A 57671-nucleotide genomic window follows, 5' to 3' on the forward strand; every position below is an offset into this window, starting at 1 on the left:
GCAAGCTATCGCGATGTGAGCTGGCAATCGGCTCTTCGCCTTTGGCCATCAATGCACGAATGGCAGTAGGTGCTGTGTATAAAATTGTCACGTTATGTTTATCAACCACTTCACCCATACGACCTGCTGTTGGGTAAGTCGGTACGCCTTCAAATACGACTTGCGTACACCCATTAACGAGCGGCCCGTAAGCAATATAACTATGACCTGTGATCCAGCCAACGTCAGCACTACACCAAAAAATATCATCGTCTTTTAAATCAAAAATGTATTCGTGGGTCATAGATGAATAGACTAAATAGCCACCGGTGGTATGTACCACACCTTTAGGCTGACCTGTAGAACCCGATGTATACAGAATAAACAGCGGGTCTTCAGCATTCATGTGTTCAGGTTCGCACTCTGGCGCTTGATCTGCAACTAAGTCATGCCACCAAATATCATGGTCGTGCCAATCAACATCGCCTGATGTTAGTTTATGTACCACTACATGTTCAACAGTGGTGACTGAATCTTGTAATACGGCTTCATCTACATTGGCTTTGAGCGGCACACAGTTACCTGCACGTCGGCCTTCATCTGACGTGATCACCACTTTAGCGCCCGAGTCGTTAATACGATCCGCAATAGCTGACGGTGAAAAACCACCAAAAATAACTGAATGAATTGCGCCTATACGGGCACAAGCTTGCATTGCGTATATAGCTTGCGGGCTCATTGGCATATAAATGGCTACACGGTCACCTTTTTTAACACCTAATTTTTTTAAACCATTGGCAAACTTTGCCACTTCATCATGTAGCTGTTGGTAGGTGATATTTTCGCTTTGTGAAGGATCATCACCTTCCCAAATTAATGCTACTTTATCCGCTTTTGTTTTTAAGTGACGATCAATACAGTTATAAGAGGCATTAAGGTAGCCATCTTCATACCATTTAATATTGATATGGCCTTTGTCAAATGAAGTGTTTTTTACTTTTGAATATGGAGTAAACCAGTCAAGACGCTTACCGTGCTCAGCCCAAAAACCTTCAGGGTCCTCAATAGACTGTTTATACATCGTATTATATTTTTCATTATCGACGAACGCTGCGTTTTTAATATGCGCAGGAACTGGATAGATACTTTGTGACATATTAGTCTCCAATTTATATTACTTGCCTTAGGCTTTTCATCAAGGATTACTCAGCAGTGCACTATTAAATATTAGACATTAGTTGTATCTGAGTTCAAACAACGATTATCTTATCTACAACCCTTATGGCTACACTCTATTTACATAAAAAACATACTATTAAATAAAAGTATATGAACACTCAATAATTATTAAACCTTAGTCTAATAGACTAATGGTTGATTGAGTAAATTGTGTACATATACAACAGTAGTTTAAATATTTAAAAACTTTGATTGTTTATTAATAATTCGTATTTACTAACAAATTAGATTAAAGATAATTAAATTCAATCTGTTAGTACTATATAAGTAACACACATTAATACATATCATAAGCAAACAACATACAACAAGTAGCCTATAAAAGGACGCAACAATGAAATTTACTCCAATTAAAACACTGGCAGCCAGTGCTGTATTATGTGCTTTAACAAGCACGGCTTATGCCGCAACAGCTGCAAAAATAGGTGATACCGAATTCACCTACGGTGGATACATTAAACTCGACGCAATGTGGAGTGACTACTCAGCAGGTGCGCCTGCAGGCACCAGTGTTGGCCGTGACTTTTATGTACCAAGTACATTAACCTTTGGCAGCGATAATAACTCAGATGCTGTATTTGATATGCACGCGCGTGAATCTCGCTTTAACTTTGGTACGTCTACACTTTTAGATAATGGCAAAACGGTTAAAACTAAAATAGAACTAGACTTTTTAGCTTCTGCCCCAGGCGGTAACGAGCGTGTGTCCAATTCATATTCTCCGCGTATTCGCCATGCATTTATCTCATATGATGGCTGGTTATTTGGTCAAACATGGTCAAACTTTCAAAACGTCGGTGCATTACCAGAAGCGCTTGATTTTGTTGGCCCAGCTGAGGGCACTGTATTTGTGCGCCAAACTCAAGTTAAATACACTACGGGTGCATGGTCATTCTCGTTAGAGAACCCAGAAAGCACAATTACTACAGCTGGCGGTGGCATGGCCGTGACTGATGATGCCTCATTACCTGACTTTACCGCACGCTACACCCATAATGCTGATTGGGGTAACTTTGTAGTAACAGCCCTTGCTCGTCAACTGACCTACAAAGTAGCCGGTGTTGATGCCGATGAAACCTCACTTGGTGTTAGTGCATCGGGTATGGTGAAGCTTGGTGAAGACAATCTAAAATTTATGCTTACCCAAGGTAAAGGACTAGGTCGTTATGTGGGTCTAAACGTAGCTCATGGTGCGGTTCTCAATGGTGATGACCTAGATGCGATTGATTCAACCTCTGGCTTTGTAGCGTATCAGCATAAATGGAATAGCCAATGGCGTTCAACTTTCTTATATTCATTTTTCAGTGCTGATAACAACACTGACTTACTCGCCCTTACAGGCGATCCAACTAAATCAAGCCAAAGCTACAGCGCAAATATTTTATACTCACCGGTTAAACGTCTAACCTTTGGCGCTGAACTTAAACATGCAGAACGCGAGCTTGAAAGTGGCGTAGATGGCGATCTAGATCGTTTACAATTTTCTGTAAAGTATGCGTTTTAATTTCCTAACCAATTAAAATACTGATTTACTTCCTGAGCGGCTTCGGCCGCTTTTTTTTGTTTTTAACCAGAGCTCAAGTTAACCAAACCCATGCGCTTTACTTAAAAAATATCAAAGACGTGTAAAACATCCATCAAACGCAATTGCAAATCACTCTCATTTAGATTAAATTACTTCCACATTTAATCTTATGGGAAACATAATGCTGCACAAACAAAAAGGCTTTGTATTTAAACTGAGTCTACTTACTTCACTGGTTTTATCTGGATATGCTGTTGCAAACGACACGCAAGACGACCTACCTTTAGAAAAAATTGCTGTTTATGGGCAACATCATAAAAACTATATTACTGAAGAAGCGCAGTCTGCGACTAAGCTAGGCTTAACAATTAAAGAAACTCCGCAATCAATTTCTGTTGTTTCACGCGCGTTGATGGATGATTTTTCACTTGATGATATTAATGCGGTATTAGAAAGCACCCCAGGCGTAACAGTAGAGCAAATAGAAACCGATCGTACTTACTTTAAAGCCCGTGGGTTTGACATAACCAACTTTTTGATTGATGGCTTAGGGACACCGCAAAATTCCGGTTCAATTCAAGGTACACTAGATACTGCAATTTATGATCGCGTTGAAATTGTACGTGGTGCCAATGGCATGATGACTGGTGCAGGTAACCCATCTGCGACTATTAATATGGTGCTAAAAAAACCAACCTACACAACGCAAGCTCATGCATCCGCTTCTTATGGTTCGTGGAATAACAAGCGTGTAGATATTGATGTTTCCACACCGATTAACAATGAACACGCTGTTCGTGCTGTATTTACTAAGCAAGATAAAGAGTCATACCTAGACCGCTACGAAACCGATAAAACCATTGCCTACCTTGCCTATGAGGGTAAGCTAACTGACGATACACTACTAAGTATTAACTACGTGAATCAACAAAAAGATGCCGACAGTCCTTTATGGGGTGCGCTACCGCTTTATTACACTGATGGTTCACCAACTGATTATGATGAGTCAACTAGTACAGCTGCAGATTGGTCGTATTGGGATAATAGCGCTGAACGTATCTATGTAACACTTGAGCAAAACTTATCAGCGACTTGGGTTGCTAAAGCCCGTTATGCCCATATAAAAAATGAACAAAATTCTGAGTTATTTTATGTATATGGTACCCCAGATAAAGATACTGGTTTAGGCTTAACCGGCTATGCGAGTCGTTATGATTACAAAGACACACAAGATTTGTTTGATTTATATGCCAGCGGAAAGTTTGAGCTATTTTCTTTAGAGCACGACTTATCATTCGGTATTAGCCAAGCAAACATGGACTTTAATGACCAATCGCTTTATGACTACAGCACAGGAAATGGTTTCCCTGCGATGCCTGATTTAGCGACTTGGGATGGGATAGCACCAGAAGCAACACTGGTTGATAAACCTAACGGCAGTGATGTACAAAATACACAAAGATCGGCCTATGTTTCAACTCGTATAAAACTAGCAGAACCATTAAGCATTTTGGCTGGCGTACGCTATACCGACTGGGAAACTAAAGGTACTGCTTATAGTGTAGTGCAAACCCGCGATGACTCAGAGGTTATTCCTTACATTGGTACTGTGTACGATTTTACCGAGTCATTATCAGCTTACGCTAGCTACACAGAAACGTTTGTGCCACAAAAAGAATTAGACATTAACGCTGAACAACTGGCTCCTGTTATTGGTAAAAGTTCAGAGGTTGGTCTAAAAGCTCAAATTTTAGATGAAAAAGTGTTCGTAACACTGGCCTATTTTGATGCTAAGCAAAAAGGGCTTGCTGTTGCTATACCCGGTTCATCACCCACAGATACTCGATATTATGGTTCAGACGGTATCAATAGCGATGGTTTCGAAATTGAGCTAAGCGGTCAATTAACTGATGATTTGAGTGCTAGCATCAGCTTTAGTAATTTAAGTATTGATGGTGACGAACTTGTCAAAGATTACACCCCAGAAAACCAATTAAAAATGGCAGCCACTTATCAGGTTCCATTTATTGATGGTTTAACCATAGGTGCTAATTACCGCTGGCAAGATTCTATTAGCCGTGTGCAAGTAAAAGATCCAGCAGGCAACGCATTGGCAACTACAAAACAAGATGCTTATGGCTTATTAGATTTAATGGCCACCTACGAAATTACTCAAAACGTCGGTGTTACCCTTAATGTTAATAACAGTACTGATGAAAAGTACATAAACAGCCTTTATTGGGAGCAAGGTTACTACGGGGCACCGCGTAACTACTCATTGTCAGTTAACTGGCAGCTATAAAGCTAACTAGGCTTTAAGCCACTTTATAGCAAACAATAAAAAAGCGCTAACCTAATGGTTAGCGCTTTTTTTTAAGCTCGGGTCAAATCAAGCTTTAAAACAAATGGGCTTAAAGGTCGCCTTCATCACCTAATACGTCTTCGCCATCTTCTGGCTCAACCGTTGCTTTTAGCAATAGCATTTCACGTAATTTACCTTCAATTTCATCTGCAATTTCAGGGTTTTCTTTAAGGAACTTAATCGAATTAGACTTACCTTGGCCAACTTTGTTGCCATTATAACTGTACCAAGCACCTGCTTTTTCAACAATTTTATGCTTAACACCTAAATCAATCAGCTCCCCCTGCTTAGAAATACCTTCACCATACATAATGATAAATTCAGCTTGTTTGAACGGCGGTGCCACTTTGTTCTTCACAACTTTAACACGCGTTTCATTACCAACAACCTCGTCGCCTTCTTTTACCGAGCCAATACGACGAATATCAATACGTACAGAGGCGTAAAATTTCAGGGCATTACCACCAGTTGTTGTTTCAGGGTTACCAAACATTACACCAATTTTCATACGGATTTGGTTAATGAAAATACATAGCGTGTTTGAACGCTTAATGTTACCTGTAAGCTTACGTAATGCTTGTGACATTAAACGTGCTTGTAGGCCCATGTGTGAATCACCCATGTCGCCTTCAATCTCAGCTTTTGGTGTTAATGCAGCAACAGAATCGACAATCACTACATCAACCGCGCTTGAGCGCACTAACATGTCACAAATTTCCAGTGCTTGTTCACCCGTATCTGGTTGAGATACAAGTAACTCATCAATGTTAACGCCTAGCTTTTGTGCGTAAACCGGATCAAGAGCATGCTCAGCATCAACAAAGGCACACGTTTTACCTTCTTTTTGAGCTTGCGCGATAACTTGCAATGTTAGCGTTGTTTTACCTGATGACTCTGGGCCATATACTTCAACAATACGCCCCATTGGCAAGCCGCCTATACCTAAAGCAATATCAATACCTAGCGAGCCTGTTGATACAGCGTCAATGTTTAACGCCTTATTGTCACCCAATTTCATGATTGAGCCTTTACCAAATTGACGTTCAATTTGTGATAAAGCTGCGTCCAATGCCTTTTGTTTGTTATCGTTCATTTTACTCTCCAAATCCAGCTAATGCAGACAAGTATACTGTATGAAATCACAGTATCAAGCTAATTTTATTATTTTATCTTCTCTATTATAGTTTTTAAAGAAAATACAATAGCTTGCAGCCTAACTTGTGCCCTATCTCCATCAAATACTTGCTCAAACGCCCAGTGTTTACCGTTAATTTGTAGGCCAAACCATACAAGCCCTACCGGTTTGCCCTCAGTGGCACCACCGGGACCTGCAATTCCTGAAATAGCAATGCCAATATCAGCATTAGCCGCCTTACATGCGCCTGCTGCCATCTCAATGACTGTTTGTTCGCTCACCGCGCCAAATTCCTCTAAGGTATCACGCTTCACATTGAGTAATTCATGCTTGGCGTTATTGCTATAAGTGACAAATGCACGGTCAATATATGCTGAGCTGCCTGGGGTATCGGTAAGCGAATAACTCACTCCACCACCAGTACATGATTCAGCGGTAGTGATCCATAAGCGTTTATCCGTTAAAATAGCGCCTAATTGCGCAGCAAGTGTCTTAATCTCTTGATGTAATTCCATATTCAGCCTTTGGGTAAATACATGTCGTTTGATCTTTATGCACCGCACACTATAAAACAACAAACCCCTATGATGCAGCAGTATCTAAAAATAAAATCAGAGCATCGCGATATTTTATTGTTTTATCGGATGGGGGATTTTTACGAACTCTTTTTTGACGACGCAAAACGCGCCGCGCAATTGCTTGATATTTCACAAACACATCGTGGCAAAGCCGGCGGCGATCCTATTCCTATGGCGGGCGTGCCTTATCATGCAGTAGAAAACTATTTAGCCCGCTTAGTACAAATGGGCGAGTCGGTGGCTATTTGTGAACAAGTGGGCGACCCAGCCACCAGCAAAGGTCCTGTTGAGCGCAAGGTAGTCCGTATTGTCACCCCGGGTACTATTTCTGACGAAGCCTTACTGCAAGAACGCCAAGACAACCTTTTAACCAGTGTTTGGCAAAATAAAAAAGGCCAATACGGTGTTGCGTATCTTGATATCAACTCTGGGCGCTTCAACATTGTTGAAGTTAGTACCGATGAAGCATTTAGCTCAACGCTACAACGCTTAGCGCCTGCTGAATTACTATATAGTGAACACTTTGAAAACACTCATTTAATTGAACATATTAAGGGAGCGCGTCGTCGCCCTGATTGGGAGTTTGACCTTGATACCGCGCAACACTTACTGTGCGAGCAGTTTGGCACCAAAGATTTAGTCGGTTTTGGGGTCGACAAAGCACATAGCGCCCTGGTGGCAGCAGGCTGTTTAATGCAGTACGTAAAAGATACCCAACGCATTGCATTACCGCACATTCGTGCAATTACCCTTGAGCATAATGAACACGCAGTAATTTTGGATGCGCCAACTCGCAAAAACCTTGAACTTACCGTTAATCTATCAGGTGGCTTTGAAAATACCCTTGCTCAAGTGCTTGATAAAACCGCCACAGCGATGGGCTCGCGATTACTTAAGCGTCGTATTCATACCCCTATTCGTAATAAAGACGAGTTAAACTCTCGTCTAAATGCCATTAGTGCTATTTTAGATGTGCAATTATGCAGTGAGCTGCATGACGCGCTCAAAGAGATTGGTGATATAGAACGTGTAATTGCTCGCTTGGCATTACACACGGCTCGCCCACGTGATTTAACAAGGCTTCGTAGTGCGCTTCAAGCATTAGCACCGCTGCATAGCTTATTAAACGATGCCACAGATGCGCGTATTTCTCATATTATAGCCCACTCTAAAGAGCTTCCTGAGCTTCAAGCATTACTTGAACGTGCAGTGATTGATAACCCACCGGTGTTAATTCGTGATGGCGGTGTTATTGCGCCAGGGTATAACAGCGAACTTGATGAGTGGCGTAATTTAAGCCAAGGTGCCACCGATGTGCTTGAACAGCTAGAGCAGCGCGAACGTGAACGTACAGGTATTAGTACACTTAAGATTGGTTATAACCGTGTGCATGGCTTTTTTATTGAAGTGAGCCGCGCCAACTCGCACTTAGTGCCTGCAGATTACATTCGTCGTCAAACATTAAAAAATAACGAGCGCTATATAATCCCAGAACTAAAAGAACACGAAGACAAAGTTCTCGGCAGTCAATCAAAAGCGTTGGCCCTTGAAAAACAATTATACGAACAGTTATTTGAGTTTATTGCTCCGCATATTGAGCAACTACAAATAATGGCCTCGGTCATTGCCGATTTAGATGTACTGAACAATTTAGCAGAGCGTGCCCAAACACTTAATTATGCCAAACCTGAGCTTTGCGATAACGATAATATCAGCATTAAACAAGGCCGCCACCCTGTGGTAGAGCAGGTAATGAAAGACCCGTTTATTGCCAACCCTGTGGAACTCAATAACCAGCGTAAAATGTTGATTATTACCGGCCCTAACATGGGCGGTAAATCAACCTACATGCGCCAAACTGCCCTTATTGTGCTTATGGCACATATTGGCTGTTACGTTCCTGCCGATAGCGCTAAAATTGGTAATATAGATAGAATATTTACCCGTATTGGCGCCAGTGACGACTTAGCATCTGGGCGTTCAACCTTCATGGTTGAAATGACCGAAACCGCGGCAATTTTAAATAATGCCACTGCACAATCATTGGTATTAATGGATGAAATAGGCCGAGGAACCAGTACTTACGATGGTTTATCGCTGGCGTACGCCACGGCTGATCACCTCGCTTCAAAAATCGCGGCTAAAACTTTGTTCGCAACCCATTACTTTGAACTCACTGAGCTTGCAGAACAAACGCCTGGGCTGGTTAATGTGCACCTAGATGCCATTGAACACAACGATACCATTGCCTTTATGCACACGGTATTAGATGGTGCCGCAAGTAAAAGTTTTGGTTTGCAAGTAGCGGCACTGGCCGGGGTGCCTAAAGCAGTTATTGCCCAAGCTAAACAAAAGCTAAGCTTGCTTGAAAACCATCAAAGTGTCACCACAGTCACTACAGAGCAACAGGTTTTACCGTTTGATAGTGAACCGCAAATAATTCAGCCTAGTGAGCTTGAGCAACAAATGAGCGCAATAGACCCTGATAACCTATCACCGCGTCAGGCGCATGAACTGCTTTATAAATTAAAAGCACTGCTTTATACGTAAACAGCCCGGCTTAAAAAAGCCGGGCGATATTCATTTTTCTGTGTGTTTAGATTAAGCGAACTGTTCAAATAAGCTTTTGGTACTTAAGCCTTCTTGTTGCAAAATATCTTTTAACCGACGTAGCGCCTCAACCTGTATTTGGCGAACTCGCTCACGGGTTAAGCCTATTTCACGGCCAACATCTTCAAGGGTTGAGGGTTCATAGCCTAGTAAACCAAACCGACGTGCCAGTACTTCGCGTTGCTTAGGGTTTAACTCACCTAACCAGTCAATAATATGCGTATTCATATCGTTGTTTTGTACTTCACCTTCAGGGCCTACATTTTTTTCATCGGCTATCACATCTAATAATGCACTGTCATTCTCGCTACCAATGGGCATATCTACAGAGGCTATTTTTTCATTTAGGCGTAGCATTTTAGTAACGTCTTCGACCGGTCTATCTAAGCTTTCTGCAATTTCTTCTGCGGTAGGCTCATGATCAAGCTTTTGCGTTAGCTCACGTGCTGTACGTAAATAAACGTTAAGCTCTTTAACAACATGAATAGGCAAACGAATAGTACGCGTTTGATTCATTATCGCCCGCTCAATGGTTTGACGTATCCACCATGTAGCATAAGTAGAAAATCGAAAACCACGTTCAGGATCAAACTTTTCAACCGCTCTAATGAGTCCTAAGTTACCTTCTTCAATTAAATCGAGTAGAGCAAGCCCACGATTGTTATACCTGCGCGCAATTTTCACAACCAAGCGTAAGTTACTTTCAATCATGCGTTTACGGGAAGCTTCACAGCCTTTAAGCGATTTTCGTGCAAAAAAGACTTCTTCTTCGGCACTTAATAGAGGGGAAAAACCAATTTCGCCTAGGTATAACTGAGTGGCGTCGAGGTTTTTAGTGACTTCTTCTTTAACAAATACGTCTTCATCTTCCACGTCATCAAGTAGTTGCGTTGGATCTTCAACTTTTGAATCGTCAAACTTATCATCAGTGGGGGTTTTCTCAGCTTTTGCTACATCAGCCATAAGACTTCTCCTGAGCAAGCTATCAATAACTTTATGATTAAGGTCTGTAGTCGTTTTATTAGCTTTTGCTATATTAGCCATGAGCCTTCTCCAGAACAATCAATCAACACCTTTAGTTCAGGGTAGGTATTTAGCAGGGTTAACAGCTTTTCCTCGATAACGAATTTCAAAACGAAGTGCCGTTACTGAAGACTCTGAATTACCAATTTCTGCTATTTTTTGTCCCGCCTTCACTATTTGCTTTTCTTTAACAAGTAACTTTGAGTTATGTGCATAAGCACTTAGGTAATCATCATTATGTTTCAATATAATTAAATTACCGTAACCTCTTAGTGCACTACCCGCATAGACTACCGTTCCTTGAGCAGCGGCGAATACTGCCGACCCCTTTTTATTAGCAATCTGTAGGCCTTTATAACCATTTTCCTTGTTAGAAAAGCGTTGGATTATTTTACCTTTAGCAGGCCAAAACCAACTCAACTTTCTGTTTGCAGAACCTTGAGACTTGCTAATTTTTTGGTTAGCTTGTTTTTGAACATACCTTCGTTTTTTCGGCTTATCAAGCTCTTTCTTTGATTTTTTGTTACTTTTTTGTAAATTAGATGACTTTTTAGCTGGGTGTTTTTGATTCGTTTTTGCTGTAACTCTTGGCTTGCTTGGTTCTAAAAGAGAAACAACCTGACCAGGAACAATAATGTAAGGTGATGCAATTGAATTGTTTTTTGCAAGCTCCCTGAAATCTTTTCCGGCACTAAAAGCAATCGAGTAAAGTGTATCGCCTTTTTGTACTGTGTATTTTCCGCCGTTAATATTAATCCGTGAGGGATAGTCATTAATATTATTATTTAAACTGCTTACCGGTGCGGGAACATGGCGAGACGAGCATGCACAGAGAAAAACACTAATAAATAAAGCAACATAACAGCGTATTTGTTTATTCAATGCGTTTTGCCCTCTGCGTTAATAACATTAATATATAGTACTTAACGTAATAAAATGTACGCAACAACAATTAAAGCAACCACAGCCCAGCCAAGCACTTCAATATATTGACGTAATTTTTGCTCCATTTTAACTCCGCCCCATTTCATTAAAGCAGATACTAAAAAGAAACGCGCCCCTCGTCCAACCGCCGATGCAACAATAAAGGGTAAAAACGCCATTTGTAATACCCCTGCACCAATAGTAAATACCTTATAAGGAATAGGCGAAAACCCGGCTAAAAATACCACCCATACGCCATAGTCTTTAAACCATGCAAGTGCCGTATTAAATTTATCTTGCCATTGCATTTGCGCAATAAAAGGCTCTACAACAGGTTCAAATAACCAAAACCCTAGAAGATAACCTAGCACGCCGCCAAGCACAGAAGCTACGGTAGCAAAGCTTGCAAATCGCCATGCTTTACTCGGTTGTGCCAGCGACATAGGCGCTAACATTACATCGGGTGGCACCGGAAAAAAAACCGATTCGGCAAAGCTCATCCCTGCTAAATAACGTTCTGCATGGCGATGCTTAGCCCACACTAAGGCCATATCATATAACTTGGTAAACAACTTCAAAATGAATTCCTATTCAATATCGCCAGGGACCAAAGGTACAAATCTTACTGGCGCAATTACATGCTCTGTAAAGCTATCGCCTTGGCGAATAACCATGGTTAATTTTTGTTCTACCTCACCAATGGGGGCGAGTAATACGCCTCCATCTGCAAGTTGTGCGAGTAGTTCTGGAGGGATAATCGTTGCCGCAGCGGTCACAATAATGCCATTAAATGGCGCTTGCGATTGCCATCCTTGCCAACCGTCACCGTGTTTCATAGTGACATTATATAAATCGAGCTGATGTAATCGACGCTTTGCTTGCCATTGCAAAGCTTTTATACGCTCAACCGAATACACCTTATCAAAGGTTTTAGCCAGTACCGCGGTTTGATAGCCGGATCCGGTACCAATTTCTAACACTTTACTTTTCACGCCGGCTAAACGCATCAATTCGGTCATACGGGCAACAATGTAAGGCTGAGAAATAGTTTGTCCTTGCCCTATCGGTAGCGCCGTATTTTGGTACGCTTTGTGCTTTAGTACATCATCAATAAAAATATGCCGAGGAATTTGCGAAATCGCCTTTAAAACCTCCTTATCTTCTACGCCCTCTCGTTGTAATAGGTCTGAAAGCGCTTGTGCACTGCGGGTATAATTAGCCAGCACGATTAATCTCCAACTCGACTAACCACTCTCCCACAGCTTTGATACTGTCTTTAGCGGTCATATCAACGCTCAATGGGGTGACTGATGCATAGCCATTATTTACAGCATAAAAATCGGTGCCTTCACCGGCATCGCTTTCTGTACCCAAAGAACCATACCAAAAAATATCGCGTCCCCAAGGATCGCTTTGCTTGGTCATGGTTTCTGCTTTGTGTCGCGCGCCTAAGCGAGTTACCTGAACCCCTTTTAGCTCACTTAAAGGAATATCTGGAACATTAATATTGATGATCTGATCTTTAGGCAGCGGATGCGAAGCAAGCCCTTTAATAATATTGACCGTAACGGCTGCTGCCGTTTCAAAGTGTTCACCATGGTGAGAGCACAAAGACACCGCAATTGCTGGTAAGCCCAGATGACGACCTTCAGTTGCCGCAGCAACCGTACCAGAGTAAAGTGTATCGTCACCTAAATTGCCGCCGTGGTTAATACCGGCTACCACTAAATCGGGCTTTTCATCCATTAATTGATTCACACCTAAATGCACACAATCCGTTGGCGTGCCATTAACCGACATAAAGCCATTGTCGAGTGTCGTTGCACGCAAAGGATTCATTAACGTCAATGAATTACTTGCGCCACTGCAATTTCTATCTGGCGCAACCAGCGTTACCTCAGCAATTTGTGTTAATGCTTGGTATAAAACAGCAATACCTTTGGCATTAACACCATCATCATTACTTAATAGAATCTTCATCTGCGTTATCCTTTTCTTTTCGCTCGCGAGGACTGGCGTCAGTATAATCAACCAGTTCGCGCAGTAAAGCCGTTGCAAAGCAGCCTTTGGGTAAACCAAAGCTGAGTTTTAATGTGCGTTCATCAAGTGTTTCTACACTTAGATCTTGAGGGATTAAACGCAGCATTCTGCGCTCGTTTTTAAGCCCTAAATCCCCTAAGCCATCACACCATGCTTGATACGGTGCCAACCATGTTTTTTCTTGTTCGGTAAGGCCTTTTTCACTTTTGCCAACCATGGGCGCCGACATCATAATGTCGCCTGAGGCAAGACGTGCAATATTTTCATCACTTATCGCATCTTCAAAAAATGCATTGCTACCACTTAGCATAAATACTTCGCGATGCATGGTTTTAGCAAGGCCATGCTCAGCCACGCGTAAACTAACAATTTGATTAAACACATGTGAACGCGCAGCAGAAATAATAATGCCTCGCAGCTTTTTATCGCGTATGCGCTCACCGGCAAACATTTTTTCAGCCATGACTAAGTTATGCCCATCACGGCCAAAACGCTGCTCACCAAAGTAGTTAGGCACACCTGCGCGTACTGCGTTTATACGGCATAAAATATCAAGCGGCTCGGTTACATTGCGCAAGGTAATAGTAAATCTATTTCCTTTATGGCAACCAGTGCGTAATTTTCGCTCATGGCGCTGCTGCGAAACCACAAACACGCTTTCGCTGTTGAGCTCAGTAAAATCAATATGTTTTTTAATCGGTACTTTTACGCTAAACCACTGCGAGCATACTCCATGGCGGTCTTTCATGCCGGCATAACTTACATCACGTGGCGATACACCCGCTTTTTGTGCAATCAGCTTGGCAACATATTGGGTGTTTTCACCCTTTTTAACCACTTGCAAACACACGTGTTCACCACTGCCGGTAAACTCTATACCGAGCTCCTCATCAACCATAAAGTCTTCTGCGGTGGTTTTAAAGTCGGCTTTAGAAAGCGGCGCGCCATATAAATAATTTAATTCGCTCATGCGCTTTGTTTACTCATAATGACCACGGCATGGCTTGAAATGCCTTCTTTTCGCCCCTCAAAACCGAGCTTTTCAGTGGTTGTGGCTTTAACATTTATCTGTGAAAGCTCAGCATTTAAATCACTGGCAAGATTGGTTCGCATTGCTTGAATGTGCGGCAGCATTTTTGGTGCTTGTGCCACAATGGTGATATCCGCATTGCCCAATACATAACCTTGTTGCTTGGCTAGGTTTACTACATGGCGAAGTAAAATACGGCTATCGATATTTTCATACTCACTGGCTGTATCTGGAAAGTGCTTACCAATATCGCCCAGCGCTAATGAGCCTAAAATCGCGTCACACAACGCATGAATAGCTACATCTCCATCTGAGTGTGCTAAAAAGCCTTGCGGGTAATCAATTTTTTCGCCGCAGATAGTTAAAGGCCCTTGGCCTCCAAATTTATGCACGTCAAAACCATGGCCTATTCGTATCATGTTGCACTCTCATTATTTTGTTTTTGCAGTAAAAAGCCTGCTAAATCTAAATCTTCTGGGGTGGTAATTTTAATATTATCACTGCGCCCCGCCACCAGCTTTACCGGCTTATTTGCCCATTCCATGGCACTGGCTTCATCAGTAATAGTAACGCCGCTGTTAAGCGCATTTTGCAATGCAGTTTTAAGCTCGTCGTATTTAAACAGTTGCGGCGTAAGCGCTTGCCATAAATCGTCACGAGGCACAGTTTGTTGCGCATGGCTTTGACCTCGTTTTATGGTGTCTTTTACTTTGCTGGCTAAAATACCGCCTTCACCAGTCTGCATGCACTGTGCTATTAGGCGCTCTATATCAGCAATATCTACTAAAGGTCTTGCAGCGTCGTGCACCAAAACCCAAGTCGGTGGATTGGCAGCTAAAAACAATAAACTGTTTAATACTGAATCTGCACGCTCTTTACCACCAGTGGCACGCACAATGCGAGGGTCAGATAGCGTAAGGTCGTTAAAGTAGGGGTCGGTTTCGCTCAATGCCACCACTATAGAGTTTAACTGCGGTAACTGCGATAACTTAGCGAGCGTGTGCTCTAAAATGGTTTTCCCTGCTAAGGAAATATATTGCTTTGGTGTTGTATGTTGCATTCTGCTGCCAACACCTGCGGCAGGAACAATAGCAGCAATGGTTTGTTTATTTGTCATGGTGTTGAGCCGGTAAAACACGAATAAAGGTTTCGTCCGGTTTAATCATTCCTAATTCGTTGCGGGCACGCTCTTCAATACCTTCAAGGCCGAGCTTTAAATCTTCTATATCCGCTTTTAATACTTTATTGCGCTTTATTAGCTTTTCGTTTGTTTGTTGGTGCGATGCCACCGCATTTTTTAAACGGGTGTAGTCTTGCACCCCGTTATGCCCAAACCAAAGTCTGTACTGAATAAAAAGTGCTAAGCACAACAAGCCAAATTGAAAAAATCGCATTAAACACTCCTTATTTTAATTTTTAATTATCTACTTATGCTAGCGGCCGCTTAACATTGCGCCAATTAATATTGGCAGCTAGTAACATTTCCCGTAATGACAAAACCCGTGGCGTACTACGCTTTGAAAACTGCCACTGGTGGCCACAACACGCCGCTGCAAGGCTCGTTTTACTAGGTTTAAGCAATTGCGCACTTTGTTGCTCAAGTCCTTGGCCTAAAAAATCAAACCAGCCAAGTTCATTACAATGCAGTTGCGTATCAGCTACTTGATCAATGCTATCTATTCTAACCCGAATTTGACCGTGACTTTGTAATAATACCGGAATTATTAGCCCTACTTTGGCATGCGCTTGATAAAAAAGTTCATTCGCTGAAGGATTAGCCTCTGGCGGTGTTGGTTTTTGTTTTTCAAGCCAGCCTCCATTTTGCGCATCAAGCGTAAAAGGCAATGGTGCATTAGCTACCCGTGTTGCGGCACGTTCAATATAATAAGGCAGGCTTTTTAATTGCCTGCGTAAACGGTCACCATTAGGTTCAGCCACTAAGCGCTGAACTTCACGCTGATAAAAAGCATTGCATAATTGTGCGTAAAGCACTTTTTGTGCATCAGTTTGCCATATTTCAACTTGCTGGCTTGTGTTAAACTGCTTATTTTTAGCAACCAATCGCTGTACTCAAAAAAACATTTTAATACTGTTTTATAACACAGTAATGCACAGTTTTTAAGCACTTGTAGTAATTTAAGCGCTTGGCTTTTCACCTAATTTTGCAATACCTGATTCTAAAAATTGCACCATAGTACTGCGCTTTTTACCTATTAATAAGCTGCCATCAGCCAAAAACATAAAGTTTTGCCAGTTACGTTTAAACACATCAAATGTCGTTTCGATAATATTATCGCGTGCCATGCAAAAATACACTGTGGTATTAGCCTGCCAATCTAAGTGGTTCAAAATAGCATCTGGAAATTGGGGTTCTTCGCTTTCCCACGCATCTTCCCAATTAATTTCTTGGCTAAAGTTTTGCTCTTGCGCGCACCAATCGGTTTTATCAAAAAAGTCTGGATGGTCATGTTCACGACTCACCATGGTTGTCCACAGTACGGCCGCACGCTCGCTGGTCATCGGTTTAATATTGGCTGCATCAATATCTGAAACCGGAATATCTTTGTGGCGAAATACCCAGGCTTTTTTGTAATCATCAAGAGAAATATAGTTCATAGTATTGCTGTATTCTTTGGCATAATAAAAAGCGAAGGCAAATTATACAAGATAACAGACTATGACTACAGCACTAAAACTGGGTTTATATCAACACTACAAAGGCCCACAATATAAAGTTATGCATGTGGCGACCCACAGCGAAACCAACGAGCAGTTGGTTATTTACCAAGCCTTATACGGTGAATACGGTATATGGGCACGCCCACTAAGTATGTTTACTGAAACCGTAGAAAAAGACGGTAAAACTATCGCCCGTTTTGCCTACCTTGGTGAAGCCGATTAACTATGGCATTATAACGCATAACAATTACTGCTCAGACCAGATAAAGGATAACCCGTGCAATTTAATTCTACTGATAATTACATCGCAAGCTCAGCATTAAAACAGGCAGTAAACGCCGCTATTATGCTACAAAAACCGCTTTTAATTAAGGGTGAGCCAGGCACAGGTAAAACCATGCTGGCCGAAGAGTTAGCGAAAAGTTTAGATACTGAGCTTATTCAGTGGCATATAAAATCAACCACTAAAGCGCAGCAAGGTTTGTACGAGTACGATGCGGTATCGCGTTTGCGCGACAGCCAGCTAGGTGATGAGCGCGTTCACAATATTAGCAACTACATAGTTAAAGGTAAGCTGTGGCAAGCCTTCATGTACGCTGAATTAAACGGCAAACGCCCAGTACTGCTTATTGACGAAATAGACAAAGCCGATATTGAGTTTCCAAACGATTTACTACTCGAACTCGATAAAATGGAATTTCATGTATACGAAACCGGTGAGCGCATTGTGGCTAAAGAGCGCCCTATTGTGATCATCACCTCAAACAATGAAAAAGAGCTGCCTGATGCGTTTTTACGTCGCTGTTTTTTCCATTATATTGATTTTCCAAATAGCGACGAAATGCAGCAAATTATTGATGTGCACTACCCGCATGTTAAACAAGATTTAGTTCGCCAAGCGCTAGAAGTATTTTTTAACTTACGCGAAGCCAACGGCCTTAAAAAGAAGCCCTCCACCAGCGAGTTACTGGATTGGTTAAAACTATTAATGGCTGAAGATATAGACGCCAAAACCCTGCACGACAAAGCGCAAAAAGGCGGTTTAATGCCGATGTTTGGCGCGCTGCTTAAAAACGAGCAAGACATAAGCCTAATCGAAAAACTCGCGTTTATGAGCCGCTAGGGCCTGTTGACCTTTCAGGATTAAAATTTGTTCTAACTAGGGACGATTTAATCGTGGCGCGAGGTTTGTAACCTAGTGGGCTAAGTAAAAGCCGAGCAACAAAGAGTTAATCGTCCCTAGGACGAACCTTCGGGCAGCGCGTGTTTGGTATTTATGCTGTGTTATCGCCTATTTATGGGGAATAACCACACTACATAGGCTCTGCCTTGCCTAAATACCAAACACACTGCTGCAAATTTAACCTCAAAAGATAAACAGGCCCTAATATGCTAGTACAGTTTTTTTTCAAGCTGCGTGAATACCGCTTACCGGTAAGCCTGCGTGAGTTACTCGATTTAATTAACGCTTTAAAACAAGGCGTTATATTTGCTGATGTAGACGCCTTTTATCATTTAGCGCGCACTATTATGGTAAAGGACGAAACCCATTTTGATCGATTCGATAAAGCCTTTAGCGATTACTTTAGCGGTATTGCCGACTTAGACCTGCTCGAAAGCTTAAAACAGCAACACAACTTACCTGAAGATTGGTTGCGTAAAGAGTTTGAAAAGCACCTAAGCGATGAAGAAAAAGCCCAACTAAAAGCCATGGGCGGGCTAAACGAGCTAATGAAAACCCTAAAAGAGCGTTTAGAAGAACAGCAAAAACGCCACGCAGGCGGCAATAAATGGGTAGGTACCGGTGGCACCTCGCCTTTTGGTGCGTATGGTTATAACCCTGAGGGTGTGCGTATTGGTCAAGACGGCAACCGACATCGCCAAGCGGTAAAAGTGTGGGATAAACGCGAATACCGTAACCTCGATTCTGACCGCGAAATTGGCTCACGCACTATAAAGCTCGCCCTTAAAAAGCTACGTAAATTTGCCCGCACGGGCGCAAGCGACACCCTTGATTTAAATGAGACTATTCGCGCGACTGCCAAGCAAGGCGGCATGCTCGATGTAAAAATGGCACCCGAGCGCCACAATGCAGTAAAAGTATTGATGCTGTTTGATATTGGCGGTTCAATGGATGACTACATTCATACCTGTGAAGAGCTATTTAGCGCCGCCCACAGCGAATTTAAACACCTTGAGTTTTACTACTTTCATAACTGTTTATACGAACACGTGTGGCAAGATAACCAACGCCGCCATTCAAACGTTATCGACACTATGACGCTGATTAATAAGTTCACCAGCGACTACAAAGTTATATTTGTGGGTGATGCCACTATGGGCCCATATGAAATTGCCTACCCTGGTGGATCGGTAGAGCATTGGAATGAAGAGCCCGGCAGTGCGTGGTTGGCACGAATCACTAACCACTTTGATAAAGTCGCGTGGCTCAACCCACAACCGGTTGAACACTGGCCTTACTACCAATCAATTGATTTTATAAAGCAGCTGATGGATAACAGAATGTACCCGCTGAGTTTAGATGGGATAAGTAAAGCGATAAAAGAGTTAATTTAACCGTAACCTAGATCGTTAACTTTTTACGTAAATTGCGTTGAGGTAGGTTCGGTTTTAGGCTGGGTTCAGCACAGCAAAACCCAACATAATCATCACAAACAAGTAGCTGTTAAACACAAAAAAGCGCACTTAATTAGTGCGCTTAAATCCAACTTTTAAATCTTAAAAACTATATCGAACTGTCGCACTGATCAAGTCCAGATCATCTAGTGACGTATAATTAGCACCGAATGAAACATTTTCATTGATATAATAACGAGCCCCCACAGAAATAGACGTTTCACTATCATCATCAATGTCGACGTAGCCTAAGCGTCCATCTAGTTCAAAGCTCTCGCTCACCATTGAACGAAGACCAACAGATAAGCCATATCCATTTTCATCTTCCGACTCACTTCTACCCGCATAAGATGCTTCTAGCTCTATATTTTCATATGTCAGCAAACCATAAAAGTCAGTGCTGGAGCTAATCGCAGTGCGATACCCTACTCCTGCGCTAAGCCAGTTTATATCAAAATCAGCGCCGTTTACCGAGTCACCCACAGTTTGATATTGGCCAGATAAAAATACATTCTCGCTTACAAGTTTACTACCGTCAATTGTCCACCCATCGGCACTCTCGCCATCAATATCAGCGTCTAGGTAACCGCCAGAAACGAAGTTAAAGTTAGGCGTTTGTTCAGCTAATGCAATAGGACTTGCAACGAGGGTCGTTAATAATAAGAGTGCAGCTTTATTCATTTTCATAATGCTTCCTTTAAGTGTTTTATTGTTCCTTTAATGTATCTAAAATTATACATACACATGTAATTTTATCAATAACAGGTTATTGCCGTTGCTGATTACTTTTTATGTAAAGCTTTATTTCTACATAGATTGGATTGAGTAAACCCTAACCCGACAAAATAAAAATTTTTGCCATTTATTATCAATACCTTATATCGCCGAGGGACCGAAAAGTGTCATGAGCAATCATTGGAGATTTTTAATGTATAAAGTCAAGATTTGATAATCATATAGAAAGCTCCTCGAGTTTTTCGATACAGTTGTGTTGACCAAAACATAAACTTTATCTGTTTGCGTATTATTTAAAAAGATACAGCTCTGTTCTGGAGACTTAGGGATTGTCTTAAATACTTGGCTTTCAAGTATGATTATCTTTTTCACCAAGCTATTACTTTTGACAGGCTAATTCTCGCCCACCACAGCCTATCGCGGTCTGCAACAGTCGGTATTTATGCAAAGGTCGTTTGATTTGCACCTTTAACCTTTCACCTCGAACCTCGAACCTCGAACCTCGAACCTCGAACCTCGAACCTCGAACCTCGAAAATAAAATCACATCAACTTCCACAGTACAAACGCAACAGCAAAACCTACTAAGTACACCAAGCCCAACCAGGTTAAACTACGCAGTAATACGCTGTGTTTAATAGCAGGCTCTGAGCGTACTAAGCTAAAATTAAGCCATGCAAAAACAGGGGTAGTAACAAACGCAAGCGTCATAGCAAAGGTAAGCATGGGGCCAAGGGCTGATTTAAAAAATAAAATAACGGCCATACCGGCCATTGCTTGTAATATAAGCCACATATTTAAGCTGTGTTTAGATTGCTTAAAACCCAGTAGTTTATGCGATTCGTTAAGTGTGCGGGCGTAGCCGTCAAGCACGGTGAGCGTGGTGCCAAACATACACAAAAACGCGATGGCTGATACCAAAGGCCTTGCCCACTCGCCAATAGTAAGTGCATACATATCAATCAGCTGTTTAGCAAAGGCTACACCGCCAAGCTCTATATTACTGCTTTGCCCATATTGCACTAACGCACCTAAACTAAAAAATACCAGCGCAAGCCCGGCGGTTAACCAATAACCTACATTAAAGTCGAATAAGCCTTGGGTTTTAGTCACACTTTGCTGAGCTTGTTTTTCTTTAAGCCACAACGAGCTCAGAGCCGAAATTTCAATAGGCGCTGGCATCCAGCCCATTAAGGCAACCATAAAGCCTAACATGGCAAGTTCATACGGTGAGGGGCCTACATAGTTTACAGGCGCTACTGGACCGTTATTTATAGCAATAACTAATGCCGTTATGGTTGCTATAGTAAGTAGCCCCATAATAGCTTTTGCAACGTTATCGAGCGCTTTAAAGTGCCCTAGTAATAATATAATTAAACATACAGCCAATATTAACCAGCACAATAAGGTAACGGGAATACTAATAGGTAATGCGTAGTGTAATAAGCTCGCAGTAAGCAACAATACGCCCGCGGTATTTACCACAGCGGCAATAATATTGAGAGCAATAAAACTGTAAAAATAGCCAGGCCCTTGGTTTTTATACCCTTGCACTAAACTATTTTTAGTAGCGAGTGTGTATTCCATGCCAAAACGAAAAAACGGGTACTTTAAAACGTTAACCACCACAATAAGCCAAAATAGCTGCCAGCCAAATAATGCACCTGCTTGAGTAGAGGCCACTAAGTGTGAGCCACCAATGGCAGCGGTGGCCATTAAAATACCTGGGCCGAGCGCCCCTAACCGAGACTTCCATGTGCTTTGTGTGTACTGCATTAACTTCTCAAATTTGGTGTATTAAGTGCTTTTATTATTAATTTTTATCATTAATAAACTGTGTGAATGCATAACTTACCTAATTTACAGGCAATAAAAAAGAGCCCTTAGGCTCTTTTTAAAAATAACACATTGTTAGTTATTAATTTAAATCCATCTCTTGGATGATTTCGTGTGCTATTTCAGGTGTGGTACTTACAGGCTTTTCATGTAAGTTCGCTTTTATTTGCCCTTTACGATGCTTTAGTGCGGCATCGAGTTTTTTAGCTGCGCTAGAAATAGCAGGATACATAACTTCGTTTTCCCCTTTTACCGATATACGCGCACCTTCATAATTTGTGCTAATTTCCGCTTGGAACTTATGATGCTCTTTTGAAAGAATAATATCTAGAGATATCAATGATGGAAAATGGCTCGCGACTTTTGAGAACTTTTCGTTAATGTGTTCTTTAATAGAATCAGTAACGTCAACATGGTGACCAGAAAGATTAATTTTCATAGGGTATCCTTTTATTTGTTACCTCATAGTTAGTATTGGGGGCTAAACGAATTAACACAAGAGAAAAAATGAAAATTACGCAATTATTTATTACCCCACTGATTTAGATCATTCATTTAGCATTAAGTATGCAAAAAGCCGCTTTGTAGCGGCCTTTAGAGGTGTTGACAATTTAATCAACCTACAAATTAATCGATGTATGAACAACAATAATCTGCAAAATCACTTACTTTTACATGAAAGCTAACATTAGCATCAACGTTAAATGACTCGCCCGCGTTAAATGTTTGCCATTCGCTTTCACCAGGTAGTAATACATCCCACTGCCCTGCTAACAATTCCATGCACTCTTTTTGGTTGGTATTAAACTCAAATTCACCGGGTTGCATAAAACCCAAGGTTTTTGCTTCACCGTTACCTAAAAGCACAGTACGACTTGATACTTTGCCATCGAAATACACATTGGCTTTTTTAACCACACTAACGTTATCGAACTTTGGCATGTTAACTCCTGTTGTTAATTTATAATTTTGTTACCTCCACAGTGCCTGATACATATAAACCTTGCAAGTTAAGTGCTGTGAAAATTACTCACTTAGAAGCCAAAAGGTTAAAAATGAACGACTTTATAGAGAGATATGCTTCGAGCAACGGGCTACGAGTTTCGAACAGTACTTTTAGTGATTTATGCACAAAAGAGCTATGAGACGCTGAGCTTTAGAGGAAGTGATAAAAGTACAACTCATAAAAAAGCCCGCCCTGTTACACACAGCGCGGGCTTTTAAACGTTAAAGCAGTCGCTTAAAACAATGCGTTTGCTTTGTTAACTACATTTTCTACCGTAAAGCCGAAGAACTCAAATAGCTCGTTTGCCGGTGCCGACTCACCAAAGGTGGTCATACCAACTACGGCACCATTTAGGCCTACATACTTGTACCAGTAATCAGCAATACCCGCTTCAATCGCTACGCGACGTGAAACGCTTGCTGGTAATACACTTTCTTTGTACTCAGCCGATTGGTCTTCAAACGCATCAGTACATGGCATAGATACAACACGTACCTTTTTACCCTGCGCACGTAGCTCTTTCGCAGAGTCTTGCGCTAGCTGTACTTCAGAACCCGTTGCAATCAAAATAAGCTCTGGATTGCCGTCACAACTTAGGATGTAACCACCCTTTTTAACGTCGCTTAATTGCTGGGCATCACGAGCTTGCTGCTCTAAGCCTTGGCGAGTAAAGATTAATGATGTAGGACCGTCTTTACGTTCAATAGCTTGTTGCCATGCAATTGCTGACTCAACTTGGTCACATGGCCGCCAGTTGTAAAGGTTAGGCGTTAAACGCATGCTGGCAATTTGCTCTACTGGTTGGTGAGTTGGACCATCTTCACCTAAACCAATTGAATCGTGCGTGTATACAAAAATGCTTGGTTGCTTCATTAATGCAGCCATACGTACCGCGTTGCGTGCGTATTCCATAAACATTAAGAACGTTGCGCCGTAAGGAATAAAGCCTTTATGCAGTGCAATACCGTTCATAATGGCCGACATACCAAACTCACGTACACCGTAGTAAATGTAGTTACCACTTGCATCATCAGCAGTTAAGCCTTTAGAGCCATCCCAAATTGTTAAGTTTGAACCCGCTAAATCGGCAGAGCCACCCATAAATTCAGGTAGTAACGGGCCAAACGCATTTAATGCATTTTGCGACGCTTTACGTGATGCTGGGTTTGCTGGGTTTGCTTGCAGCTCTTCAATGTACGCTTGTGATTTTTCAGCCCAGTCAGCGGGTAATTCTGAATGTGTACGGCGTTTGTATTCAGCAGCGAGTTCTGGGTATGCTTGCTCGTAGGCGGCAAATTTTTCGTTCCAGCTTGCTTCAAGCTGTTGGCCTTTTTCTTTGTTATCCCACTGTGCATAAATATCTTCAGGGATTTCAAATGCATCGCCCGTCCAACCTAAAAACTCGCGAGACGCTTTAATTTCGTCATCACCAAGCGGTGCACCGTGACAATCGTGGCTACCTGACTTATTAGGTGAGCCGTAACCAATAATAGTTTTACAACAAATTAATGTTGGCTTATCAGTCACGCTTTTAGCTTCTGCAATTGCTGCACTTACTGCATCGCTATCATGGCCATCAACGTCACTAATTACATGCCAGCCGTATGCTTTAAAACGTGCTGGGGTATCATCACTAAACCAACCTTCAACTTCACCGTCGATTGAAATGCCGTTGTCATCCCAAAATGCCACTAACTTGCCTAGGCCTAATGTACCGGCTAGTGAGCATGCTTCATGAGAAATGCCTTCCATTAAACAGCCATCACCCATAAACGCGTACGTGTGGTGATCAACAATGTCGTGGCCTTCACGGTTAAACTGCGCTGCTAATGCTTTTTCAGCAATCGCCATACCTACCGCATTTGTGATCCCTTGACCTAATGGGCCCGTAGTGGTCTCAATTCCTGGCGCGTATCCATATTCTGGATGGCCTGGTGTTTTAGAATGCATTTGGCGGAAGTTTTTAATTTCGTCCAGTGACAAGTCATAACCACTTAAATGCAGTAGAGAATAAATTAGCATTGAACCGTGACCATTTGAGAGTATAAATCGATCTCGGTCAGCCCACTCTGGATTTGTTGGGTTATGTTTTAGATAATCGCGCCATAATACTTCTGCGATATCAGCCATGCCCATAGGGGCTCCAGGGTGACCAGATTTGGCCTTTTGTACTGCGTCCATTGACAAGACGCGAATAGCATTTGCAAGTTCTTTGCGAGATGGCATGAATTCTCCTACCTTTATATGTATTTGCGCGGGTATTTATTTATCCCCATTCTTACTTATTGTGGGGGCTGTGTGCAATTAAAAACCCATAAAAATAGGGCATTATGAATATTTTTTAAGAACCATTTACTATTAGATATTTTATTTAGACGTCTAGGCGTAAAAAAACTATGCAAGTTCATTTGTTTTAGATAAAATACGCGCCTTAATTTTTTAGCGCTAATACCGACGTTTGTGAAGCGCAATATTTGTGAGCATAATTACAATGGCAAAACATTTATTTACTTCTGAATCTGTTTCTGAAGGTCATCCGGATAAAATCGCCGATCAAATTTCTGATGCGGTACTTGATGCTATCCTAGAGCAAGACTCTCATGCCCGTGTAGCGTGTGAAACTTACGTTAAAACCGGTATGGTTATGGTTGGTGGTGAAATAACGACTAGCGCATGGGTTGATATCGAAGAAATTACACGTAAAACAGTACGTGAAATTGGTTACACACACTCAGATATGGGCTTTGATGCCGATTCGTGTGCAATTTTAAACACGATTGGTAAACAGTCTCCTGACATTAACCAAGGTGTTGACCGTACAAGTCCAGAAGAGCAAGGCGCTGGCGACCAAGGCCTAATGTTTGGTTACGCATGTAACGAAACTGAAGTATTAATGCCTGCTCCAATTACTTATTCTCACCGTTTAGTACAACGCCAAGCTGAGGTTCGTAAAAGTGGCGAGCTTAACTGGTTACGTCCAGATGCAAAATCACAAGTTACATTTGCATACGAAAATGGCAAGCCAGTAGGCATTGATGCTGTTGTACTTTCTACTCAGCACAGCGAAGATGTATCGCAAAGTGATTTAGTAGAAGCGGTAATGGAAACGATTATTAAGCCAGTACTTCCTGCTGAGCTTATTACTAGTGCCACTAAATTCTTTATTAACCCAACTGGCCGTTTTGTAATTGGTGGACCAATGGGTGACTGTGGTTTAACTGGTCGTAAAATCATTGTAGATACTTACGGTGGCATGGCTCGTCACGGTGGTGGTGCTTTCTCTGGTAAAGATCCATCAAAAGTTGACCGCTCAGCGGCTTATGCTGCACGTTATGTTGCTAAAAACATTGTTGCTGCTGGCCTTGCTGACAAGTGTGAACTTCAGGTTTCTTACGCTATCGGCGTTGCAGAGCCTACTTCTATCAGTGTTGAAACATTTGGTACTGGTAAATTAGAAGAAGCGCGTTTAATCGAACTTATTCGTGAACACTTTGACTTACGCCCTTACGGCCTAATTCAAATGCTTGATCTTGAGCGCCCTATTTATCTTCCAACAGCGGCTTACGGCCACTTTGGCCGTGATGAATTCCCATGGGAACGCACAGATAAAGCAGACGCACTTCGCGCAGCAGCTGGCCTGTAAGCCACCTAGCTAATATTAAAACGGCCCTTTTTAGGGCCGTTTTGCTATGTGTATTAAGTTAGTCATAAAACAGTCTCGAACTGTTTAACATTTTAGGTATATACTCTACTTATACAATAAAGCGTGTTAGGGATAAAAAATGGCCGACAATTTTCGTGTTATATTTGTAGGACTTGCAGAAGGCGCAGACAGCCAAGCAGTGACCAATGCACTGACAGAAAAACTAAAAACCTCACCTGAAAAGGTGGCGGCATTTTTTAATGGCAAGCTGCTGTTTGCTCCTAGCAACAAAGAGAAAGCCCTTAAGCAAGCCAAGTTACTTTTAACGCTGGGGATCAAAAGCAAACTTCAGCAAACAGCCCCTACACAAGCTACTTCTCAAAAAGCGCACGACAGCCAGCGAGATCAGCGCTTATTTGATGCCCTAGATTACATTACTAGTAGCTTAATTCGTCTTGAAGAGAAACTTGAGGATCTTGAGCAACGTCTCCCCGAGGTTGAGTTATCTCTGTCTGATGAAAATGACGAACCATGGCAAGATGACGATTTAATGCTAGATGAGCCACTCTCTACAACACCCAAAAAACGCAGTAACCTTGTTTTATATTCACTGATTACCACAGTTGTAATATTACTTATTGTGCTTGCTGTGTATTTAATGTTTCCGAACTTATTCTCTTTTTAATTATGGTTTAGATATTTAATGAGCAATAATCGCGCACAAATAAGACACGATATTCGTAAAGCACGTAATAACCTATCAAAAAACCAGCAAGAAATAGCGGCCCACTCGCTTAAAGTGAATTTTATTCAATATTTAAAAAGCATGAACTCGGCCAAAAAAAGCCATATCGCTCTTTATTTAAGCAATGATGGTGAATTAGATACCTCATTGTTAATTAATGAATTATGGAGCACTGAACAGCATGTTTACTTACCTGTAATTCACCCTTTCAACGGGGCTAATTTACTATTTCAACGATATGAAAAAAACTCACCCATGAGGGCAAATCGCTATGGTATCTTGGAGCCTAAGCTGAACTGCTCTCAAATATGCCCATTGCCAGCGCTTGATTATCTACTTATGCCACTTGTTGCATTTGATAAATTTGGTAATCGCCTTGGAATGGGGGGTGGGTTTTACGATAGAACCTTGGCACGTTTATACGAACAAGATTGGCAACAACCACAACTTATTGGCCTAGCACACGAATGCCAACAAGTAGATAAGCTCCCAATTGAATCGTGGGATGTGCCTCTTAAAACTATTATTACACCCAATAAAACCTACTGTTGGTAACAATTAATCTTGTAAACTAACAGTCTATTTTTGACATAAATGAGCACATAGCAATGACACAAGATGAATTAAAAAAAGCAGCTGCATGGGCTGCACTCGAGTTTGTAAAAGAAAACACCATAGTGGGTGTTGGTACAGGCTCAACCGTTAATCATTTTATTGATGCTTTAGGCACAGTAAAAGACACCATCGTTGGTGCAGTATCTAGTTCAGAAGCGTCTACAGCACGTTTAAAAGAACTTGGTATAGAAGTATTTGAGCTAAATGATGTTGATGCTCTGGATGTGTACGTTGATGGCGCAGATGAAATTAACGCTCTAAACGAAATGATTAAAGGCGGTGGTGCAGCGCTCACCCGTGAAAAAATAGTAGCGGCAGTGGCTAAACAGTTTGTGTGTATTGTTGATGACACCAAACTAGTCGATACCTTAGGGGATTTCCCTCTTCCGGTTGAAGTTATTCCGATGGCGCGCAGCTATGTTGCCCGCGAATTATTAAAACTTGGTGGCGACCCTGTGTATCGCCAAGGTGTTGTAACCGATAACGGCAACGTTATTTTAGATGTACATAATTTAAAAATTACCCATGCTAAACAGCTTGAAACACAAATAAATCAAATTGTTGGCGTAGTCACCAACGGCCTATTTGCAGAGCGCGGTGCTGATAAAGTGATTATCGGCACAAAAAATGGGCCACAAATTAAATAGGATATGGTTATGAGTAAGGTATCGTTAGCAAAAGACAAAATTAAAATTCTCTTGCTTGAAGGTGTTCATCAAAGCGCTGTTGAAACGCTAAAACGTAACGGTTATAGCAATATCGACTACGTTAAAACATCGCTACCTGAGGACGAGCTTATTGAGCGCATTAAAGATGTGCACTTTGTGGGGCTGCGTTCTCGTACTCATATTAATGAATCGGTATTAAATGCAGCTGAAAAACTGGTTGCTATCGGTTGTTTTTGTATTGGCACCAACCAAGTAGATTTAAACGCAGCACGTGAACGCGGTATTGCCGTATTTAACGCTCCATTTTCTAATACTCGTTCAGTTGCTGAACTTGTACTAGGTGAAATACTGCTTTTATTACGTGGTATTCCACAGCGAAATGCCGCTGCGCACCGTGGTGGCTGGTTAAAAACAGCCAATGGCTCGTTTGAAGCGCGCGGTAAAACCTTAGGTATTATTGGCTACGGTCACATTGGTACTCAGTTGGGCATTATGGCTGAAAATATTGGTATGAACGTGGAGTATTACGACATTGAAGACAAACTGTCTTTAGGTAATGCGACACAAGTACATAACTTAACGCAGCTATTGCAACGCGCTGATATTATTAGCTTGCACGTACCTGAAACACCGCAAACTAAAAACCTGATTGGCACGGCTGAATTGGCGGTAATGAAGCAAGGCTCTATTTTAATTAACGCTTCACGTGGAACTGTCGTTGATATTGACGCCCTAGCAGAAGCGCTAACAGAGAAAAAACTCAGCGGCGCAGCAATTGACGTATTCCCAGTTGAACCTAAATCTAACGATGAAGAATTTATCTCGCCACTGCGTGAATTCGACAACGTTATTTTAACGCCGCATATAGGTGGCTCTACTCAAGAAGCACAAGAGAACATTGGTATTGAAGTAGCGGGTAAACTCGCTAAGTACTCAGATAACGGCTCAACTATTACTGCGGTTAACTTCCCTGAAGTATCATTGCCAGAGCTTGCTAATCGCAGCCGCTTGTTACACGTGCATCACAACCGCCCTGGCGTGCTAACGCAAATTAACCAAGCGTTTGCTCAGCACGGTATTAACATTGCCGCACAGTACTTACAAACCGATGAAGCAATTGGTTACGTGGTTATTGATGTGGACACAGATCACTCAGAAGTCGCACTTAAAGAGCTCAGTGCAGTTGAAGGTACAATTAGAGCGCGTATTCTTCACTAACTATCAGCTAAAATAATAAAAGCCGTACTTGAATAATCAAGTACGGCTTTTTTGTTTTAAATTGAATCCTGACGGCTTATAACTTACCGCTGTTATTTGCCTTTAACTTCTAAATTTATAAACTTAACCAGCTCTTCGGGTTGCCCTGCTAACATCATTAGTTGCTGATTCACTTCCATCATAGTTTTACCTTCAGGCAGTTTTGCAGACACACTAAACGAATTTAGTCCTTTAGCAAAATCAGTTAACGCCTTGGCTATTTCTTCGGTCACAGGTGCTTGTTGAAGCTGTTGATCAAGCATTGTTTGCATTTGTTCTAACGTCATACCTTGCTTTGCCAACTCGCTTTCTAATAAGCCTTTAAGATCACCTTGGTTATTAACAACTAAGCTAACATTACGTGGCTCAAGCTTACTCATTGCTTGCATAATCATTGTTTGCTGCTGTAACTCTTGCTCATAAGTAAATGGCGTACTGCCTGCAGCTTGTTGAGCCTTACTGATTTCAAGTGAAGCGTCCATAAGCGCTTTAGAATTAGCAAGCCCCATGTCCATATCAATACTAGCAATATCATTAGCTTGCAGCTTAACAATAATATCACTGTTACCTGATTGCTCATCGTAATCTAATGAAGAGTGTAAATCATAACTGGCTGAGGCAAGTTGTGTATTTGTATCTGCAGGCAGTGTATCGACAAAGCTTTTATCAAATTGAAAGTTTTTTAACGTAAAAGCAGTATGTGGCGATATTTTATCGGTTTCGTAGCCTGTCACTTCAACATGCTCAACCGTGGCAATTTTATCGCCCTTAGGGCTAGTCACTTCAATATTACTAATGGCAACACTGTTTGAAATAACACTCGCCGATAGCTCTGCGTAGTTAAAACTAGCACCTGTTTGTTCGCTGACCAAGGCCAACTGTTTATCAACCTCAGCACGTACCTCTTGTGTTGCAACATAGTTTGCATAGCTCACGCCACCCACACCTGCAGCAATAATCGCGGCTGCAATCACTAATTTTTTCATGTCATTTCCTTATTAAACTCTTTATATAAGTGGCTTTAAGCAAGACTAACATTGAGAACATGCATCGTTAAGCACTTTTTGTTTGCTAGTTAATTAAACTCAGTAGCTCGTGCACTGTTTTAACTGGCGTTATTTTAGCACCCAGCCCTTCCATCGATTTATGGTAGTTACGAAATGGGATAAATATTTCAGTAAACCCATGTTGCGCCGCTTCTTTAACACGGGGTACACCACTGTCGATTGGACGCACATCACCGTTTAAACTTAGCTCCCCCATAATACAGGTGGTTCGAGGTACAACAAACTCGTTCAAGCTACTTAAAAGTGCAGTAACAAGCGCTAAATCAATACAGGTTTCTGATTCATCAATTTTTAGGCCGCCCACAATATTAAAAAACGTATCGTGGAATATTTTAGTTTTGGTGTGTTTACGTAAAATACCGGTGAGCATTTTAATCCGGTTCATATTTAAACCAACACATACTCGCTGTGGAAATTCTGCTTCTGTTTCAGTGGTTAAACATTGAATTTCGAGTAGTAAATTACGATTACCTTTACGAATACAGGTAATCGTCGACCCCGGTGATTCAGTGGTTGAACCGGATAAGAAAATTTCGCTGGGGTTATCCACACTGAGCATACCGCGTTCACACATTTTAAAAATGCCCACAGTATCTATATCACCAAAGCGATTTTTATTAGCACGTAGCGTACGCACTTGACCATCGTTGGTATCAATATGTAACAGTGCATCAACAATATGCACTAATGTTTGCGGGCCAGCTATTTCATTATTTTTATTTACGTGAGCAATAATGAACATAGTGACATCGTTTTGCTTACAATATTGGGTTAGCGCTTGAGCGGCACTTTTTACTTGCGAGGGTGAGCCAGGGCTACCATTAGCGGTGTCGGTGACCACGGCTTGAATAGAGTCGATAACGGCAAACTTAATTTTGTTTTTATCCAGCTCTTCAATAATGGTTTCAACACTGGTTTCAGAAAGTAAATAGAGCTCATCTTCGTTATAGTTAAGTTTTAAACGGTTTACTCGGTTTTTAAACTGCGACAAAGACTCCTCAGCAGTACAATAAAGCGATGGCATGCGCTGAGACATTCTTGCCACTAAATCCGATAGTAGCGTGGTTTTACCCGCCCCCGGATCGCCAGAAATAATATTAACCGAGCCGGTGGTTACACCGCCGCTTAAAACACGGTCAAGTTCGCCAATTTCAGTAAGCTGTTTTTCTGCCTCTGAGGTTGCTACTTCATTAATTTTTTTAGAGCCACCGCCAATACCACCGGCGTAGCCACCGACACTTGCACGAGCTGCTACTTTTTTGCTTTGCCCTGCAGAAGGTTTAAACTCTGCTAATGTGTTCCACGCACCGCAGCGACACTGACCTTGCCAGCGTTGATAGTTCATGCCACATTCTGTACAAACAAACTCTACTTTTGCCGCTTTAGCCATTTAAAACCTTACCTACTATTCTTTATTTTGAAATATTGACTGTTAAGCACTTATTTTGCCATTGCTGGCTTTACCTTAGCAACAACGCCTTGTGGAATAGCGCATTTAGTATCACACTATACTGATGTAGTTTCATTTAACCTGCTTTAGGGCATGCTTCTTGCTTTAAAGTACTAATAAAAACGTGCCAACTAATTGGCTCATAACGAATAACAATAAACACAAAGTATAGTTACGCATAATATCGTGGTCGCATTTAACTACTTTTCGATATTAGATTCATTTAATTCTCTAATAAATGATTGCAACAGTATACCTACTTTTAAATTAAACGGTGATGATTTATAAATGGCTGAAGACGTATTGCTCAAGCATGAAGCGCTTGTAAATGAATTAAAACAGTATTTGGGAAATGCTAAGTTTGATGTCATTTTCAAGTCAAAAACCGCCGAGTTAAGCAAACCCGAGCAGTTTTTAATAAAAATGGAAATGTCGCGTTTATCTCAGCCGATAGACCGCTTTATTGATCTACGTGGTTTAGTTACCGGTCAAGTAAAACCATATGAGCATAACGGTAAACAACACTTTATGGATGACACCGCCATTGAAGTATTCGAAGCGGCAATAAAACAACATAAAGGCTACACCCTTGCCGTGTACGAAGCGGTGATGAACACCGAAAATAATTTTCGTGTTTTACAGCAAAAATCAACGACCACCCCGCCTAAAATAATTGAACCATCACGCGAACTACCCACCGATGTAATTAAGTTTGCGGCTTATGAAAGTCGTAGCGAAGAGCGAATGAATTACTCAATTAAAATTACTATTGAGTACGATGAGCAAACAAAAATTGAAGCAAGTACTTCTGATATTTCACTCAGTGGCTGTAAAATTAAGTTGGCATCCCGCTATAACTTAAAAAAAGGTCAGCTTATTGTTATGCACTTAGTTGGCCTTGAACAAGATTTTGAGCTTGGGTTAAAAAATGGGATTGAATACGAAGTGGTTGCGATAGAAAATACCTCGGATGAATTTAATCATATTCGCTTAAAACGCACATTTAAAGAAAACAACACCGCGTTTGACCATTTTTTAGAAAGCTTTATCCATGGCAATAAACGCCGCTACAAAGTGAACTTAGATAACACCCTCGATGCAGTTATTTCTAAAGGCTACGAGCAATATTACATTCCTAGGGTCAATTCGCTATACGTTTTTATAAGTCAAAAAAACGGTGTTTATTATCCAAGCTTAAATTTAACTACTGAAAACAGCCTGTTTATTCAACGTTACTTTACCGATGAGCGCAAAATATCCTGCCTATACAGTGTGTTAAACCATGAGCGTATTCGTAACTTGGCACTAAAACCTGTGGCTGTAAAAGAGGAATATTTATATACCTTTACCCATGTCTCTGCAGGAAAAATTTACTACTATTCAGCCACTCGTTCAGAGCTTGAGCAACATACACAATTAAAAGCGTTATTTTTTGGTTTTGGTAGCCGAAGAGACAGTTGGCGCTGCTTTAAATTACAATTGATGCCAAGCCATACTGAAGATGCTTATATTCCTTTATCTTTACCTAACTCTTTGGGTAAAGATATTGAGAAACTTAATAAACCGCCTTCACCACGTGTTGAAGGCACCATAAAAGACGTAAAATATTTAATGCTACTTACTCAAGTAGGTAATAAGCATGAACAACAGCATTATCAACAGTATGAATTTGATAAAGCCTTGGCCAATAAATTGAAATTGTTTGGCCACAGTAAGCATGCATCACCGCCGGAGCTAAATACCGTGCCGTTAGAGTACGTGAACCTTCGTTCTAATAAGCGTTACCTTTATAAAACCAGCGTCGTTATTAACACCCGCGACTCAGTGCTGCATGGCCACACTCGGGACTTTTCAGTCTTTGGTTTGCAACTAGAGTGTAATCAAGAAGTAAACTTTAAAAAAGGCGATATCGTGTCGCTGTCATTCCCTGATTTACAAAAAATCACCAAAAGTTATTCATTAAGTCTTATTCAATATGAAGTAATGGCGGTGAGTAAATCGTTAACCACGATTAATTTAAAAGCACATGTAGAGAAAAAGTCGCCTCATACTGGGGTCGATTTTTTTACTCTTTTAATTGACAGCAATAAACAAAAATTAAAAATAGCAGAAGAGTCACCTAAAGTACCAGGGCTTTCTACTGCACTTAGAAATATGGTAACCAAAACACTTTGCCAGTTCCCAATATATTTACATAAATCAATGGCTCACTTTGAAATTGGCGCCATGGGACTTGGTTTATATCCAAGCCCTCTGCATGTTATTTTACAAAATTTTTCGCTGCTAAATACTAAAACAGACTTATCAAATATTATTACTAAAGCGCACATTACTGATGTGATCACCCCGAATATTAAAGAGCGCTCTCGCCAAGACTCGCCATTAGAATTTAGTTTGGTGATTAACTTCGATCCTAAAAAAGAAAATATAGCCGATGCAATTACCAGTCAGTGTATTTTAGGCACCGACTGCAGCGAGTTTAAACAGCAAGTAAGTAAAGGGCTGAAGTCTGAGCTGGTTTTTATAATGCGTTTATATATTTCACGTACTGGTCGACTCGATACTGACTACTTAGCAAGTGAGCTAAAATACGTTAGCCAATACGCAATTCACAAGGCTAAAGACTTAGAGGATGCCTTGTGGTCAGTATCGGGAGTTGGCGATATTATTGATGTAAGTGACGAAGCCCTTGTACATTTATCGCTCAACCAACAACAGGTTGAGCAAATGTCTAGGCGAAAACTAATTTGGTTAAACCGTTTACGTTAACCCTGAGATGGATTTAGCGGAACCGCCAACATATACAGCAATTGTAATAACGAGCCTTGGCAAATAGCCGCTTGGGCTTGTTCAACTACTTTAGGTTTGCCATGCACAGCAACGCCTAATCCTGCTTGAGCCATCATTTTTAAATCATTTGCGCCATCACCAATGGCAACTGTTTGCGTTTTTTCAAGGCCTAGTTTTTGTTGAAGCGATTCTAAAATAACCGCTTTTTGCTCAGCATCAACAATACCACCTAACACTTTACCTGTTAGTTTATCGTCTTTAAATTCTAATACATTGGCATGCACTTCATCTAAATTAATTAACTCTTGTACACGCTCTGCAAACGGCACAAACCCGCCTGATGCAATGGCTAAATACCATTGGTGGTGCTTTAAAATTTGACACAATGCTTTAATACCCGGCATTAAAGGCAGTGCACTTTTAAGATCATCAATTAAGCTCTTTTCAATGCCTTCAAGCTTGGCAACGCGTTGGTTTAAACTCTCACTAAAATCAAGCTGGCCTGCCATTGCCTGCGCAGTCACGCTGGCAACCTCGTCATATACATTAGCTAAACGCGCAATTTCATCAATGCACTCAATAGTAATGGCTGTTGAATCCATATCCATTACCAATAATCCTGGTTTTTTTAAATTAGGGGGATTGGTTACTTGCACTAACTGACACGTCAAGGTATTTGCAAAAGCTTGAAGTTCAAGTGGGTTTATTGCCTGCTCTGTATTCTCTATATAAAAACATAATGCCGCAGATAACCCTAAATCTGGCTGATATTGACAAATAGCCGTTACTTTTTGCTGGTGAGCCGCAAAGAACTCAATCATGCTATTGATATGCGCCATACTAAAATCGCCTGCAAAGGCGATACTAAAAAGCCCTCGCTCTCTGCTTGGAATTGTATTTAAAGGTGCAAATACGCCCTTTTGATAGCTGAACCATTTATTTAGGGTAAGTTGTGATAATGGTTGCTCAGCGCTGTGCTGTGCCATGTTCGCGTTCGACATGGGATCTCCGTTTATATTTCCTGACATTTAGCGCATTGATGATAAGGATATAAGATACAAAATTCGCCATCAGGGTGGATTTAAGGTTATAGTGTAGTTGTAACATCAAATCAAAATGCTGTCAGCAGCATATACGGTGACTATGAAAAATAACCATCTTAAAAATCCACTTACAGCCTCGCAAAAAAAGCGTTTAGTCCGTTTGCTATTGGCCGCTGGCTGCTTTGTATTATTAAGCTGGGTGGGTATAAATAGTAGCTTTCAAAGTCATCAACTGCTTTACGATAATGCCAATAGCGCAGCTAAATCTCTCACTCAGTTTATGGCACTGAATGCTAAAAATCCGCTGATAGAAAAAAACAAGCCGCAACTGACCACCTTATGCAACAATATCAGTAAAGATGAATTTGTACTCTCGGCCACTATTTATGACAAACAAGGTGTGGTACTTGCGAGCAGCGATAATTGGCAATCGCATCATGTGTATGGCTTATTACCTGACTCATCACCTGGTATTAGTAAGTTAAAAACGCCTTTTGTTGAGCAAGTTATTTCAGACGACAACCGCCCGATTGGCTTTGTATCTATTACCTATTTAACCCGTGCTGCGGTATCGGCTAGCCATAATCACTTTCATGATTTAGGTCGCCAAGTGCTACTTATGTTAGTGATTGCCTGTATTTTTACTTGGCAATTAGGCCGAGGATTAAAGCGCTGGCAAGTAAATCGTTATATACAAAAAACGTCTGAGCATGAATCATAAAGCTGCTCAGCTAATTGAAATTTATCGCTATTTGGTTTTAAACCATAAAGCGCATCAAATACGTTAGGAATATGCAGTGGGGTATTTACCTCCCCTTGATAGCCACTTAGCGGCATTGAAGGTGAGTCAGTTTCAAGCACCAAATGCTGCGGCTCAAGCTTTGCTATAACTGCACGTGTTTTAGCTGCACGCTCGTAAGTTATAACCCCACCGACTCCAAGTTTAAAACCCTGCTTTATATAATAGTGCGCTTGTTGAATTGAGCCTGAAAAAGCATGGATCACACCGCCGTTTTTTGGCCTACAACGCTTAAACGACTGCGCAATTAAATCATGGCTTTGCCTGTGATGAACAATTAGCGGTAAATCAAGCTCATTAGCAAGCGCTGTTTGCTGCTCAAACAAAAAGGTTTGTTTTTCAAGATTTTCGATACTGCGATCGAGACCGCACTCACCTATAGCCACCAGCTGTGCTTTATTTGCTTTAGCAAAATTAAATAATGACTCTAAATGTGATTGTTGGTGTTGCTCTAAAAAGTAAGGATGCAGCCCTGCCGCTATGCTGACTTGTGGGTAGGTTGCTTTAAACCCTAGTAGGTTTTGAGATTGCGCCAAGCTAATACCTGGCACAATAAATTGGCTAACGCCCTTTGCTACACAGGCATTAATAAGTGCTTCGCGGTTTGCGTCAAACTCACTAAAATCAAGATGGCAATGCGAGTCTATAAACTTCAAAAAAACTAGCCCACTACGGATTTAAGCGCGTTATTTGCCAGCTATTATCGGCCTGACGCTGATACATAAAGCGATCATGTAGACGGTGCGCTCCGCCTTGCCAAAACTCGATTTTTTGCGGCACAACACAATATCCGCCCCAAAAATCAGGGAGCGGAATTTCACCTTTAGCGAATTTGTTTTTCATGTTGGCAAAGGTTTCCATTAACACTTTGCGCGACGACACCGGGCGGCTTTGTTGCGACGCCCAAGCGGCTAATTGACTTTCTTTTGGACGTGATAAAAAGTACTTAGCCACGGCTGACGTTGGAAGCGGCTGCGCCTCACCATACACAATCACTTGGCGCTCCATGTGGTGCCATGGAAAGTGCAAGGAAATTTTATTATTGCCTTTAAGCTCTTGTGCTTTTCGTGAACCGGTATTAGTAAAAAACACAAAACCGTTATCATCTAAGTGCTTTAGCAGCACAATACGCTGTGAGGGCTGACCAGTGTCATCAACCGTAGCGACCACCATTGCTGTAGGGTCGGGTAAATTACTGGCAACAGCATGCTCAAGCCAGGTCTCAAACTGCTTAAACGGATCATCAAGCAAGTTGTCTTCACTGAGCGCATCTTGCAGGTATTCACGGCGGATGTCTTCGAGTTTCATAAACAAATCCTTCTCTGTTTATTAAAGCGTATGTGGGTAAGTTAAGGTCAGGCTGTTAATCGTTATAAGAGCAAAAATAAAAATGTTTTGTTTAATGTTAGTTTAGTGTTGGGTTTCGTTTCACTCAACCCAACCTACGGTGCTATCAGCTACAAAATTGATTAACTTACAAAAGTTCGTCAAGTAAAGCCTAAAATCATCTGCAAGTTTAGAAGTGCTAGCAAGGCGGTAAAACTATTTATGTCAAGGAGCATACGGTTTGTATGTGACTTAGGCTAAATAGTTTTACCAACGCAGCTAAAGCGAACTACACGAAGCAGACGTTCACCTAAGTAGTTTAGCCTAAGATAAGGCGGACACTCGACTTATCCCTATGAGCATACGTAGTTGTATGTGATTAGGGTCAACTATTTAGTGCCAAGCTTCGCATCTGCAAGTGTAGAAGTGCTGACAAGGCGAAGTGCTTTTTTACGCCAAAGAGCATACGTTTTTGTATGTGACTTAGGCTAAAAAAGCACGACAACGCAGTCAAAGCGAACTACACGCAGCAGATTACATTTGCTCCATGACTTCGATGCCTAACAGATCTAAACCCGTTTTTAGCGTATCTGCCACTAAATTACACAGCACTAAACGGCTATCACGTACGCTTGGCTCTACCCCTTCTTTAAGTACTGGGCAAGCTTCATAGAATGTCATGTATAAACTAGCTAGTTCGTATAAGTAACCACATAATACGTGTGGTGTGGCTTCATTGATCATCAGATCAAGGACTTCTTCTAACTGTAATAATTTAAGCGCGAGGGTTTTCTCTTGCGGCTCAATAATACTTACATCGGCTTTTAAGCTTACAGCATCAACGCCAGATTTACGGAAAATACTGCGAACACGCGTATAAGCATATTGTAAGTAAGGGGCTGTTGCGCCTTCAAAGCTTAGCATGCTGTCCCAGTTGAAGATGTAATCGCTGGTACGGTGCTTAGAAAGGTCAGCATATTTAACTGCGCCAATACCTACTTTACGCGCAATTTCACTGCGCTCATGTTCTGATAAGTCAGATTCACGCTCTGCAAGTTTTGTTGCTGCACGGCTAATCGACTCTTCAAGTAAATCAGCAAGTTTTACTGTACCACCTGTACGAGTTTTAAATGGTTTACCATCAGCGCCCATCATGGTGCCAAATGGACAAAACTCATAGCTTGTTTCATCACGTAATAAACCGGCTTTACGCGCAGTTAGCTCTACTTGATTAAAGTGAAGACTCTGGCGTGCATCAACAAATATTAAAATACGATCTGCGCCTAGTTTGTTGGAACGGTAATCACACGCTGCTAAGTCGGTAGTTGCATATAAAAACCCGCCACCTGATTTTTGCACGATAAACGCCGATGGCTCACCATCTTTATTGGCAAGTTCATCTAAAAATACGACTTGTGCGCCTTGCGACTCTACAGCTATGTTTTTATCTTTTAATAAGCTAATAATATCGTTAAGCTCACTGTTGTAAGCACTTTCAGCCATAATATCGTCTTGCGTAAGTGTTACGTTTAGACGCTTGTAAACTTCTTCAGAGTGCTTTACAGACGTGGCGATGAATAACTTCCACAGTTTTTCACAGTGTGCATCGCCACTTTGTAATTTAACAACGTAATCACGGGCTTTATCAGCAAAGCCCTCTTCATCATCAAAGCGCTTTTTCGCATCACGGTAGAAGGTTTCTAAATCAGCAAGCGCTACCGACTCTAAGTCTACGCCTTGGCTAATTTGATCTTCTAAATGCGCAATTAGCATACCAAACTGTGTGCCCCAATCGCCCATGTGGTTTTGGCGAATGACTTTATCGCCTCTAAATTCAAGCGCACGTACAATGGCATCACCGATAATGGTTGAACGCAAATGGCCTACGTGCATTTCTTTTGCAAGGTTAGGCGATGAATAATCTACCACAACAGTTTGCGGTTCAGTGTGCTCGTTTACAGACAGTTTTGCATCGCTATTTGCTGCTTTTACACTGTTGGCCAAAAACTCAGGCTTTAAATGAATATTAATAAAACCTGGGCCGGCAATTTCTGTTTTTTCTGCAATGTCAGTTACATCTAGATTATCAATAATTTTTTGTGCAAGCTCGCGTGGGTTGCTTTTCATTTTTTTAGCGGCGCCCATTGCACCATTAATTTGATAATCACCAAATTGTGGACGTGTGCTTTGTGTAACTGCTGGGTTTGTGTCTTCAGGCAAGCCTGCTGCAATCATAGCGGCAATGGCTTTTTCTACTAAGATGGTACGAATGTTCATTATATTATTTACCTTTGTAAGCCCGCTAAAGCTGGCTTTCAGTTAACTTTAGTCAGTCAATTCTAGTTTTCGCGCGTATGGCTAAATGTTACGTCTGGGTAACGTTCTACCGATAGATTAAGGTTTACACGGCTCGGCGCTATGTAAGTTAGGTTATCGCCACCATCGAGTGCTAGGTTGCTTTCGCACTTGCGTTTAAACTCTTCAAACTTTTTAACATCATCACAGTGTACCCAACGCGCAGTATTTACGTTTACGCCTTCATAAATTGCATCTACGTTGTACTCTGCTTTTAAACGCGCTACAACCACGTCAAACTGAAGCACACCTACCGCGCCCACAATCAAATCGTTATTAATAAGTGGTCTAAATACCTGAACTGCACCCTCTTCAGATAGCTGTACTAAGCCCTTTAATAACTGCTTTTGTTTAAGCGGATCTTTTAATCGAATACGACGAAATAGCTCAGGGGCAAAGTTAGGAATACCACTAAATTTTAGCTTTTCGCCTTGCGTAAAGGTATCACCAATTTGGATTGTGCCGTGGTTGTGTAAACCAATAATGTCGCCCGCGTATGCATCAGCTGCGCGCTCACGATCGCCTGCCATAAAGGTTACCGCATCAGAAATGCTTATTTGTTTACCTATACGCACATGGTTCATTTTCATGCCTTGGCTGTATTTACCTGATACGATACGCATGAAGGCAATACGGTCGCGGTGTTTAGGGTCCATATTGGCCTGAATTTTAAACACAAAGCCGGTAAAATTTTCTTCTGTTGCAACAACTTGGCGATCATCTGTTTCGCGCGGCAATGGTGTTGGTGCCCACTGCGTTAAACCATCAAGTACATGGTCTACACCAAAGTTACCAAGGGCTGTACCAAAGTACACAGGCGATAACTCACCCGCTAAAAACAGCTCAAGATCAAACTCGTTAGAGGCACCTATTACTAGCTCCAGTTCTTCACGTAATTGTTCAGCGAGCTCTTCACCAATGGCAGTATCAAGCTCTGGGTTGTCAAGGCCTTTAACTGTACGTACTTCTTGAATAGTATGACCTTGGCCTGTTTTGTATAAAATCGCCTCGTCATTATGAATGTGGTAAACACCTTTAAACTCTTTACCACAACCAATTGGCCACGTAATAGGCGCACAAGCAATATTTAGCTCTGTTTCTACTTCATCTAGTAGCTCCATTGGGTCACGAATATCACGGTCACACTTATTCATAAAGGTAACAATAGGCGTGGTTCGTAGACGGGTAACTTCCATTAGTTTACGGGTACGGTCTTCTACACCTTTGGCGGCATCGATAACCATTAAACACGAGTCTACCGCGGTCAATGTACGGTAGGTATCTTCTGAGAAGTCCTCGTGCCCAGGGGTATCAAGTAAATTAACTAGCGCATTGTTATATGGAAACTGCATTACAGAGGTAGTAACCGATATACCACGCTCTTTTTCCATTTCCATCCAGTCAGACTTTGCATGTTGATTAGAGCCACGGCCTTTTACAGTACCGGCTTTTTGAATCGCTTGTCCGAACAAAAGTACTTTTTCGGTGATGGTTGTTTTACCAGCATCCGGGTGCGAGATGATAGCAAAGGTCCTTCGCTTATTGATTTCATTAAGAAAATCTTGGTTTGCCATGTATAAATTCTTTTAGTTTGTACACGGATTTGTACACACTTTTGGAAGTACTCTCTTTCAGTTCTTCGCTTGTCAAATCCGTCGTGTTAATCGTAATTGGCCACTATTTTCGCTGATCTTGACTTTATAAACAATCAATGGTTATCTAATCGGTTACCATTTACTCTCAGCGTGCGCCAATGCTCAGTTGTAGCTGTTTGCAATCGTTGCTTCTTCAGCTCATGAACAACTGTGGCTAAACCACAAATTCCTTCGCTACCAAAAATCGATGATAGCTTGTCGTACTACACCAATGATAGTGCAGTTGCCGTTGATCGGTATTGCAGGGTATTGGGGGTTCAAAGGTTTTAGGTACTTCTGTTCACCGTCAATGACCAACTGCTTAAAGGTTGCTTCTTTCGAATCATCCAAACGCGCAACAACCAATGAACCTGAAGTGCAAGGTAACTCAGGATCAACAACGATCACTGCCCCCTCAGGTATGGATTTTTTCCCGCTTGGATTTTCCATACTGTCGCCTTTTACGCGAAGTGCGAAACAACCCTCATGTGCTTTTCCAGTGACTTCACGCCACTCTTCAGCATCTTCATGGGCAAATCCCTCCGCTATTTCAGTCCAATCACCGGCCTGAACCCAGTTAATGAGAGGAATTCTTCCCTTAATGTCAGGCCCAACTTCTACATTACCGACCCCCAAGCCAATCTCGCCATCACCTGTGGCGAGCCAATGAGCATTCACGCGAAGCGCCTCCGCGATCTGCATGGTGTAACGCGACCTAGCCGATTTACCAGAGCAAATCTGGCTAATCGACTGCTGTTTGATACCAATGCGACGAGCCAACTCAGACTGAGTCACCCCAGTAAGCTGCAAGGCATGGTTTAGTCGTTCGGATAAAGTTTTCATAAGCCCGTATTCTACAAATAAAACTGTAGCCTTTCAACAATTTTAACTGTTGACCAATCTACAGTTTAAACTGTAACACTCGATCTTGTAACAGTTATTATTGTAATAGGTGACGGTATGGAAGTGTTCAATCTTAAGTGCCATCACCACGCGATGCGGCATGTCCGTGGAGATATACAGCGAGTTATAGACCGAACTGTCTGCCCAGGCATAGAAAATCGCCAGGAACAGTCCCGTAAACACCCAGAATCCTTGCCAGCCCAGATGATGGGACAGGTAATTCCCCATAATGAAAATTGTCACTACATGGACCAGATCGAAGAAAAGTTCCACCCAGTGCACGTGGTCGTGGGTTTCATCGACATCCATGTGATGGCGCGGTCGCCGCCAGAGAAGATCGTTAATTACCATACACACCCCCTTTGTCTTATTGTTCTGGCGGGGGTTCTACCCCGTTTCTACGGACAGTTTAAAACGTTTGTAAACTACCTGTCTTTATTCGCTACTCTACGTCGTATTCTTAGATTGTGAAACCGCTCGATATAAAAAAATATATCGGCACAATGACCGACAGCACTCATGCTCCCCAAAAGCGCCATAAACTGTCAGGTACTGCATCCAAGCTGCTGCGCCTTCAGCAAAGGTTAGCCCTGCTGGTTTGAGTGCTACATATTCACTTGGTACGACAATCTCTTCTGCGTAGCAGCCATTCTGAGAAAGCCCCATCTGAGGGACAATACAAACCTCTTCCCCGACTTCAATGACTACCCCGGATGCTTCATAGCCGATTCGCAAAGGGAAGTCGGCCTTTTCTATAGTGGCCTCGCCTAAACATGGCATCAGCACGATTGAGCCTAACAACTTTGACCGCAATACGTACATCAGTGGCCTGCAAACTTGGACTCGCCAGCGAGTCAATAGTTAATACCTCGGGACCACCTAATCCATGGAAACGAACAGTTCGAATTAGTTTTCTTGGGCTCTTATGCATTCTCAACAATAATCTTTTAAGCGGAGTCAAGCTTTCAGAGAGTTAATTGTTTTTAATATTCTCACTTCGTTCCGATGTATAGGGCGGTATAGAGTATGTACCCACAACATGTGCTACTAAATCACTCACCCCCTCAGAGTACAGAGAAACCTCCCCAACCACGAGAGTACGGCCGACTTTTATCAGAGAACATTCCGCAATGATTCGCTCATTTGCCGATGGCTTACGTAAGAAGTTGATGTTAAGGCTAGTTGTTACTGCCAATGGCACGATGCCAATTTTACCAAGTATCGCCACATAAAGTGCCACATCAGCCACACTCATTAAAACAGGCCCCGAAACCGTTCCGCCAGGACGTAATTCATCCTGACCTACATGATGAGATACAGTCGCTCCACCGTTGCCCACTGCTTCCACAACGCATTTGCTTTGTGGAAACTCCGATTTCATGAAAGCGATAACTTCTTCTTTTGTAGCTGTCATTGAGACTCCTTAAATATTTATTCACGTTTATAGGCACCTGGTGAAGCGTTGCTCCAAGACTTCTATACCCCATTTTGAGCCTAGCTTCTCTTCCACCAATGCAAAACCCTGACTTTCGTAAAGATATCGAGCTGCATTAAGCCCTGAAAAAGTCCATAAGTTGATTTGGACGAAACCCTGAGCATCGGCAAAAGCTAATGCAGAATTGAGAAGCTGTTTACCTAGTCCGAAACCTCTTAAAGAGTCGTCCACAATGAACCATTGTAAATGTGCTCGATTATGCCCAAGATCTTCACCATCAATGGCAACAGAAGCTGGAATTTTATCGTCCCGTTTGATCGTCCAAATCTCATTGCTTGGGTTATCAAGCCTTCCAATAAATTCCGCCACGCTACTCGCCACTGAACATGCAAATTCCCGACCAAAATCAGCCACTGTCGCGTAATAATGGGCATGCATCTGCGTAACACGTGCAATCAAAATGAATGTCCCTAATCTGATCGTAAGATTCTGATTTAGTTCATTCGATTTCCGCAACAAAGCCCACGCTAATTATTATCAGGCACTGACTGAGTTGAGAGACTAGCGAAAGCTACGAACTGCTAATCAAGTTCGACCACTATTTTACCAATCTGCTGATTGGACTCCAGATAGTGATGCGCTGCCACTATCTCTTCAAATTTAAAGCTTCGATCAATGACAGGCTTGAGTGTTCCTTCGGATAAACCCGAGTGGATAAATTGCTTTGCTCTGCGAGAACGCTCGATGTCTTTTATAACTTCAGTAAACACATACCCCCTAACTGTCAGACTTTTACGAAGTGCTATTTTTAAGGGAAAAGGGGTTGTTTCAGGACTTAATGCTCCGTGTACTATTATTGTTCCTTCAGGGCTCATTGCATCAGCAATTTCAGCTATCTGCGGCCCACCGACAGCATCAAATGCGATTTTTAAATTGTTTTCTCCCAAGATGCTTCTCAAGCTATCCAGTAGCGGTTCTTCTTGGGTTGCAATCACATGGGCCGCGCCAGCCTTAAGCACAGCAGCCTTTTTAGCTCCTGTTAGAGTTGTAGCGATAGGGATACCCCCCAGAGAATTCACAATTTGAATCGCAGCCAATCCAACACTGCTCGATGCGGCGGTTATCAGTACTGAATCTCCTTTTTGCACGTTAGCAATTTCGACCAAAGCGCCATAAGCTGTCAGGTACTGCATCCAAGCTGCTGCGCCTTCAGCAAAGGTTAGCCCTGCGGGTTTGAGTGCCACATATTCACTTGGTACGACAATCTCTTCTGCGTAGCAGCCATTCTGAGAAAGACCCATCTGAGGGACAATACAAACCTCGTCCCCAAGGCGTAAATGATTTACCTCTTCCCCGACTTCAATGACTATCCCGGATGCTTCATAGCCGATTCGTGAAGGGAAGTCAGCCTTTTCTATATAGCTGCCTCGCCTAAACATGGCATCAGCACGATTGAGCCCAACAACTTTGACCGCAATACGTACATCAGTGGCCTGCAAACTTGGACTCGCCAGCGAGTCAATAGTTAATACCTCGGGGCCACCTAGTTCATGGAAACGAACAGTTCGAATTAGTTTTCTTGGGCTCATATGCATCCTCAACTATGACTTTTTAAGTAATTACAACAATGACTTTTTAAGCAATTACATCAATAACTACTTTACCCATGGACCCCAACTCTACAGCATTATGTGCATCCATTGCCGTGTCAAGGGAGAAGCGTAACGGATCGAGTATTGGCTTAATTTGTCCAGCTTCAACTAGAGCCGTAATTTTCCGCAGAATGTCACCATGATGTTTGCGCCCCTCTCCGCTGAGCTGTGGGTGTAACACAAAAATCGCTGACAATGTTGCAGAGCGTAATGACGACGGTGCCAAGTTATGTGAGCTGAATGCAGCACAACTTAAAATATGTCCATAATGTGCAATGATATCTAATGAGGCATCGAGTACAGAGCCACCGACAGTGTCGTAAATGATATCGAATCCTTTGCCTTGGGTGTATGCGTCCACGTAGTCAGCAGGGCTTACAGTGTGATAATCAATCGGCGTGGCACCAAGCGCCTTGACCAGTTCTTGTTTTCCAGTCGATGCAGTGGCATAAACGTCGGCACCTAAGGCCTTAGCAATTTGCACAGCTACATGTCCAACTCCGCCAGCTCCACCTTGGATAAGGACTTTCTGGCCCGCTTTAACATTCGTCTTGTCAACCAAACCTTCCCAAGCGGTAAGTGTAACCAGAGGTAAAGCCGCAGCTTCACGCATGGACAAATTTTTCGGTTTGAGAGCAAGTAACTCAGCATCTACGTTGGCATATTCAGCCAATGATCCTTGCAATCCTCGCACTCCGCCAGTCAGACCATAAACTGCATCGCCTACTGCAAAGTCGGTGACGCCGTCGCCGATAGCAACAATTTCTCCAGCTAAATCGGTGCCAAGTACTGCGGGTAATTCCGGCATGGCATAAGGAGCGATACCTTGGCGGATCTTGTAATCAATAGGATTGACGCCACTTGCAAATATTTTTACTTGCACCTGACCTGCTGATGGAGAGGGTAAGTTAATCAGGGCATCCCGGAATACTGTACCCTCTTCATAGCTATCTAATACCAAAGCACGCATTTGTCTGTTTAACGCTGTCATCAATAACCTCACAAACTGAATATTCAGCGGGTGGTTAAATCACCCGCTGGTTAATAGGTCTTTTATTAAACGAATTAAAACTCTTGAACAGTTGGGCGCAGAACAATCTCGTTTATATCCACATCCGCAGGCTGCTCAATTGCGTATGCGATAGCACGAGCAACAGAGTCAGATGGAATTTCATTTTGCTGATAAAAATCTTTTACAAAGGCTGCACCCTGAGTATCTGAGCTTCCATGTTTTAAATCAGATTCGATTGCACCTGGTGAAATGATTGTTGAACGAATTTTACCCCCAACTTCATGACGTAAGCCTTCGGCAATAGCGCGAACAGCGAATTTGGTTCCGCTATAAACCGTGCCACCGGGACTAAATACTTTGACACCCGCTACGGATGAAATATTGATAAAGTGGCCTGTTCCCTGAGCCTGAAAAATCGGAAGCGCTGCGGCTACTCCATACAGCAGACCTTTAACGTTGATGTCAATCATGCGATCCCATTCGTCAACTCGAGTCTCAGCTAACGGTGCAATCGCCATTAACCCTGCATTATTGATAACCACATCAACTTTACCGAAGCGCTCTTGTGCAAGATTTACAAGGGCCTTCACTTCGTCCTGGCTAGTCACATCTGTCGCTTGAACCGCAACTTTTCCGCCTGCTGAGCGAATGTCAGCAGCAATAGCTTCAAGCTTCTCGATACGGCGGGCACCTAACACTACTGACGCACCAAGACTAGCCAGATATCTTGCTGTTGTTTCGCCCAAACCGCTGCTACCACCGGTGATAACAACGACTTTACTGCTGATGTTGTTTGCTAAAACACTGCTCATAGTTAATATCCTCAAATCAGTTGAATGAATGAATCTGTCTAAATAACAAACAAATTATTACTTACCTTCAGAAATTAATAAATGGAAAAGTTTTAATTTCACAATTCCTAAAAATGGAATAGTATTAATGTATTCATATCAAAACTGAATGTGACTGTGATGCTTAACAGATTAGAAATGCTCCGGATATTTTGTACTGCTGCTGAGTCCAGCAGCTTTAAAGAAGCGGCTAACCGTCTGGGAATTTCTCCTCAGGCAGTGACACGAGCAGTGAAGGAGTTAGAGCGATTGCAAGGGGAGCTTTTATTTCATCGAAATACTCGACACATACAAGTGACCCTGGTTGGAGAAAAATTTGCTGTGATAGCAAAAGAACGCCTGCGCGCTGTAGATGAATTGTTTCAAACAAGCGCCCCTAACTCGGGTAATGAATTACAAGGGCGGGTTCGTATCGCAGCGCCTGTTGGTTTTGGTCATAAATGCTTAATGCCAGTATTACTGGAACTCTCAACAATACATCCTCAACTGGATATAGACCTGACACTTAGTGACGAGCGCGTGGATGTAGTTGACGAAAAAATAGATATTGGGATTCGTATCGGCTTCATGAGAGATAGCCGATTTATTGCCCGCCAGCTCACCAAAATTAATATGTATGTCGTGGCTTCGCCTGAGTTAATAAATAAAGTGGGAAAGCCTGCGTCTATTGAAGATCTAAACCACTTGCCGGCTACAGGGTTAGTAGATCGCAATACGGGAAAGCTTTGGCCATGGATTTTTTCCATGGACAGACAGTGGATGCCATCCATAACACGTTTTCGAAGTGCCGACACCGAAGCTGAATTAATGGCTATACAAAATGGACTGGGGTTTGCTCAAATTCCTGACTTTTTGGCCCAAGACTTATTACGCCAAGAGAAACTGGTGAGAGTGTTAGAAGAAGTCGAGCCTGTGCCTTGGGATTTATATATTTATCGCCCTCAACGTGGTCCAGTACCACCACGTATTCGATTGGTTTTTGATCACTTGGTGTCAAGATTGAGTGGCCGCTAATGGCACATAAGTAATATTCATAAAGTGCGAATACTACATTAGCTCACTTTACTGCAAAAACCGTAACCAATGTCTTCATTGAGTCACCAGGAATCATAACAAAGTGCATTTTGCTACCAACATGCTGCCATGTTCTGAATCGTCGGAACAGGATTCACATCAAATGCGCCTGCCAAGCCCTGAACTTACTTGTTTTTCGCGAACGGACAAGAAGAGCTTGCCACAAACGGCTTTGATACCACTATTGAGCCATCACTTCGTAAGATGTTAGAAAAGGGGTTACCTGGTGCGCTACTGCTGTCATCTGCATTCTCCTGAAAATCAATGTAAAGCTATCATCGCCTGATTCATCACTTGTTGATGGTCAGAAAGATGCATGATTTGTTCAGAAGATCAGCCTTATCAAGACACCGGTATCATTGTGCGGTTTACCAAATTTCCAGTTTACGGCGAAAAGCGCCGTAAAATCGCATAAAGTTAAACCATCTTTATCGATATGTATGCTTTAGCTACTAGTAATTCAACGTAGCGGTATGCTTCGTAAGTGCGTTTCGATGGCTTCAATCACTGTCTTAGTGAGGGGTAAATGCGCTTTTTCTTTCGCCCATATCTCATGGAAGCCTGCTACGGTTTGCTTTGCGGTATCTAACACCAACTTTTCTGGTAACATGGCTTTAGCCGCGAAGTGTGATAATTCATCCAACGTGAAATCGCTGAATTTCTTGCTACGGCTCACCTTAAGCGATGCACTATCATCGGGGATATAAGGAATGGTTGAAACAAAGTCATAAGCAGGTGCAATAGACGCGGTGCGCTTATCTTTGTAGATCACAGACCAATTCTTCAAATGCATATCAGCATTACCAATTAGAGTATTGAACACCAATCGGCGAGTAAATTCAGCAATGTCTTCGTCTTGCCCTTCAATACCGATAACATGAGCAATATTCCGCATACTAGCTTTTTTGTATTTATCTTGAGGATAAACGCCAAACACTTGCGCAAAGTCCTCAATGTGAACAGCTTGACCATCTGCACGGTCAAAACGCTTAATCACAAACGCACTGTCACCAAATTTGCCAATGCCATTTGGGATATTAGCAATCCGATTAATAGGGAGTAGCTGCGTTTCTGGCACGTCCATTCCCAACATTCGAGCCAGTTCCATCATCGAATATTCATTTTCTGGCACAGCTTCAAATCGAGACGACGGCAATTTTACAATCCAAGAACCACCTTGACCGGTTGCTGGGATCGTCAAACCGCCATTTGCCTGCTGCACAGCTGAAAACTTCAATTGCACTCCCGCTAATGAAAAACGCATTGGCCCATCTGTTTTCGTTTCATCTTCTATGTCTTGATGCACACTAGGTGGTAAAGCTTCACCATCCGCAGGCACAACCGTGATTGCGCCTGCCAAATCCTGTCCCAGTACCCACAATAGAAAAAACTCCCGCGCTGGATTAACACCGGCACGCTCTGCCAGGTAATTTCGCATGGTTTCTTCTGGCAAAAGGTTAGAGAAAAACGGGGTTAACTTGGTTTGGGTCGGTTTGAAGCTAGTCAGCAAGCCACCTAGCGAATCTTTAAAGCCAAGCCCTAACACAGGCCGTGATTCGTCATTAATGTACGAATCCATAAAGGAAAAAATCGTTCTGTCATTGCCCACGTTGGTGATCGTTGCAATGGGTTCACCGTAAAGCAAAACGTTGAGCGTAGAGACATGGTTAGTCATCGTCGTCTTCCTCTAACTGATAGGCGGGCGACATTGGCTCACCCTCGTCGCTGATGCCGTTAATACCTTGTCCACTTCGAATGATCGACTTGATGGCAGGTACAGATTTTTTAGGCGCAACCAATAGCTCTAGGTCTAGTACACGGGCAAGTGCAATCAAACTGGATATTCTTAAATCAACACTGCCAGACTCGATTTTCGAAATATGGCTTTGAGGCACCCCCGAACGAGCACTTAACTCTCTCTGGCTAAACCCCTTTCGTACCCGAGCTTCTCGAAGACTTTCTAGTATCTGCTCTGTTACATAGCTCATTACGATACGCCTTAATGCATCACTTAAGAATAATTATATACAAAAACATATCACAGTAACTCAAATAACACAAATTCGATTAGCCATTACATATCAAAAGCCATGAACTGATACATAATTATATATAAGTAGAAGGAGATTTTTGTCATCGACAAAAGAGCGATACTCTCGCTGATAATCGCGAACTGACGCATCAAACTCCCTAAGTACTTTTGTCGCTCAGCTCATATACAGCAAGGCCTAAAGAAGAACTCGCGTCAACCCCAGTAACGACAAGGCCTACAGCCAGGTTTGTGTCATGGAATTTTCGCCAAAGACCTCTAAAACGGAATTTGTACTCAAGTTTGTACACACTTCCCGAGGTTACGCTTGAACATCATTGAAAAGCAAAGAAACGAGAAAAAGACAAAAAGCCTTTAAATTCAGTACGTAGAGATGTGATTGTGGTGTGCAATGAAAGGTGGTTTTAAGCGTTGAAAGGCTGGGCGGCATCAGGATGCGAGATGATCGCAAAGGTACGGCGTTTATTAATTTCGCTAAGGAGATTTTGGTCTGCCATTAAAAAGGCTCTTTTTGTTGATATACGGATGTATTTGTATTTTAGTATGCTGAGCTTTCAAGGCTAAAAACAAGCTAACCTAGAAAGCGCAACATACCCCAACAAGAACCCAAATTAGCTCTTGTGACGCTATCCGTAAAGTTAATCGTAATTGAAGACTACCTTCGCTGATCTTGGCGCTATAAACAATCAATGGTTAGTTATTAACGGATCTTTTTTAAGTTTGGTGTTTTCAGCGATTATTAACAATAACGCTATAAATTGCCCACTAACTTAACACCAAGCTTGAGTAATAGTGCTGTAAATCATACTATTGGTCGATTAAATGGAGGATTTGATGTTGGGTAATGAAAACCAGTAAGCTAAGTATTCGATTATTATGGTATATAACTCCACTGGTTATACTGCCGTTGTTATTTTTAGGTGGGTTTACGCTCACTAATGTAACTAACTCTACGCAAAAACAAGCTGACTTGATCATGAGTCGCTTTGTAGAGCAACAACAGCAAAAAGTATTCAACTATATAGACTCTTTTCATGCAACGGCTAAGTTACTCTCTGCCTCACCGGTACTAAGTGACTTTTTAGCTAAAGGTTTATTTGAAGACGCCAGCTATACCTATCGCCTTGGCGCGTTAATGGATGTATTTGCCAGTTACAGTGAAGCCTACCCTGATATTATTAGTATTAATTTAGTCTCAAAAACCGGTGAAAGTGATGCCTATTACTCCAGTAATTTAACTGTCGCGCCAAAGTCTTATCCGTTTTTTGATCAAGTTAAACAAAGTAATTTAAGCCAGCAGCAGTTTATGGTGCAAAAAGAAGATGGCACCACCAACTTATATTTTGTGCAACGCATATACAGCGTTGACTACTATTTAAAACGCCCACAACAACTTGGTTTTATTGTCCTTAAGGTCGAACCTTCGATTTTAAACACCAGTATTTTAGAAGCCCCTTATAACAATACCTTAAATTTACTACTCGCCAATGATGGTAAAATTTTATTTAGCTCTGATTATAAAATGCGTGGCCACTATGTTAGTGAGTATGAACTTAATAAAATTAATGACCTAGCTGATATTGGCAGCTTATCAACCATTGAGTTTTCGAGCGTTGATAAAGTAGAACGATTGATTTTTGCAGCCCAAATGAGTGGCGGCTACTATTATGTGTCGACCATTCCTAAAGCGGTACTGTATCAATCAGGTAAAGCAATTAGTGTCATCACCGGGCTAATTGTAATTATTTCTGTGATCACCCTACCGATCTTAATTTTTATTGTGGTACGCAATTTACTGCTTAACCCAATTGAATTACTAGGTGAAGCAAGTCATCGCGTTGGTGATGGCGACCTCTCAGTCACACTGCCTGCTTATACTACCGATGAGGTGGGCATACTGTTTAACGACTTTAATCACATGATTAACCAAATTAAGCATTATCAGCAGCAACTAGAAGAATATAAGCATCATTTAGAAGATAAAGTAGAGAGTCGTACTAAGGCACTTGAATCAATGAATAGTAAGCTTGAAACCGCCATCGCCCAAGCAGAACAAGCAAACCAGCTTAAGAGCCGCTTTTTAGCCAATATGAGTCATGAAATTCGCACTCCGCTTACAGCTATTATGGGATTTACAGAGCAACTACTGCATAGCGAAAAAGCAACCAATGACAAACATCATTTAGGCACTATTCTACGTAATTCAAAACATTTGTTAGAGCTTATTAATAACATTCTCGATCTTTCAAAAATTGAAGCCGAAAAACTGGCGGTTGAGCAAACGCCGTTAAATGTTGTACAACTTATTCATGATGTTGAATCAATCATTAAACCTTTAGCGCAAGAGAAACAGCTGTCATTTACGATTAATTATTCGCTACCTTTGCCGCATACCATAAATAGTGACGTTACTCGTTTAAAACAAATACTGATTAATATTGCCAGTAACGCAGTTAAATTTACTGAGCAAGGCCAAGTAACAATTACGGCAAAGTTTCAAGCACCAAAAATTCTTACATTTATAGTTGAAGACACCGGTATAGGCATGTCGGCAAACCAAATAAGTCGATTATTTACGCCATTTGAACAAGCTGATGCCACAACCACACGCCGATTTGGTGGTACAGGATTAGGGCTATGTATTTCAAAAAATTTGGCTCAACTGCTCGGTGGCGATGTCAGCGTAACCAGTGAAGTGGGTGTGGGTAGTTGCTTTACTATCGATATAGATTGCCATTTAGGTAATGGGCTTAGTAGTAACCTTTTTTTGACTGAACACTCTCAGCTATCACCCGAAAAAGACCCGCAACTTTCTTTTGCAACCAATAACTTTGATGCGCATATTTTAGTGGCAGAAGATAACCCCGATAATCAGTTGCTGATAAAATTACTCCTTCAAACATGGGGGTTAGAGCCTGATATAGCCAATAATGGCGCACAAGCAGTAGAAATGGCACTAGTGAACGACTATCAGCTTATAATCATGGATATGCAAATGCCGGTTATGGGCGGCTTAGAAGCAACTAAAATGCTCAGAGATGCCGCCTACGATGGCCCAATTATCGCCCTGACCGCAAATGTCATGAACCATGATATAGATACTTACCTTAAAGCAGGCTGTAACAAAGCGCTGGCTAAACCCATTGATAAAGACGCACTAGAAAATGTATTAGTCAGCTATTTACACCTTGAACGCGATAATCAAAATAAGTGGGATAGCTTATTAAAAAGTGAGAAATTTCAGCAAATAAATGCTAATTATTTGGCAAGTTTACCTGATTACTTAAAGCAGATAAAAACCCTTTATAACAACCAAGATTGCGAAACACTACGCGCACTTGCCCACAGTATTAAGGGCAGTGCTGGTTGCTTTAACTTTGATGATATTTACCATAGCGCATCAGCGCTTGAGCAAAGTTTAAAAGGCAATGATATGACTCAAAGAGAAAAACGCGTTGTAGAACTCATTACAGCAATAGAACAAGCCATCGCTAATAAGTAATCATTAAAAATTTAAACCCAGTGCCATGCCCATTAAAATCGCATCTTCAAAGCCATTTTTATTGGGCGCATCGCTGGGGTAATAATTTTTACGCACAGACATTTCAGTAAAGCCTGCGCGTTCATACAAAGCAATCGCCCGCGTATTAGACTCTCTCACTTCTAAAAATAAGTTTTCGGCACTATGTTGCTCGCCATACGCTATAAACTGCGTTAATAACTGCTTAGCAAACCCTCGTCCCTGAAAGCTCGGGGCGACACAAATGTCCATTAAGGTAAAATCGGGCCCTGCTTTTTCACCAATGTAAAAGCCTATCATTTGCTCATCATCGAACGCAGCTAAATTAAAATAGCGGCCCTGCAAACACGACTGCATTGTTTTTAACGTCCAAGGGTGTGTATGACAGGCATTTTCAATGGCCATCAGCTCATTGATATTATCATCACTAACCGACTTAAAGTGTATCAAGGTGTTCACTCATTAAAGCCCATAACGCACGTTTTTGCGCACAGGTTAGGTTTGAATCAGGCAGGCCTAATTGTTGCTCACTAAACTCAATGATTGGCGATTTAACAATTGAGTTTATTGTTACAGGCGCAAAGGCACGCTCAATATCATTTTTTAATGTATCACAGAGTATTAACGATGAAGTCGCTGACAACTCAGCTTGAGCTGGGCGAAAGTGTTGATTAAGTTCAAGCTTTTCTATACCAAAAACAGATGCGTAACGTGAATGCATAACAACTCGATGGATTAGTAAGAGAATAATATAGGAAGTAATCAAAACAATGTAAAGAAGAGATGGCAGGGGCGGAGAGATTCGAACTCCCAACCGTCGGTTTTGGAGACCGCTGTTCTACCAATTGGAACTACGCCCCTGCAATGACGATGAATTATAAAGACCTTTTGACAAAGGTAAAGTAAAAAATCAACTTTTTGGTTTGTTTGCTTTTTAAATAAACAAAACGGCGAATTAGCATGCTAATTCGCCGTTAGTTATTACGAAATTACAGTAACAGGAGGATTATTCCCATTCGATAGTGGCAGGTGGTTTACCTGAAATATCGTAAACAACACGAGAGATACCGTCGATTTCGTTAATGATACGGTTTGAAACCACACCTAAGAATTCATACGGTAAATGTGACCAACGCGCAGTCATAAAGTCGATGGTTTCTACACAACGAAGTGAAACAACCCAATCATACTTACGTGCATCGCCCATAACCCCTACCGACTTAACCGGTAAGAATACAGTAAACGCTTGGCTTACTTTATGATAAAGCTCTGCTTTGTGAAGCTCTTCAATGAAGATAGCATCAGCGCGGCGAAGTAAGTCACAGTACTCTTTTTTGATTTCGCCAAGTACACGCACACCTAAACCTGGCCCTGGGAATGGGTGACGGTAAAGCATGTCGTACGGTAAACCTAGCTCTAAACCAATTTTACGTACTTCATCTTTAAATAACTCACGTAATGGCTCTACTAAACCCATTTGCATATCATCTGGTAAGCCGCCCACATTATGGTGCGATTTAATTACGTGTGCTTTACCTGTCGCTGAAGCTGCTGATTCGATTACGTCAGGGTAAATTGTACCTTGACCTAACCATTTTGCGTTTTTAAGCTTTTTGGCTTGCTCATCAAATACATTAATAAACGTGTGGCCAATGGCTTTACGCTTATCTTCTGGGTCTGATTTACCTGCTAAGTCATTTAAAAATTGGTCTTCGGCATCTACTTTAACAATGTTTAAACCAAACTTATTGCCAAACATGTCCATTACTTGCTGGCCTTCGTTTAAACGAAGTAGCCCGTTATCAACAAATACACAGGTTAGTCGCTCACCAATAGCACGGTGAATAAGCATAGCCACAACCGATGAATCTACACCGCCTGATAAGCCTAAAATAACTTCGTCTTCACCTACAGTTTCTTTGATACGTTCAATGGCGTCATCAATTATTTTTGCTGGCGTCCATAATTTTTCACAACCACAAATATCAATAACAAAACGCTCTAGTAAACGTTGACCTTGATGTGTGTGCGTTACTTCTGGGTGAAATTGTACACCGTAAAAGCGTTTTTCTTCGTTAGACATTGCCGCATGCGGGCAGGTAGATGTTTTAGCTGTGGTTTTAAACGTATCTGGAATTTCCATTACTTTATCACCGTGGCTCATCCACACATCTAGTACGCCATTGCCGCCATCAGTAATATGATCTTCAATGGCATCAAATAATGCACAGTTACCCACTTTTTCAACTTGTGCGTAACCAAATTCTTTTTTATCTGAACTATGTACACTGCCGCCAAGCTGCGTTGCCATAGTTTGCATGCCGTAACAAATACCAAGTACTGGAACGCCTGCATTGAATACATACTCAGGAGCACGCGGGCTATTTTCAAGCGTGGTTGATTCTGGGCCACCAGAAAGGATAATACCTTGTGGGTTAAACTCGC

54 protein-coding genes and 1 tRNA gene (2 of these 55 cut by a window edge) are annotated in these 57671 nt (G+C 41.8%); 15 read left to right on the top strand and 40 right to left on the bottom strand.

The window, feature by feature from the left end; translation table 11 throughout:
• Positions 1–1135, bottom strand: the 5' portion of a protein-coding gene (acs, locus tag MTN97_RS07395; protein ID WP_214552560.1) for an acetate--CoA ligase. Its footprint begins 806 nt before the window's first position; 1135 of the gene's 1941 nt are visible here — the first part of the coding sequence; its start codon is at positions 1133–1135; the stop codon falls past the left edge of the window.
• A 417-nt stretch (positions 1136–1552) separates the two neighbouring features.
• Here acs and MTN97_RS07400 point away from each other — a divergent pair, with 417 nt between their 5' ends.
• Positions 1553–2722 carry a DcaP family trimeric outer membrane transporter gene (locus tag MTN97_RS07400; protein ID WP_248474054.1) on the top strand — a complete coding sequence of 390 codons (1170 nt, stop codon included), beginning with the start codon at positions 1553–1555 and terminating at the stop codon, positions 2720–2722.
• A gap of 190 nt (positions 2723–2912) precedes the next feature.
• Complete coding sequence (locus tag MTN97_RS07405; protein WP_409418110.1) at positions 2913–5045, top strand: TonB-dependent siderophore receptor; 2133 nt, start codon at positions 2913–2915, stop codon at positions 5043–5045.
• Between the two features lie 109 nt (positions 5046–5154).
• Here MTN97_RS07405 and recA read toward each other — a convergent pair whose 3' ends face one another.
• Both recA and MTN97_RS07415 read right to left on the bottom strand, forming a co-directional pair.
• Positions 5155–6198, bottom strand: a complete 1044-nt coding sequence (recA, locus tag MTN97_RS07410) for a recombinase RecA (RefSeq protein WP_058155138.1) — start codon at positions 6196–6198, stop codon at positions 5155–5157.
• Positions 6199–6266: 68 nt separating this feature from the next.
• The gene (locus MTN97_RS07415; RefSeq protein ID WP_058155140.1) at positions 6267–6755 is read right to left on the bottom strand and encodes a CinA family protein; all 489 of its coding nucleotides are present in this window, start codon (positions 6753–6755) and stop codon (positions 6267–6269) included.
• A gap of 21 nt (positions 6756–6776) precedes the next feature.
• Between MTN97_RS07415 and mutS the strand changes: the two genes are divergently transcribed.
• Positions 6777–9368: a DNA mismatch repair protein MutS gene (mutS, locus tag MTN97_RS07420; protein WP_036981599.1), complete on the top strand. Its 2592-nt coding sequence runs from the start codon at positions 6777–6779 to the stop codon at positions 9366–9368.
• A 51-nt stretch (positions 9369–9419) separates the two neighbouring features.
• On the opposite strand, the gene rpoS is transcribed toward mutS, so the two are convergent.
• The 11 genes from rpoS to MTN97_RS07475 form a co-directional block, all read right to left on the bottom strand.
• Complete coding sequence (gene rpoS / locus MTN97_RS07425; RefSeq protein WP_008110338.1) at positions 9420–10391, bottom strand: RNA polymerase sigma factor RpoS; 972 nt, start codon at positions 10389–10391, stop codon at positions 9420–9422.
• Positions 10392–10508: 117 nt separating this feature from the next.
• Positions 10509–11333, bottom strand: coding sequence for a peptidoglycan DD-metalloendopeptidase family protein (locus tag MTN97_RS07430; RefSeq protein ID WP_214552496.1), 825 nt, complete (start codon positions 11331–11333; stop codon positions 10509–10511).
• Positions 11334–11374: 41 nt separating this feature from the next.
• Entirely contained in the window at positions 11375–11953 is a 579-nt protein-coding gene (locus MTN97_RS07435; protein ID WP_008110336.1) for a YqaA family protein, read from the bottom strand.
• A gap of 9 nt (positions 11954–11962) precedes the next feature.
• Complete coding sequence (locus tag MTN97_RS07440; RefSeq protein ID WP_036981595.1) at positions 11963–12601, bottom strand: protein-L-isoaspartate(D-aspartate) O-methyltransferase; 639 nt, start codon at positions 12599–12601, stop codon at positions 11963–11965.
• Positions 12591–13355, bottom strand: a complete 765-nt coding sequence (gene surE, locus MTN97_RS07445) for a 5'/3'-nucleotidase SurE (protein WP_248474056.1) — start codon at positions 13353–13355, stop codon at positions 12591–12593. The genes MTN97_RS07440 and surE overlap by 11 nt, the downstream gene beginning before the upstream one ends.
• Positions 13336–14385, bottom strand: coding sequence for a tRNA pseudouridine(13) synthase TruD (truD, locus tag MTN97_RS07450; RefSeq protein ID WP_036981589.1), 1050 nt, complete (start codon positions 14383–14385; stop codon positions 13336–13338). The genes surE and truD overlap by 20 nt, the downstream gene beginning before the upstream one ends.
• Positions 14382–14864, bottom strand: a complete 483-nt coding sequence (ispF, locus tag MTN97_RS07455; RefSeq protein ID WP_248474057.1) for a 2-C-methyl-D-erythritol 2,4-cyclodiphosphate synthase — start codon at positions 14862–14864, stop codon at positions 14382–14384. Before ispF ends, truD begins: the two co-directional genes overlap by 4 nt.
• Positions 14861–15562: a 2-C-methyl-D-erythritol 4-phosphate cytidylyltransferase gene (gene ispD / locus MTN97_RS07460; protein ID WP_248474058.1), complete on the bottom strand. Its 702-nt coding sequence runs from the start codon at positions 15560–15562 to the stop codon at positions 14861–14863. The genes ispF and ispD overlap by 4 nt, the downstream gene beginning before the upstream one ends.
• The gene (ftsB, locus tag MTN97_RS07465; protein WP_013465673.1) at positions 15552–15839 is read right to left on the bottom strand and encodes a cell division protein FtsB; all 288 of its coding nucleotides are present in this window, start codon (positions 15837–15839) and stop codon (positions 15552–15554) included. The genes ispD and ftsB overlap by 11 nt, the downstream gene beginning before the upstream one ends.
• Positions 15840–15873: 34 nt before the next feature.
• Positions 15874–16506 carry a hypothetical protein gene (locus MTN97_RS07470; RefSeq protein ID WP_248474059.1) on the bottom strand — a complete coding sequence of 211 codons (633 nt, stop codon included), beginning with the start codon at positions 16504–16506 and terminating at the stop codon, positions 15874–15876.
• Positions 16507–16581: 75 nt separating this feature from the next.
• The gene (locus MTN97_RS07475; RefSeq protein ID WP_008464232.1) at positions 16582–17061 is read right to left on the bottom strand and encodes a DUF2947 domain-containing protein; all 480 of its coding nucleotides are present in this window, start codon (positions 17059–17061) and stop codon (positions 16582–16584) included.
• A gap of 61 nt (positions 17062–17122) precedes the next feature.
• Here MTN97_RS07475 and MTN97_RS07480 point away from each other — a divergent pair, with 61 nt between their 5' ends.
• The 3 genes from MTN97_RS07480 (at position 17123) to MTN97_RS07490 (ending at position 19701) form a co-directional block, all read left to right on the top strand.
• Entirely contained in the window at positions 17123–17347 is a 225-nt protein-coding gene (locus MTN97_RS07480) for a DUF1653 domain-containing protein (RefSeq protein WP_008110327.1), read from the top strand.
• A 54-nt stretch (positions 17348–17401) separates the two neighbouring features.
• Complete coding sequence (locus tag MTN97_RS07485; protein ID WP_036981577.1) at positions 17402–18247, top strand: AAA family ATPase; 846 nt, start codon at positions 17402–17404, stop codon at positions 18245–18247.
• Between the two features lie 266 nt (positions 18248–18513).
• The gene (locus MTN97_RS07490; RefSeq protein ID WP_248474060.1) at positions 18514–19701 is read left to right on the top strand and encodes a VWA domain-containing protein; all 1188 of its coding nucleotides are present in this window, start codon (positions 18514–18516) and stop codon (positions 19699–19701) included.
• 162 nt (positions 19702–19863) lie between these two features.
• On the opposite strand, the gene MTN97_RS07495 is transcribed toward MTN97_RS07490, so the two are convergent.
• From MTN97_RS07495 to tkt, 5 genes are all read right to left on the bottom strand, one after another.
• Positions 19864–20448 (bottom strand): outer membrane beta-barrel protein, encoded by a 585-nt coding sequence (locus MTN97_RS07495; RefSeq protein ID WP_248474061.1) that lies wholly within the window; start codon positions 20446–20448, stop codon positions 19864–19866.
• 590 nt (positions 20449–21038) lie between these two features.
• The gene (locus MTN97_RS07500; protein ID WP_214552503.1) at positions 21039–22271 is read right to left on the bottom strand and encodes an NRAMP family divalent metal transporter; all 1233 of its coding nucleotides are present in this window, start codon (positions 22269–22271) and stop codon (positions 21039–21041) included.
• A 142-nt stretch (positions 22272–22413) separates the two neighbouring features.
• Entirely contained in the window at positions 22414–22770 is a 357-nt protein-coding gene (gene hpf, locus MTN97_RS07505) for a ribosome hibernation-promoting factor, HPF/YfiA family (protein WP_013465684.1), read from the bottom strand.
• Between the two features lie 188 nt (positions 22771–22958).
• Positions 22959–23273: a pyrimidine/purine nucleoside phosphorylase gene (locus tag MTN97_RS07510; RefSeq protein WP_138627191.1), complete on the bottom strand. Its 315-nt coding sequence runs from the start codon at positions 23271–23273 to the stop codon at positions 22959–22961.
• Positions 23274–23571: 298 nt separating this feature from the next.
• A complete protein-coding gene (gene tkt, locus MTN97_RS07515) occupies positions 23572–25563 on the bottom strand; it encodes a transketolase (RefSeq protein ID WP_248474062.1) in 1992 nt (663 codons plus the stop codon).
• 265 nt (positions 25564–25828) lie between these two features.
• On the opposite strand from tkt, the gene metK reads away from it, so the two are divergent.
• The 5 genes from metK to serA all read left to right on the top strand — a co-directional run bounded on the left by metK (position 25829) and on the right by serA (position 30226).
• Positions 25829–26980, top strand: a complete 1152-nt coding sequence (gene metK / locus MTN97_RS07520; protein WP_248474063.1) for a methionine adenosyltransferase — start codon at positions 25829–25831, stop codon at positions 26978–26980.
• Between the two features lie 139 nt (positions 26981–27119).
• Positions 27120–27665 carry a hypothetical protein gene (locus tag MTN97_RS07525; protein WP_214552504.1) on the top strand — a complete coding sequence of 182 codons (546 nt, stop codon included), beginning with the start codon at positions 27120–27122 and terminating at the stop codon, positions 27663–27665.
• Between the two features lie 18 nt (positions 27666–27683).
• Entirely contained in the window at positions 27684–28280 is a 597-nt protein-coding gene (locus MTN97_RS07530) for a 5-formyltetrahydrofolate cyclo-ligase (protein ID WP_248474064.1), read from the top strand.
• A gap of 53 nt (positions 28281–28333) precedes the next feature.
• Positions 28334–28987: a ribose-5-phosphate isomerase RpiA gene (gene rpiA / locus MTN97_RS07535; protein ID WP_013465690.1), complete on the top strand. Its 654-nt coding sequence runs from the start codon at positions 28334–28336 to the stop codon at positions 28985–28987.
• 9 nt (positions 28988–28996) lie between these two features.
• Positions 28997–30226: a phosphoglycerate dehydrogenase gene (gene serA, locus MTN97_RS07540; RefSeq protein ID WP_028833921.1), complete on the top strand. Its 1230-nt coding sequence runs from the start codon at positions 28997–28999 to the stop codon at positions 30224–30226.
• Positions 30227–30318: 92 nt separating this feature from the next.
• Here serA and MTN97_RS07545 read toward each other — a convergent pair whose 3' ends face one another.
• Together MTN97_RS07545 and radA are read right to left on the bottom strand one after the other, a co-directional pair.
• Positions 30319–31251 (bottom strand): hypothetical protein, encoded by a 933-nt coding sequence (locus MTN97_RS07545; protein ID WP_248474065.1) that lies wholly within the window; start codon positions 31249–31251, stop codon positions 30319–30321.
• A gap of 85 nt (positions 31252–31336) precedes the next feature.
• Complete coding sequence (radA, locus tag MTN97_RS07550) at positions 31337–32722, bottom strand: DNA repair protein RadA (RefSeq protein ID WP_013465693.1); 1386 nt, start codon at positions 32720–32722, stop codon at positions 31337–31339.
• Between the two features lie 348 nt (positions 32723–33070).
• Between radA and MTN97_RS07555 the strand changes: the two genes are divergently transcribed.
• On the top strand, positions 33071–35551 hold the full coding sequence (locus MTN97_RS07555; RefSeq protein WP_248474066.1) for a PilZ domain-containing protein: 2481 nt from the start codon (positions 33071–33073) through the stop codon (positions 35549–35551).
• Here the strand turns inward: MTN97_RS07555 and serB are convergent.
• A complete protein-coding gene (serB, locus tag MTN97_RS07560) occupies positions 35548–36573 on the bottom strand; it encodes a phosphoserine phosphatase SerB (protein ID WP_248474067.1) in 1026 nt (341 codons plus the stop codon). The two genes, MTN97_RS07555 and serB, sit on opposite strands and share 4 nt — an antisense overlap.
• 142 nt (positions 36574–36715) lie before the next feature.
• On the opposite strand from serB, the gene MTN97_RS07565 reads away from it, so the two are divergent.
• Complete coding sequence (locus MTN97_RS07565) at positions 36716–37336, top strand: AhpA/YtjB family protein (protein ID WP_248474068.1); 621 nt, start codon at positions 36716–36718, stop codon at positions 37334–37336.
• Here the strand turns inward: MTN97_RS07565 and MTN97_RS07570 are convergent.
• The 12 genes from MTN97_RS07570 to MTN97_RS07625 form a co-directional block, all read right to left on the bottom strand.
• Positions 37303–38070, bottom strand: coding sequence for a TatD family hydrolase (locus MTN97_RS07570; RefSeq protein ID WP_069440046.1), 768 nt, complete (start codon positions 38068–38070; stop codon positions 37303–37305). The two genes, MTN97_RS07565 and MTN97_RS07570, sit on opposite strands and share 34 nt — an antisense overlap.
• A 13-nt stretch (positions 38071–38083) precedes the next feature.
• Positions 38084–38722, bottom strand: a complete 639-nt coding sequence (gene pdxH, locus MTN97_RS07575; RefSeq protein WP_024602100.1) for a pyridoxamine 5'-phosphate oxidase — start codon at positions 38720–38722, stop codon at positions 38084–38086.
• A 552-nt stretch (positions 38723–39274) separates the two neighbouring features.
• The gene (argS, locus tag MTN97_RS07580; RefSeq protein ID WP_248474069.1) at positions 39275–41017 is read right to left on the bottom strand and encodes an arginine--tRNA ligase; all 1743 of its coding nucleotides are present in this window, start codon (positions 41015–41017) and stop codon (positions 39275–39277) included.
• 62 nt (positions 41018–41079) lie between these two features.
• Positions 41080–42669 carry a peptide chain release factor 3 gene (gene prfC, locus MTN97_RS07585; protein WP_248474070.1) on the bottom strand — a complete coding sequence of 530 codons (1590 nt, stop codon included), beginning with the start codon at positions 42667–42669 and terminating at the stop codon, positions 41080–41082.
• Positions 42670–42924: 255 nt separating this feature from the next.
• Complete coding sequence (locus tag MTN97_RS07590) at positions 42925–43572, bottom strand: LexA family protein (protein ID WP_024603822.1); 648 nt, start codon at positions 43570–43572, stop codon at positions 42925–42927.
• Positions 43573–43614: 42 nt separating this feature from the next.
• Positions 43615–43983, bottom strand: coding sequence for a low temperature requirement protein A (locus tag MTN97_RS07595; RefSeq protein WP_248474071.1), 369 nt, complete (start codon positions 43981–43983; stop codon positions 43615–43617).
• Between the two features lie 367 nt (positions 43984–44350).
• Positions 44351–44563, bottom strand: coding sequence for a hypothetical protein (locus MTN97_RS18125; RefSeq protein WP_248474072.1), 213 nt, complete (start codon positions 44561–44563; stop codon positions 44351–44353).
• Positions 44564–44605: 42 nt separating this feature from the next.
• Entirely contained in the window at positions 44606–45046 is a 441-nt protein-coding gene (locus MTN97_RS07605; RefSeq protein ID WP_036984080.1) for a PaaI family thioesterase, read from the bottom strand.
• A 27-nt stretch (positions 45047–45073) separates the two neighbouring features.
• Positions 45074–45526 (bottom strand): GNAT family N-acetyltransferase, encoded by a 453-nt coding sequence (locus tag MTN97_RS07610; protein ID WP_248474073.1) that lies wholly within the window; start codon positions 45524–45526, stop codon positions 45074–45076.
• Positions 45527–45648: 122 nt separating this feature from the next.
• The gene (locus MTN97_RS07615; RefSeq protein WP_248474074.1) at positions 45649–46656 is read right to left on the bottom strand and encodes a zinc-dependent alcohol dehydrogenase family protein; all 1008 of its coding nucleotides are present in this window, start codon (positions 46654–46656) and stop codon (positions 45649–45651) included.
• Positions 46657–46702: 46 nt separating this feature from the next.
• Entirely contained in the window at positions 46703–47710 is a 1008-nt protein-coding gene (locus MTN97_RS07620; RefSeq protein WP_248474075.1) for a zinc-dependent alcohol dehydrogenase family protein, read from the bottom strand.
• A gap of 74 nt (positions 47711–47784) precedes the next feature.
• A complete protein-coding gene (locus MTN97_RS07625) occupies positions 47785–48543 on the bottom strand; it encodes an SDR family oxidoreductase (RefSeq protein WP_069440052.1) in 759 nt (252 codons plus the stop codon).
• A 159-nt stretch (positions 48544–48702) separates the two neighbouring features.
• Between MTN97_RS07625 and MTN97_RS07630 the strand changes: the two genes are divergently transcribed.
• Entirely contained in the window at positions 48703–49596 is an 894-nt protein-coding gene (locus MTN97_RS07630; protein WP_248474076.1) for a LysR family transcriptional regulator, read from the top strand.
• Between the two features lie 520 nt (positions 49597–50116).
• On the opposite strand, the gene MTN97_RS07635 is transcribed toward MTN97_RS07630, so the two are convergent.
• Both MTN97_RS07635 and MTN97_RS07640 read right to left on the bottom strand, forming a co-directional pair.
• A complete protein-coding gene (locus MTN97_RS07635; protein ID WP_248474077.1) occupies positions 50117–51331 on the bottom strand; it encodes a type II toxin-antitoxin system HipA family toxin in 1215 nt (404 codons plus the stop codon).
• Positions 51324–51644 carry a helix-turn-helix domain-containing protein gene (locus tag MTN97_RS07640; protein ID WP_000122829.1) on the bottom strand — a complete coding sequence of 107 codons (321 nt, stop codon included), beginning with the start codon at positions 51642–51644 and terminating at the stop codon, positions 51324–51326. Before MTN97_RS07640 ends, MTN97_RS07635 begins: the two co-directional genes overlap by 8 nt.
• Positions 51645–52550: 906 nt before the next feature.
• Here MTN97_RS07640 and MTN97_RS07645 point away from each other — a divergent pair.
• Entirely contained in the window at positions 52551–55208 is a 2658-nt protein-coding gene (locus tag MTN97_RS07645; protein WP_248474078.1) for an ATP-binding protein, read from the top strand.
• Positions 55209–55211: 3 nt separating this feature from the next.
• On the opposite strand, the gene rimI is transcribed toward MTN97_RS07645, so the two are convergent.
• The 4 genes from rimI to guaA all read right to left on the bottom strand — a co-directional run.
• The gene (rimI, locus tag MTN97_RS07650) at positions 55212–55676 is read right to left on the bottom strand and encodes a ribosomal protein S18-alanine N-acetyltransferase (RefSeq protein WP_248474081.1); all 465 of its coding nucleotides are present in this window, start codon (positions 55674–55676) and stop codon (positions 55212–55214) included.
• Positions 55663–55947: a hypothetical protein gene (locus MTN97_RS07655; RefSeq protein WP_138627174.1), complete on the bottom strand. Its 285-nt coding sequence runs from the start codon at positions 55945–55947 to the stop codon at positions 55663–55665. Before MTN97_RS07655 ends, rimI begins: the two co-directional genes overlap by 14 nt.
• 63 nt (positions 55948–56010) lie before the next feature.
• Positions 56011–56087: transfer RNA gene (locus MTN97_RS07660), tRNA-Trp, on the bottom strand.
• 145 nt (positions 56088–56232) lie between these two features.
• Positions 56233–57671, bottom strand: partial view of a glutamine-hydrolyzing GMP synthase gene (guaA, locus tag MTN97_RS07665; protein WP_248474079.1) — the 3' portion only. It continues 139 nt past the right edge of the window; 1439 of the gene's 1578 nt are visible here — the last part of the coding sequence; the start codon falls outside the window, past its right edge — the gene reads right to left on this strand; it ends in the stop codon at positions 56233–56235.

Source organism: Pseudoalteromonas sp. 2CM36K (assembly GCF_023161865.1).
GTDB classification, from domain to species: Bacteria; Pseudomonadota; Gammaproteobacteria; order Enterobacterales; family Alteromonadaceae; genus Pseudoalteromonas; species Pseudoalteromonas tetraodonis.

Excerpts from the sequence above, each read along its gene's own strand:
- argS (WP_248474069.1), bottom strand. The coding sequence starts at position 41,017 with ATGAACATTCGTACCATCTTAGTAGAAAAAGCCATTGCCGCTATGATT.
- tkt (WP_248474062.1), bottom strand. The coding sequence starts at position 25,563 with ATGCCATCTCGCAAAGAACTTGCAAATGCTATTCGCGTCTTGTCAATG.
- ispF (WP_248474057.1), bottom strand. The coding sequence starts at position 14,864 with ATGATACGAATAGGCCATGGTTTTGACGTGCATAAATTTGGAGGCCAA.
- ftsB (WP_013465673.1), bottom strand. The coding sequence starts at position 15,839 with ATGCGATTTTTTCAATTTGGCTTGTTGTGCTTAGCACTTTTTATTCAG.
- surE (WP_248474056.1), bottom strand. The coding sequence starts at position 13,355 with ATGAAGATTCTATTAAGTAATGATGATGGTGTTAATGCCAAAGGTATT.
- MTN97_RS07565 (WP_248474068.1), top strand. The coding sequence starts at position 36,716 with ATGAAAAATAACCATCTTAAAAATCCACTTACAGCCTCGCAAAAAAAG.
- MTN97_RS07625 (WP_069440052.1), bottom strand. The coding sequence starts at position 48,543 with ATGAGCAGTGTTTTAGCAAACAACATCAGCAGTAAAGTCGTTGTTATC.
- MTN97_RS07555 (WP_248474066.1), top strand. The coding sequence starts at position 33,071 with ATGGCTGAAGACGTATTGCTCAAGCATGAAGCGCTTGTAAATGAATTA.
- ispD (WP_248474058.1), bottom strand. The coding sequence starts at position 15,562 with ATGACAAATAAACAAACCATTGCTGCTATTGTTCCTGCCGCAGGTGTT.
- radA (WP_013465693.1), bottom strand. The coding sequence starts at position 32,722 with ATGGCTAAAGCGGCAAAAGTAGAGTTTGTTTGTACAGAATGTGGCATG.
- MTN97_RS07525 (WP_214552504.1), top strand. The coding sequence starts at position 27,120 with ATGGCCGACAATTTTCGTGTTATATTTGTAGGACTTGCAGAAGGCGCA.
- MTN97_RS07415 (WP_058155140.1), bottom strand. The coding sequence starts at position 6,755 with ATGGAATTACATCAAGAGATTAAGACACTTGCTGCGCAATTAGGCGCT.
- MTN97_RS07500 (WP_214552503.1), bottom strand. The coding sequence starts at position 22,271 with ATGCAGTACACACAAAGCACATGGAAGTCTCGGTTAGGGGCGCTCGGC.
- MTN97_RS07595 (WP_248474071.1), bottom strand. The coding sequence starts at position 43,983 with ATGGTAATTAACGATCTTCTCTGGCGGCGACCGCGCCATCACATGGAT.
- prfC (WP_248474070.1), bottom strand. The coding sequence starts at position 42,669 with ATGGCAAACCAAGATTTTCTTAATGAAATCAATAAGCGAAGGACCTTT.
- hpf (WP_013465684.1), bottom strand. The coding sequence starts at position 22,770 with ATGAAAATTAATCTTTCTGGTCACCATGTTGACGTTACTGATTCTATT.
- MTN97_RS07405 (WP_409418110.1), top strand. The coding sequence starts at position 2,913 with ATGGGAAACATAATGCTGCACAAACAAAAAGGCTTTGTATTTAAACTG.
- MTN97_RS07645 (WP_248474078.1), top strand. The coding sequence starts at position 52,551 with ATGAAAACCAGTAAGCTAAGTATTCGATTATTATGGTATATAACTCCA.
- MTN97_RS07590 (WP_024603822.1), bottom strand. The coding sequence starts at position 43,572 with ATGAAAACTTTATCCGAACGACTAAACCATGCCTTGCAGCTTACTGGG.
- truD (WP_036981589.1), bottom strand. The coding sequence starts at position 14,385 with ATGAGCGAATTAAATTATTTATATGGCGCGCCGCTTTCTAAAGCCGAC.
- MTN97_RS18125 (WP_248474072.1), bottom strand. The coding sequence starts at position 44,563 with ATGCATAAGAGCCCAAGAAAACTAATTCGAACTGTTCGTTTCCATGGA.
- MTN97_RS07615 (WP_248474074.1), bottom strand. The coding sequence starts at position 46,656 with ATGAGCCCAAGAAAACTAATTCGAACTGTTCGTTTCCATGAACTAGGT.
- serA (WP_028833921.1), top strand. The coding sequence starts at position 28,997 with ATGAGTAAGGTATCGTTAGCAAAAGACAAAATTAAAATTCTCTTGCTT.
- MTN97_RS07530 (WP_248474064.1), top strand. The coding sequence starts at position 27,684 with ATGAGCAATAATCGCGCACAAATAAGACACGATATTCGTAAAGCACGT.
- MTN97_RS07490 (WP_248474060.1), top strand. The coding sequence starts at position 18,514 with ATGCTAGTACAGTTTTTTTTCAAGCTGCGTGAATACCGCTTACCGGTA.
- MTN97_RS07605 (WP_036984080.1), bottom strand. The coding sequence starts at position 45,046 with ATGACAGCTACAAAAGAAGAAGTTATCGCTTTCATGAAATCGGAGTTT.
- metK (WP_248474063.1), top strand. The coding sequence starts at position 25,829 with ATGGCAAAACATTTATTTACTTCTGAATCTGTTTCTGAAGGTCATCCG.
- MTN97_RS07495 (WP_248474061.1), bottom strand. The coding sequence starts at position 20,448 with ATGAAAATGAATAAAGCTGCACTCTTATTATTAACGACCCTCGTTGCA.
- MTN97_RS07655 (WP_138627174.1), bottom strand. The coding sequence starts at position 55,947 with ATGCATTCACGTTACGCATCTGTTTTTGGTATAGAAAAGCTTGAACTT.
- MTN97_RS07480 (WP_008110327.1), top strand. The coding sequence starts at position 17,123 with ATGACTACAGCACTAAAACTGGGTTTATATCAACACTACAAAGGCCCA.
- recA (WP_058155138.1), bottom strand. The coding sequence starts at position 6,198 with ATGAACGATAACAAACAAAAGGCATTGGACGCAGCTTTATCACAAATT.
- MTN97_RS07640 (WP_000122829.1), bottom strand. The coding sequence starts at position 51,644 with ATGAGCTATGTAACAGAGCAGATACTAGAAAGTCTTCGAGAAGCTCGG.
- MTN97_RS07475 (WP_008464232.1), bottom strand. The coding sequence starts at position 17,061 with ATGAACTATATTTCTCTTGATGATTACAAAAAAGCCTGGGTATTTCGC.
- MTN97_RS07630 (WP_248474076.1), top strand. The coding sequence starts at position 48,703 with ATGCTTAACAGATTAGAAATGCTCCGGATATTTTGTACTGCTGCTGAG.
- rpoS (WP_008110338.1), bottom strand. The coding sequence starts at position 10,391 with ATGGCTGATGTAGCAAAAGCTGAGAAAACCCCCACTGATGATAAGTTT.
- MTN97_RS07400 (WP_248474054.1), top strand. The coding sequence starts at position 1,553 with ATGAAATTTACTCCAATTAAAACACTGGCAGCCAGTGCTGTATTATGT.
- MTN97_RS07545 (WP_248474065.1), bottom strand. The coding sequence starts at position 31,251 with ATGAAAAAATTAGTGATTGCAGCCGCGATTATTGCTGCAGGTGTGGGT.
- rpiA (WP_013465690.1), top strand. The coding sequence starts at position 28,334 with ATGACACAAGATGAATTAAAAAAAGCAGCTGCATGGGCTGCACTCGAG.
- MTN97_RS07635 (WP_248474077.1), bottom strand. The coding sequence starts at position 51,331 with ATGACTAACCATGTCTCTACGCTCAACGTTTTGCTTTACGGTGAACCC.
- MTN97_RS07510 (WP_138627191.1), bottom strand. The coding sequence starts at position 23,273 with ATGCCAAAGTTCGATAACGTTAGTGTGGTTAAAAAAGCCAATGTGTAT.
- MTN97_RS07620 (WP_248474075.1), bottom strand. The coding sequence starts at position 47,710 with ATGACAGCGTTAAACAGACAAATGCGTGCTTTGGTATTAGATAGCTAT.
- mutS (WP_036981599.1), top strand. The coding sequence starts at position 6,777 with ATGTCGTTTGATCTTTATGCACCGCACACTATAAAACAACAAACCCCT.
- serB (WP_248474067.1), bottom strand. The coding sequence starts at position 36,573 with ATGTCGAACGCGAACATGGCACAGCACAGCGCTGAGCAACCATTATCA.
- pdxH (WP_024602100.1), bottom strand. The coding sequence starts at position 38,722 with ATGAAACTCGAAGACATCCGCCGTGAATACCTGCAAGATGCGCTCAGT.